This window comes from uncultured Psychroserpens sp., from assembly GCF_947494225.1.
Classification (GTDB): Bacteria; Bacteroidota; Bacteroidia; order Flavobacteriales; family Flavobacteriaceae; genus Psychroserpens.
In genome coordinates this window covers 1-57671 of record NZ_CANLUG010000009.1, presented here as the reverse complement: position 1 = coordinate 57671, position 57671 = coordinate 1, and the positions used below count along the sequence as shown (strand labels likewise).

Annotated in this window: 56 protein-coding genes (1 of these 56 running past the window's edge); 26 read left to right on the top strand and 30 right to left on the bottom strand. The window is 34.7% G+C overall.

Annotated elements, in window-relative coordinates:
* The 11 genes from Q0893_RS17560 to Q0893_RS17510 all read right to left on the bottom strand — a co-directional run.
* On the bottom strand, positions 1-358 hold the 5' portion of the coding sequence (locus Q0893_RS17560; RefSeq protein WP_298904232.1) for a HupE/UreJ family protein. It extends 221 nt beyond the left edge of the window; 358 of the gene's 579 nt are visible here — the first part of the coding sequence; it begins with the start codon at positions 356-358; the stop codon falls past the left edge of the window.
* A 12-nt stretch (positions 359-370) separates the two neighbouring features.
* Entirely contained in the window at positions 371-889 is a 519-nt protein-coding gene (locus tag Q0893_RS17555) for a hypothetical protein (RefSeq protein WP_298904234.1), read from the bottom strand.
* Positions 890-936: 47 nt separating this feature from the next.
* A complete protein-coding gene (locus tag Q0893_RS17550; protein ID WP_298904236.1) occupies positions 937-1962 on the bottom strand; it encodes a heme A synthase in 1026 nt (341 codons plus the stop codon).
* Between the two features lie 2 nt (positions 1963-1964).
* Entirely contained in the window at positions 1965-2414 is a 450-nt protein-coding gene (locus Q0893_RS17545; RefSeq protein WP_299278152.1) for a GNAT family N-acetyltransferase, read from the bottom strand.
* A 70-nt stretch (positions 2415-2484) separates the two neighbouring features.
* Positions 2485-2883, bottom strand: coding sequence for a hypothetical protein (locus Q0893_RS17540; protein ID WP_298904240.1), 399 nt, complete (start codon positions 2881-2883; stop codon positions 2485-2487).
* Positions 2880-4298, bottom strand: coding sequence for an HD domain-containing protein (locus Q0893_RS17535; RefSeq protein ID WP_299278149.1), 1419 nt, complete (start codon positions 4296-4298; stop codon positions 2880-2882). Before Q0893_RS17535 ends, Q0893_RS17540 begins: the two co-directional genes overlap by 4 nt.
* Positions 4299-4321: 23 nt before the next feature.
* A complete protein-coding gene (locus Q0893_RS17530) occupies positions 4322-4894 on the bottom strand; it encodes an L-threonylcarbamoyladenylate synthase (protein ID WP_298904244.1) in 573 nt (190 codons plus the stop codon).
* A gap of 41 nt (positions 4895-4935) precedes the next feature.
* Positions 4936-5664 carry a glycosyltransferase family 2 protein gene (locus tag Q0893_RS17525; protein WP_298904246.1) on the bottom strand — a complete coding sequence of 243 codons (729 nt, stop codon included), beginning with the start codon at positions 5662-5664 and terminating at the stop codon, positions 4936-4938.
* A 12-nt stretch (positions 5665-5676) separates the two neighbouring features.
* Positions 5677-6324 (bottom strand): class I SAM-dependent methyltransferase, encoded by a 648-nt coding sequence (locus tag Q0893_RS17520; protein WP_298904248.1) that lies wholly within the window; start codon positions 6322-6324, stop codon positions 5677-5679.
* 25 nt (positions 6325-6349) lie between these two features.
* A complete protein-coding gene (locus Q0893_RS17515; protein ID WP_299278143.1) occupies positions 6350-7306 on the bottom strand; it encodes a glycosyltransferase family 2 protein in 957 nt (318 codons plus the stop codon).
* Complete coding sequence (locus Q0893_RS17510) at positions 7285-8337, bottom strand: glycosyltransferase (protein ID WP_299278140.1); 1053 nt, start codon at positions 8335-8337, stop codon at positions 7285-7287. Before Q0893_RS17510 ends, Q0893_RS17515 begins: the two co-directional genes overlap by 22 nt.
* Before the next feature lie 78 nt (positions 8338-8415).
* Here Q0893_RS17510 and Q0893_RS17505 point away from each other — a divergent pair, with 78 nt between their 5' ends.
* A complete protein-coding gene (locus Q0893_RS17505; protein ID WP_298904254.1) occupies positions 8416-9165 on the top strand; it encodes a Kdo domain containing protein in 750 nt (249 codons plus the stop codon).
* Here the strand turns inward: Q0893_RS17505 and Q0893_RS17500 are convergent.
* Positions 9162-9923, bottom strand: a complete 762-nt coding sequence (locus tag Q0893_RS17500) for a glycosyltransferase family 2 protein (protein ID WP_299278137.1) — start codon at positions 9921-9923, stop codon at positions 9162-9164. The two genes, Q0893_RS17505 and Q0893_RS17500, sit on opposite strands and share 4 nt — an antisense overlap.
* A gap of 42 nt (positions 9924-9965) precedes the next feature.
* Here Q0893_RS17500 and Q0893_RS17495 point away from each other — a divergent pair, with 42 nt between their 5' ends.
* Positions 9966-10796, top strand: coding sequence for a glycosyltransferase family 2 protein (locus tag Q0893_RS17495; protein ID WP_298904258.1), 831 nt, complete (start codon positions 9966-9968; stop codon positions 10794-10796).
* Here Q0893_RS17495 and Q0893_RS17490 read toward each other — a convergent pair.
* Genes Q0893_RS17490 through Q0893_RS17480 form a run of 3 tightly spaced genes read right to left on the bottom strand, consistent with a single transcriptional unit; the run spans position 10783 to position 13073 of the window.
* Entirely contained in the window at positions 10783-11841 is a 1059-nt protein-coding gene (locus tag Q0893_RS17490) for a glycosyltransferase family 9 protein (protein ID WP_298904260.1), read from the bottom strand. The genes Q0893_RS17495 and Q0893_RS17490 overlap by 14 nt on opposite strands.
* A gap of 12 nt (positions 11842-11853) precedes the next feature.
* Entirely contained in the window at positions 11854-12246 is a 393-nt protein-coding gene (locus Q0893_RS17485; RefSeq protein ID WP_298904262.1) for a hypothetical protein, read from the bottom strand.
* Positions 12247-12257: 11 nt separating this feature from the next.
* Positions 12258-13073 carry a 2,3,4,5-tetrahydropyridine-2,6-dicarboxylate N-succinyltransferase gene (locus Q0893_RS17480; protein WP_299278131.1) on the bottom strand — a complete coding sequence of 272 codons (816 nt, stop codon included), beginning with the start codon at positions 13071-13073 and terminating at the stop codon, positions 12258-12260.
* A gap of 566 nt (positions 13074-13639) precedes the next feature.
* Here Q0893_RS17480 and ruvX point away from each other — a divergent pair.
* The 4 genes from ruvX to mazG all read left to right on the top strand — a co-directional run bounded on the left by ruvX (position 13640) and on the right by mazG (position 16015).
* Positions 13640-14053 (top strand): Holliday junction resolvase RuvX, encoded by a 414-nt coding sequence (gene ruvX / locus Q0893_RS17475; protein ID WP_299278127.1) that lies wholly within the window; start codon positions 13640-13642, stop codon positions 14051-14053.
* A gap of 65 nt (positions 14054-14118) precedes the next feature.
* Positions 14119-14709, top strand: a complete 591-nt coding sequence (gene def / locus Q0893_RS17470; RefSeq protein WP_299278124.1) for a peptide deformylase — start codon at positions 14119-14121, stop codon at positions 14707-14709.
* Between the two features lie 16 nt (positions 14710-14725).
* Positions 14726-15151, top strand: a complete 426-nt coding sequence (locus tag Q0893_RS17465; RefSeq protein WP_298904270.1) for a DUF5606 domain-containing protein — start codon at positions 14726-14728, stop codon at positions 15149-15151.
* A 90-nt stretch (positions 15152-15241) separates the two neighbouring features.
* Positions 15242-16015 (top strand): nucleoside triphosphate pyrophosphohydrolase, encoded by a 774-nt coding sequence (gene mazG, locus Q0893_RS17460; RefSeq protein WP_298904272.1) that lies wholly within the window; start codon positions 15242-15244, stop codon positions 16013-16015.
* A 194-nt stretch (positions 16016-16209) separates the two neighbouring features.
* Here mazG and Q0893_RS17455 read toward each other — a convergent pair whose 3' ends face one another.
* A complete protein-coding gene (locus Q0893_RS17455) occupies positions 16210-17190 on the bottom strand; it encodes a M64 family metallopeptidase (RefSeq protein WP_298904274.1) in 981 nt (326 codons plus the stop codon).
* A gap of 194 nt (positions 17191-17384) precedes the next feature.
* Here Q0893_RS17455 and Q0893_RS17450 point away from each other — a divergent pair, with 194 nt between their 5' ends.
* Both Q0893_RS17450 and Q0893_RS17445 read left to right on the top strand, forming a co-directional pair.
* Positions 17385-17834 carry a hypothetical protein gene (locus Q0893_RS17450; RefSeq protein ID WP_298904276.1) on the top strand — a complete coding sequence of 150 codons (450 nt, stop codon included), beginning with the start codon at positions 17385-17387 and terminating at the stop codon, positions 17832-17834.
* Positions 17834-18034 (top strand): helix-turn-helix transcriptional regulator, encoded by a 201-nt coding sequence (locus tag Q0893_RS17445; RefSeq protein ID WP_298904278.1) that lies wholly within the window; start codon positions 17834-17836, stop codon positions 18032-18034. Before Q0893_RS17450 ends, Q0893_RS17445 begins: the two co-directional genes overlap by 1 nt.
* A 29-nt stretch (positions 18035-18063) precedes the next feature.
* Here Q0893_RS17445 and Q0893_RS17440 read toward each other — a convergent pair whose 3' ends face one another.
* Positions 18064-18744 carry an NAD-dependent deacylase gene (locus tag Q0893_RS17440; protein WP_299278117.1) on the bottom strand — a complete coding sequence of 227 codons (681 nt, stop codon included), beginning with the start codon at positions 18742-18744 and terminating at the stop codon, positions 18064-18066.
* 6 nt (positions 18745-18750) lie between these two features.
* Positions 18751-19968, bottom strand: a complete 1218-nt coding sequence (locus tag Q0893_RS17435; RefSeq protein WP_299278112.1) for a hypothetical protein — start codon at positions 19966-19968, stop codon at positions 18751-18753.
* A gap of 37 nt (positions 19969-20005) precedes the next feature.
* Between Q0893_RS17435 and Q0893_RS17430 the strand changes: the two genes are divergently transcribed.
* The 3 genes from Q0893_RS17430 (at position 20006) to Q0893_RS17420 (ending at position 21751) form a co-directional block, all read left to right on the top strand.
* Positions 20006-20662 (top strand): RNA methyltransferase, encoded by a 657-nt coding sequence (locus tag Q0893_RS17430; RefSeq protein WP_298904282.1) that lies wholly within the window; start codon positions 20006-20008, stop codon positions 20660-20662.
* A gap of 184 nt (positions 20663-20846) precedes the next feature.
* The gene (locus Q0893_RS17425; RefSeq protein WP_298904284.1) at positions 20847-21371 is read left to right on the top strand and encodes an SRPBCC family protein; all 525 of its coding nucleotides are present in this window, start codon (positions 20847-20849) and stop codon (positions 21369-21371) included.
* Between the two features lie 5 nt (positions 21372-21376).
* On the top strand, positions 21377-21751 hold the full coding sequence (locus tag Q0893_RS17420; protein WP_299278107.1) for a VOC family protein: 375 nt from the start codon (positions 21377-21379) through the stop codon (positions 21749-21751).
* Between the two features lie 3 nt (positions 21752-21754).
* Here the strand turns inward: Q0893_RS17420 and Q0893_RS17415 are convergent, their stop codons facing one another.
* The 4 genes from Q0893_RS17415 to Q0893_RS17400 all read right to left on the bottom strand — a co-directional run bounded on the left by Q0893_RS17415 (position 21755) and on the right by Q0893_RS17400 (position 26024).
* The gene (locus tag Q0893_RS17415; RefSeq protein ID WP_298904288.1) at positions 21755-22597 is read right to left on the bottom strand and encodes a carboxypeptidase-like regulatory domain-containing protein; all 843 of its coding nucleotides are present in this window, start codon (positions 22595-22597) and stop codon (positions 21755-21757) included.
* A gap of 131 nt (positions 22598-22728) precedes the next feature.
* Positions 22729-24699, bottom strand: a complete 1971-nt coding sequence (locus Q0893_RS17410; RefSeq protein WP_299278104.1) for a DEAD/DEAH box helicase — start codon at positions 24697-24699, stop codon at positions 22729-22731.
* A gap of 259 nt (positions 24700-24958) precedes the next feature.
* Positions 24959-25411 (bottom strand): hypothetical protein, encoded by a 453-nt coding sequence (locus Q0893_RS17405; RefSeq protein ID WP_298904292.1) that lies wholly within the window; start codon positions 25409-25411, stop codon positions 24959-24961.
* Between the two features lie 37 nt (positions 25412-25448).
* The gene (locus tag Q0893_RS17400; protein ID WP_298904293.1) at positions 25449-26024 is read right to left on the bottom strand and encodes a non-canonical purine NTP diphosphatase; all 576 of its coding nucleotides are present in this window, start codon (positions 26022-26024) and stop codon (positions 25449-25451) included.
* A gap of 125 nt (positions 26025-26149) precedes the next feature.
* On the opposite strand from Q0893_RS17400, the gene Q0893_RS17395 reads away from it, so the two are divergent.
* Together Q0893_RS17395 and Q0893_RS17390 are read left to right on the top strand one after the other, a co-directional pair.
* Complete coding sequence (locus tag Q0893_RS17395; RefSeq protein WP_299278099.1) at positions 26150-27178, top strand: metallophosphoesterase; 1029 nt, start codon at positions 26150-26152, stop codon at positions 27176-27178.
* Positions 27179-27188: 10 nt separating this feature from the next.
* Positions 27189-28586 carry a TIGR00366 family protein gene (locus tag Q0893_RS17390; protein WP_299278096.1) on the top strand — a complete coding sequence of 466 codons (1398 nt, stop codon included), beginning with the start codon at positions 27189-27191 and terminating at the stop codon, positions 28584-28586.
* A 70-nt stretch (positions 28587-28656) separates the two neighbouring features.
* On the opposite strand, the gene Q0893_RS17385 is transcribed toward Q0893_RS17390, so the two are convergent.
* Both Q0893_RS17385 and Q0893_RS17380 read right to left on the bottom strand, forming a co-directional pair.
* A complete protein-coding gene (locus Q0893_RS17385) occupies positions 28657-29310 on the bottom strand; it encodes a hypothetical protein (RefSeq protein ID WP_298904296.1) in 654 nt (217 codons plus the stop codon).
* A gap of 25 nt (positions 29311-29335) precedes the next feature.
* On the bottom strand, positions 29336-29614 hold the full coding sequence (locus tag Q0893_RS17380; RefSeq protein WP_299278093.1) for a hypothetical protein: 279 nt from the start codon (positions 29612-29614) through the stop codon (positions 29336-29338).
* Positions 29615-29972: 358 nt separating this feature from the next.
* Here Q0893_RS17380 and Q0893_RS17375 point away from each other — a divergent pair, with 358 nt between their 5' ends.
* Together Q0893_RS17375 and Q0893_RS17370 are read left to right on the top strand one after the other, a co-directional pair.
* Entirely contained in the window at positions 29973-30272 is a 300-nt protein-coding gene (locus Q0893_RS17375; RefSeq protein ID WP_298904298.1) for an HPF/RaiA family ribosome-associated protein, read from the top strand.
* A 25-nt stretch (positions 30273-30297) separates the two neighbouring features.
* Positions 30298-30717, top strand: a complete 420-nt coding sequence (locus tag Q0893_RS17370; RefSeq protein ID WP_298904299.1) for an HXXEE domain-containing protein — start codon at positions 30298-30300, stop codon at positions 30715-30717.
* Here the strand turns inward: Q0893_RS17370 and rlmH are convergent.
* Entirely contained in the window at positions 30683-31156 is a 474-nt protein-coding gene (gene rlmH / locus Q0893_RS17365; RefSeq protein WP_299278089.1) for a 23S rRNA (pseudouridine(1915)-N(3))-methyltransferase RlmH, read from the bottom strand. The genes Q0893_RS17370 and rlmH overlap by 35 nt on opposite strands.
* A 69-nt stretch (positions 31157-31225) precedes the next feature.
* Between rlmH and nadC the strand changes: the two genes are divergently transcribed.
* From nadC to priA, 5 genes are read left to right on the top strand one after another with little or no spacing between them, the layout of a single operon-like run.
* Positions 31226-32083 carry a carboxylating nicotinate-nucleotide diphosphorylase gene (nadC, locus tag Q0893_RS17360; RefSeq protein ID WP_298904302.1) on the top strand — a complete coding sequence of 286 codons (858 nt, stop codon included), beginning with the start codon at positions 31226-31228 and terminating at the stop codon, positions 32081-32083.
* The gene (locus tag Q0893_RS17355; protein WP_298904304.1) at positions 32083-33036 is read left to right on the top strand and encodes a YihY/virulence factor BrkB family protein; all 954 of its coding nucleotides are present in this window, start codon (positions 32083-32085) and stop codon (positions 33034-33036) included. Before nadC ends, Q0893_RS17355 begins: the two co-directional genes overlap by 1 nt.
* A complete protein-coding gene (locus tag Q0893_RS17350; protein ID WP_366915897.1) occupies positions 33023-33457 on the top strand; it encodes a DUF2147 domain-containing protein in 435 nt (144 codons plus the stop codon). The genes Q0893_RS17355 and Q0893_RS17350 overlap by 14 nt, the downstream gene beginning before the upstream one ends.
* 7 nt (positions 33458-33464) lie before the next feature.
* Positions 33465-34247, top strand: a complete 783-nt coding sequence (locus Q0893_RS17345) for a hypothetical protein (protein ID WP_299278084.1) — start codon at positions 33465-33467, stop codon at positions 34245-34247.
* A 1-nt stretch (position 34248) separates the two neighbouring features.
* Positions 34249-36702 carry a primosomal protein N' gene (gene priA, locus Q0893_RS17340; RefSeq protein WP_298904332.1) on the top strand — a complete coding sequence of 818 codons (2454 nt, stop codon included), beginning with the start codon at positions 34249-34251 and terminating at the stop codon, positions 36700-36702.
* Positions 36703-36761: 59 nt separating this feature from the next.
* Here the strand turns inward: priA and Q0893_RS17335 are convergent, their stop codons facing one another.
* Positions 36762-37457, bottom strand: coding sequence for a LytTR family DNA-binding domain-containing protein (locus tag Q0893_RS17335; RefSeq protein ID WP_230937136.1), 696 nt, complete (start codon positions 37455-37457; stop codon positions 36762-36764).
* A gap of 200 nt (positions 37458-37657) precedes the next feature.
* Between Q0893_RS17335 and rpsF the strand changes: the two genes are divergently transcribed.
* The 5 genes from rpsF (at position 37658) to Q0893_RS17310 (ending at position 42517) form a co-directional block, all read left to right on the top strand.
* On the top strand, positions 37658-37996 hold the full coding sequence (gene rpsF / locus Q0893_RS17330; protein WP_298904308.1) for a 30S ribosomal protein S6: 339 nt from the start codon (positions 37658-37660) through the stop codon (positions 37994-37996).
* 2 nt (positions 37997-37998) lie between these two features.
* The gene (rpsR, locus tag Q0893_RS17325; RefSeq protein WP_028873640.1) at positions 37999-38295 is read left to right on the top strand and encodes a 30S ribosomal protein S18; all 297 of its coding nucleotides are present in this window, start codon (positions 37999-38001) and stop codon (positions 38293-38295) included.
* Positions 38296-38308: 13 nt separating this feature from the next.
* Positions 38309-38758, top strand: a complete 450-nt coding sequence (gene rplI, locus Q0893_RS17320; RefSeq protein WP_299278080.1) for a 50S ribosomal protein L9 — start codon at positions 38309-38311, stop codon at positions 38756-38758.
* A gap of 102 nt (positions 38759-38860) precedes the next feature.
* Positions 38861-41980 (top strand): carboxypeptidase regulatory-like domain-containing protein, encoded by a 3120-nt coding sequence (locus tag Q0893_RS17315; protein WP_298904312.1) that lies wholly within the window; start codon positions 38861-38863, stop codon positions 41978-41980.
* A 63-nt stretch (positions 41981-42043) separates the two neighbouring features.
* Positions 42044-42517 (top strand): DUF6495 family protein, encoded by a 474-nt coding sequence (locus Q0893_RS17310; RefSeq protein ID WP_298904314.1) that lies wholly within the window; start codon positions 42044-42046, stop codon positions 42515-42517.
* A 2-nt stretch (positions 42518-42519) separates the two neighbouring features.
* Here the strand turns inward: Q0893_RS17310 and Q0893_RS17305 are convergent, their stop codons facing one another.
* Entirely contained in the window at positions 42520-43425 is a 906-nt protein-coding gene (locus tag Q0893_RS17305; RefSeq protein ID WP_299278075.1) for a GyrI-like domain-containing protein, read from the bottom strand.
* 191 nt (positions 43426-43616) lie between these two features.
* Positions 43617-44855: an ABC transporter permease gene (locus Q0893_RS17300; protein WP_298904318.1), complete on the bottom strand. Its 1239-nt coding sequence runs from the start codon at positions 44853-44855 to the stop codon at positions 43617-43619.
* Positions 44856-45012: 157 nt separating this feature from the next.
* On the opposite strand from Q0893_RS17300, the gene hisS reads away from it, so the two are divergent.
* Positions 45013-46677 carry a histidine--tRNA ligase gene (hisS, locus tag Q0893_RS17295; protein WP_299278071.1) on the top strand — a complete coding sequence of 555 codons (1665 nt, stop codon included), beginning with the start codon at positions 45013-45015 and terminating at the stop codon, positions 46675-46677.
* A gap of 87 nt (positions 46678-46764) precedes the next feature.
* Here hisS and Q0893_RS17290 read toward each other — a convergent pair whose 3' ends face one another.
* Both Q0893_RS17290 and Q0893_RS17285 read right to left on the bottom strand, forming a co-directional pair.
* Entirely contained in the window at positions 46765-53037 is a 6273-nt protein-coding gene (locus tag Q0893_RS17290; protein ID WP_299278068.1) for a choice-of-anchor D domain-containing protein, read from the bottom strand.
* A gap of 248 nt (positions 53038-53285) precedes the next feature.
* Positions 53286-57671: T9SS type A sorting domain-containing protein (locus Q0893_RS17285; protein WP_299278065.1), on the bottom strand; the 4386-nt coding region annotated here is incomplete at its 5' end.

The following is a 57671-nucleotide window of genomic DNA, read 5'->3' as shown; positions in this document are numbered from 1 at the left end:
AAAAACCAAGACCATGAATGAGTCCGAAAGCCAGCAAAATAAGATAGGTTATTGTAAGCTGTGGTTTGGTGTTTTTGTCTTTTAAAATGACCCAAAAATTATGGATGCAACTTAGTAAAATAGTAATAGGAATAAGGGCTTCAATATGATCTGGATTTATAGAAACCATATCGAGGCCAGATAAAAATAGTGTAATGCAATGACCAATAGTGAATGCAGTTACAAGTCCTAAGATTTTTTTCCAATCTTTAAACGTATAGAGTAAGCAAAATGAGAGAATAAAATAAAAATGATCTAAGCCTTCGGGATCTAAAATATGGTTAATACCTTCCTTTAAATAAAACCAAAAATCACTCATTATTACTACAGATTAATTCCAGTTTTCGTCAAAATCTAAGTTGTCATAATCACCAACATCAATATCATCATCAAGTCCGTCAAAATCATCATTTAAGTCATCGGCTTCGAATGATTTTTCTGGAGCGGCATCTGGAATTTGACCATGCACAAACATAAGGTTAGGGTAGTCGGTACCATCGGCTTCATCTACAATTTCAGCTAGTTCCACATAGAAAGTCCACATGCTTAAAAAATCATATACATAAATGAGTTTAGTTTGCGCCTCATGAACAACTTCATTTAATGTTGTTTCGGCCATAACACGCACTGCGTTTGGTCCTTCACTGACATCAAACATAGAAATTTCTTCACCCTGTTCCCAGGTGTCATTACTAAGATAAAACGACGCCATTTCTAGTCCGTCAAAACCAAAAGACTGTGTTATCGTATTGTGTAAGTCTTCAAGCGAGTCTGTTTCTCGAATTTCGATATCTCTAAAAATATCGTCTTCGGTATCGTTATCAAGTATAACCCTAAATCTGTAAATCATTGTCATCAATTATGCCGCAAAGATACTACTAATGTACAAATAAAGTTTTAAGTTAACAGTGCTTTTTTATGGCGACTTTCAAGAAAAATATAAAACTGAATACCAAACATTACAAGAGCAATTACAAGATGTAGTGGTTGCGATAAGAAAGGGAAATCGAAGTAGTACATGACCATACCAGTAACAATTTCGGCAATGATACATAGCATTAATAATCTTGTTTTTCCATAGCCTAAATTATATTTTCTATGACGAAGATACAGCCAGCCGTTTAAAAGTAAAACAAGGACAGAAAAGCTACGATGCACATAAAATTTCAAAGTGGGATTACTAAGCCATTCTGATTTTACGTAACCAATTGCTTTAACCTGTTCATCAATAAGTTGTCTTACTTGAGTTCCAAGAATAATCTGAACTAATGATAATAGGATAGCGGCTAGGATTACATTTCTAAATGTTACATCGAATTTTTGATCTTTGAATGTTAGTTTTGAAGCATAAATTAAATACAATATAAAAGCAACAATGACCATTGCCATGACCATATGAATGGTGATTTTGTATGGTGCTAAATTAGAATCTACAACCGTTTTACCCAGCCAGGCTTGAAAGCCCATTCCAAAAACAGTGGCAACAGAAATAATAGTTAACCATTTATTTTTTCGCCATAACCAAAAAGATAAAAATGTAAATATGAGAATTGGAATGCCAGACAGCGCACCACACAATCTGTTTATATACTCTACCCAAGTGTGTGTTGGATTAAAAGTTGCATAATCATGCTTTGTATACGTTTCCCAATTATTGAGGTTAATGGTTTCGGAAGATTTAAAATCTTTGGTAGCAACAAGTAATGCTTCGTCTTTGATAATAACGATGCCCTTTTTATAGGTTTGATTAGGTTTAAATTGCAATTGAGATACATCGGTAGGAGGTATGTAATATCCAAAACATTTTGGCCAATCAGGGCAGCCCATGCCAGAGCCTGTCATACGAACAACAGCACCTGCAATGATAACGAGATAAACAAGAACTAATGCTATTTTGGCAAATCTTCTAAATGATTTTTGCATAATTAAATTAATTTTTCAAAACACAAACTGTTATCCATATTTACATATTGACCATACTTTGGGATAATTGTGTATTTGTTTTTTTTATAAAATTGAACGGCCTCTTTTTGGCGAATACCCGTTTCTAAAACACAAGATGAATAATTGAGTTCTTTAGCCCAATTTTCAAGGTGGTTTAAAATTTTTGTTGCAATGCCTTGGCCTCTTGTTTTTGGCATGGTATACATGCGTTTAATTTCAACACTAGAATCACCAAAACGTTTAAAAGCACCACAACCTACAGGCTCGTCATTTAAATAGGCAACAACAACGTACTCTAAAACAGTAATGCCATTAAACTGGTTATAAAACTCGTGCTCATCGCCATCTGTTATTTTTAGATAAGCATCTAATTCTTTAACCAGACCGCTAAAATCACTATTTTTTGAATCTGTTCTTATGATTTTAATCATAATGGTGCATTTATATTGTCACTCCAAAGATGTACTTAGGTCATTAGATATCGTCAGGAGTGTTCTATTATTAAGACTTGTTCTTTATTAATCTAATTGGTATTTGAAATTTATGCTGAAATAGCTCCCCATTTGTTCTATATGATACATTAAGATCATACGTGTTTTGACCTTTATAATAGTCCTTGCGCGAAAGGATTTTTAAATACATATTACCATTATGACTACTCTTGTCAATGCTCACTCCAACACCAGTTATTGCCAATTTTGACGGGTTAATATTTGTAAGTTTTAATGTGGCATAATTGGTAGATATGTCGTCTGTATTAATAAGGAGTTCATTATTAGGAATCAAAAGTTCTATACTTTGATCACCTTTTTTATAGGAAAATCTTGAGCTTTTGCAGGACATAACAGTTAAGAGGATAACCGTTATTAGAACATTTCTTATGTTTTGAGCTACACTCATATATTCGCTTTTAAGCCAAGTTTTTCTCCTGCTTTGAGCATTAATTCAAATGCCGCATTATAGTCATTAGGAATCTCACCCTCTAGAATGGCCTCTTTAATAACTTCCTTAATTTGACCAATTTCTCGAGATGGTTTAAGATTAAAAGTCTTCATAATTTCTTCTCCTGAAATTGGAGGTTGAAAATTACGCACATGATCCCGTGCTTCTACCTCTTCAATTTTTTGGCGTACAATTTTGAAGTTATTATGATACTTATTAAACTTTTTAGGATTCTTTGTAGTAATGTCTGCTTCGCATAATGTCATTAAGTCTTCAACATAATCTCCAGCATCAAAAACTAAACGCCTCACTGCAGAATCTGTAACAATATCTTGTGCAAGTACAATAGGACGTGAGCTCATAAACACCATTTTTTGAACGAATTTCATTTTATCATTCAATGGCATTTTAAGTCGTTTAAACAAATGATATACCATCTTGGCGCCTTCAAATTCGTGCGCATGAAACGTCCAACCTATTTTTTTACTAAATTTTTTTGTAGGTGCTTTGCCAATATCGTGAAGAAGAGCCGCCCAACGTAACCAGAGATTGTCTGTTGTTTTGGCAATATTATCAACCACTTCTAATGTGTGATAAAAATTATCTTTATGTGTTTGTCCTTCAACTTCATCAATACCTTTTAATGCAGTTAGCTCGGGCATTATGCTTTTTAAGAGTCCTGTTTTTTCTAAATGCAAAAAGCCAATTGAAGGTTTATCACTTTCAAGAATTTTATTGAGTTCAACAACGATACGTTCTTTAGTAATGATGTTAATACGATGATTATGTTCAGAAATGGCTTCTAAAGATTTCGCTTCTATTGTAAAATTAAGTTGCGTAGCAAATCTAATAGCTCGCATCATTCTTAGTGGATCATCACTATACGTAATTGCTGGATCTAAAGGTGTGCGAATGATTTTACCTTTAAGATCTTGAACACCATTAAAAGGATCAAGTAACTCCCCAAAATGTGCTTCAGATAAATTTAAAGCCATAGCATTAATTGTAAAGTCGCGTCTGTTTTGATCGTCTTGAAGGGTTCCGTTCTCAACAATTGGGTTTCTACTATTTTCGGTGTAAGATTCTTTACGAGCACCAACAAATTCGATATCCATACCTTCATAGACAAGCATTGCTGTGCCATAGGTTTTAAATACCTGAACTTTTGGTTGGTTTGGTAAATTTTTTGAAACTTGCTTAGCAAGGGCAATACCACTTCCTATAGCAACAACATCAATATCTTTATGCTTACCCCGATTTAACATGTAGTCACGAACGAAACCACCTATAACATAAGTGTCTAGGCCTAATTCTTTTGCAGATGTTGTGATAACCTCAAAAATGGGATGTTGTAATGCTTGCTTATAATTCATTGTTACAATTGCACGAAACGTACTTACTCTCGTATGATTTTTATACAACCATCACTATCCAATTTAATTATCGAGGATGGCACTGTGTCACTTTTTTCGTCTTGCAAATTTACGACATAGTCAACACCTTTTAAAATCTCTTCACTTATTTCTTTAAATGATGCTGGTGTTGGTTGACCGCTAATATTAGCCGAAGTTGATACGAGTGGTTTTTTTAATAATTTGATGAGTTGTTCACAAAACGAATGCTTTACAACTCTAATAGCTATTGTATTATCTGGTGCTATTAAATTTTCGGCAACTCCCGCAGGATTATCATAAATAATGGTAGTTGGTCTTACTGCCAAATCTAAAATATTGTATGCCAAAGAAGGCACATTGTCTATATGTTTTTCTAGCATTGAATAGTTGTTGACCAGACAAATTAATGCTTTCGAATCTGCACGTTGCTTTAGTTGGTATACTTTTTTTACGGCTTCAAAATTAGTAGCATCACAACCAATACCCCAAACAGTATCTGTTGGGTAAAGAATAAGTTTTCCTTGCTTAAGAGCAGACAAGGCGTTTTCTATTTCAATAGTATTTATGGTCGCCATATGATATTTCAGAAAAGCAAATGTCGAGAATTTTTCTTAGTTTATTTGTTTTGTCGAGACCAACCTGTTCTTGTTTCTAATGAATTGATATAATACAATTCCTCTTCATCTAAGTTATTAGAGTCAATGTACCAAGGCAAATGTCTTGCTTGAAAGGGTTTTTCAGTTCTAAGTGTTAAGGTTCTGTGATCTCTTTGCCCGAGTTTAGAAAACGGACGATATAGGGCAAAAGTAGTATCGATTGCTGCCATATAGACGTTCTCTTCAATGGCGTTTTCGAAAAATTTACTTTCCCATTCAATAACTTTTTCTTTATTATCGTAGTTGTCAGGTAAATCGTTGATTTTCAATGAAAAACCTACTTTGTGAGCCTTAGGATATTTTTTTAGCAACCCGTAGAAATGCTCTAAAAAATTGTCTGGGCATTCCTCAATTGGAACAACATCGGGATCTGTGTATACATAATACGATGTCACAAATTTTAACCACAAACCACTTTTCCAAAACGCTTTTGAACCAAAATTTTTTTCAAGGTAATGTACTTCGTAAGGTGTGCTTTTATAGTATTCGAGGAGCGGCGGATAGGTTGACTTGTTATCTAAAATATGGATGTTTGTGTACCCGCGCTTTTCTAAAGCCTCAATAAGTTTTAAGGTTGTTGTTAATCTGTTATAGTTGTTTATGAAAACAGGAATTTTTTTGAAATCACTTGGCGATTTACCAAATAATAATCTAAATAATTTTGCAAAAACATTCTTGAATTTCCTCATGATATAGGTCTGCTATTTCGCTTTTCTCGCCACAGTTGCATATTGCACAAAAAACATATCTGTCGCTGTAAATAATAAAGGGATGTTGTAAAGATAAGGTTTTATTGATCTTGTTTTATTAATGCCTTTGTGGGTTACGACTTCATAGCCTAAACGCTCATACATGTTCCTAATACTTTTTTTAGTAAACCAGCGTAAATGCGTTTTATCCATAACACCACTTCGTTCGTATTCCCAACTCTTATTAATGACTAACTTTTTTAGGGCACTGTGATACCTCATGTTTGGTATTGAACTTATGATAATACCATTTTCTGTTAACTTAGATTGTATATTTTCTAATACCCATTCCGGATCAACAAGGTGCTCTAAAACATCATTACAATAAATGACATCAAAATGATTATCGGGTAAACTCTCGATGAAGTTCTCACATGGTCCAATAAAAACTTTGTCTAAGACTTTTTCGGCTTGTTTGCCGTGATCTTCCATATATTCAATGCCCCAAGTTTCCGTTTTATATTTTTCCTTTATAAGTGCCGCAAATGCACCTTCACCACAACCTACATCTAAAACAGTTTTGGCATTAGTAGGAAAAAACTCGAGCATTTCCTCTCTTGTGTTTTTATAATATGTATTTGATTTGTTATTATAGTCCATTATATACTTTGTTGATGGTTATAGGTTATTCTTGATTTATTTTTTGTTTTTGTTTTAAAGATTTTGACAAAGGTGCGCCAATTAAAAAGATATAAAACAACTGCCAATATTGAGGTTTGATGATAGAAGTGAAAAAATAACGAATACTGTAATAGATTAGAAGAATTTTATGATGGAGCCAACCAAAGTGTTTTTTTATATAATACAAAAGCGCTATTTTCTGTTCTATTTTAATAGCTATGTTCTTCTTTATACTGGCACTTTTATAATGTATATACTCTAAATCTGGCAACAGATAAGTATACTTTTTTAGTTGCTTTAAAAGCCTTCTACTCACATCGGATTCTTCATAATATAGAAACAAATTAGTGTCAAAACCACCTATATGATCAAAATCACTAGCATCAATGAACATAAAAGATCCTTGTACATAATGCACTTTTGTAGGCTTATCGTATGTTTTTTTTCTGTTGAGATAGGTAGATGGAAATAAAGTTTCAAGTAATGGTCGTCTTAAAATTTCGCGTTGAATAGATGAAAAGTGATCTATGGTTACTCTAAACTTCTTATGCTCATCTAACATTTGAGGAGAACATACAGCCGCATCAGGAGTACGCTCCATGAATTCTTTTAATCGCAGTAAACAATTCTCACTCACTTGCAAGGTGTCATTATTAATAAACGCATAATACTTACAGGTCGAGGCATATTGAACACCTAACATGTTTCCTGCTCCAAATCCTACATTTATTTTACTTCTAACAAGTTTTGCTTGTGCAGCATTTAATTGATCAACGCCAGTTTTTAATGTCTTGTAATCATCAAGTTTTGAGGCATTATCAATAACTATGATTTCATAGCTAATGGTATCTCGCGTATTTTCAATTATAGATTTAATACAATCTATGGTATATTGAGACGTGTTATAATTTATTAGAATACAGCTTACATCAATCATGGTTAATCTAATATTGCTTGCCAATATTTAGCAATGTTTTCAGGTAAATAAAATACAGATTTTTTCTTAGCTTGTTGCGACATTTCCTCATTAAAACGATCAAGTCCGGCAACCTGTTCGAGCATTGGTATTATGTGTCCTTCATTAAAAATATAGCCGATATCTTTGGTGATAATTTCATTTGGACCTGAATGATTAGGAGCAATTGGAATTAAACCCTGAGCCATACTTTCAATAATAATCAAGCCAAATAATTCTTCCCACTTTCTATTTCTTTTAGAATTTAGCAACACATACTCATGAGTGCTCAATAACTTGGCTAAAGCGGTTTTGTTAGATGTATGCTTTATGTAATTGATATTATCATGTTCTTTTGCATGTTCTTCAACCAGTTGTTGCTGAGGTCCTTTTCCAACTATCGTAATTGAACATTTAGGATGATTAGAGAAAAATTGAAGTATCTCATCAATACCCTTTTGAGGCACTAATCGTCCAAGGTAAATAAAACTATGGCGTGTCCTATTAGGTTCAATATCTTGTGTAAAAGCCTTATCTATAGCATGACAAACAACACTTATATTATTATCTTTTATAGTATAGTTTTCTAACAGCTGAGATTTACTTTGTTGGGTTACTGCAAATATGTGCGTTACCTTATCTTCCAGAAAAGATTTCCAAGTTGCAAATACCTTAGGCGAATTGTTCTTGGTTTTAGGATGAAAGTTCTTATCCCAAAACGTCCAAGACGTGTGATAATACACTTGATGCTTATCCAGATAGCCTAATAAACTAACCAATTTAGAATCAAAAGGAGCAATACCTAAAACGATTTTTTTGTCTTTAGAAAATAATAAACCAATCATGAAAGCGGCATTAGTAAGTTGCTTTCTAAAGAGTTTAAAATTAAATTTGGTCAATGATTTTACTAACTTACTCAACACAGAAAACTCGCGGTACTCAAGATGTATATGTTCTTGTTGAAGCAAAAACTGTAAGGCAGTATAGTGACTGTCGGCACCATTTTTATGTAAGATATAGACCGTTTGTTTTGGCATTATAATTTATGATAAGCTTGTTGCAAATGTAGTGGATAATTTTATAATTTTACCCAATGAATAAATATCAGGTTGGAGTTGCATAAATATCGAGAAGAAATAGCTAAAATCATAGCCAATCAAGCCAATGAGAATTCAGCAAAGACCTTACAGTCTGATAGAAATTTAGTGACCAAACATACTTTGGGTGATGGCAGGGAAGTTGTTATTAAGGCGTTTAAAATCCCAAATTTAATCAATAAAATTGCTTATCGCTATTTTAGAAAAAGCAAGGCAAAGCGCTCCTTCGAATACGCCTCTAAACTAAAGGCACTTGGTGTTGGTACACCAGAACCTATTGAGTATATTGAGAATTTTAATTGGTTAGGATTACGAACAAGCTATTATATAAGTTCGTTTGTAGCCTACGATTTGACATATCGAGAATTAACCACAGATTTTGAAATTCCTGATCATGAAGACATTCTAAGAGCGTTTACGAGATTTACGTTTTACTTGCATCAAAAGGATATAAATTTTTTAGATCATTCACCTGGCAACACGCTCATTAATAGGAGAGATGGTAGCTACGATTTTTATTTGGTTGATTTAAATAGGATGGAATTCCAACCTATGAGCTTTGAAACCCGAATTAAAAATTTCGCTAAACTTACGATTCATAAATCTATGATTGAGACTATGAGCGATGAGTATGCGAAATGTTCTGGGGAATCTTACGATACCATTTTTAATTTGATGTGGAACTTCACTCAAGAATTTCAGAATAAATACCATCGTAAAAGACGGCTCAAGAATAAAATTTTATTCTGGCGAAAGAAGAAGTCTTAGGCTTTTTTCTTATAAAGTTCTCTCAACTTAGAATACTTTAAGAATGTAATATTTGCCGTTTGCTTGCAAATGACATAACCATTAAATCCATCTAAAAAACCTAGCCTTAAGATATACGATTTGAAAAATGCCCAACACGGATTTATGATAATTTTCCAAATAGGTGCTTTTTTACCTAAATCATAATAAGATTGGGCTGATATCGTTGAAAAGCGCTCTATTTTTTGGTTAAATTCTGAATAACTCTGGTAAGTGAGATGTAAAATATCCCCTTTTAGCTTTCCTGTTGATGAGGTCGATGTGTGCAACTTAATTTCATCGTGAGGATTTATACCTTTCCACATTCCTTTTCTTCGGTCAAATACACGTAATTTTTTGTTTGGATACCAATCTGAATGCTTAATCCATTGTCCGCAAAAGTTATTAAAACGATTGCAGTAATATCCATCAAATTGCCAATTGGTTTTTAAATGACGAATAGATTCTTGAAGTTGTTCTGAAAGAGATTCATCGCCATCTAAGGAAACAACATGGTTATAAGTTGCTTGTTCTAGGGCGAAATTTTTCTGTTCGATATAGCCTAAGAACTTCTGTTCAATGACTCTAGCGTTATAGCGTTCACAAATCGATTTTGTTTGATCTGTTGAATAAGAATCGACTACTAAAATTTCGTCAACAACATCAATCAGCGAGCGCATACAGTTTTCTATATTCCTCTCTTCGTTGTAAGTTATAATAACTGCCGAAATCTTAATCATAAGTACCTAAAGTATTTGGTAAAAATAACTATTTTTGAAACAATGAAAACCTTTGATGTCTCTATTATCATAAGTACTTATAATAAACCAAATTGGTTGCAAAAAGTGCTGTGGAGTTATAATCAACAAACTATAAATGATTTTGAAGTTGTTATTGCTGATGATGGTTCTACAGAAGAAACCAGAGCTTTAATTAATGACATGAAGACAAAGATGAGTTATCCAATCATACATGTTTGGCAAGAAGATAATGGGTTTCAGAAAACTAAAATTTTAAATAAAGCCACTGTAGCGAGTAGAGGTGATTATTTGATATATACAGATGGCGATTGTCTTGCGCGAGCTGACTTTATTGAAACACATTTAGCACATAGATCTAAAGGCTGTGCGCTGTCTTCAGGTTATTTTAAACTCACCAATAAGGTTTCAAACCTTATTGGTCTAGAAGAAATAAATTCACAGCAATGTTTTGATAAGTCGTGGTTGCTGTCTCATGGCCAGCCAAACTCCTTTAAGATGAACAAACTCACAAGGTCTAAATTTAAAGCAGCGCTTTTAAATTTTATAACACCTACTAAAGCCACCTTTGATGGGATGAATGCATCTGCATGGAAAGTTGATATTTTGACTGTAAATGGTTTTGATGAACGCATGCAATATGGAGGGGAAGATAGAGAATTAGGAGAGCGTTTGATGAATTATGGTATCAAGTTTAAGCAAATTCGTTACAGCGCTATTTGTTTGCATTTGTTTCATGAAAGAGCATATGTTACCTCTGACATGATTAAAAAAAATGATGCTATTCGTAAAACAACCAAACAAAACAAGGTGATTAAAACACCGTTTGGGATAGAATCAGTTAAAACTGTTTAAGGTATTGTTTTAGCTTCGGAATGATATATTCTGGAGGAAAGCTTTTATATAAAGAAAAAACGTTATTCTTAGCTTCTTTTAATGTTTTTCCTTCGTACAGTTCTGGTTTAAAGTCTTTTAAATGCACTGATATATTTGATGTGTCATTTTCAAACATATTCCAAGACTCCTTAGAAATCCATGGTGAAAACACTGTAAACGTCGGAATATTTAAGGCTTTTGCCATATTAATGGCACCTCCTTCATTACCAATGAGTGCAGTACAGTGATGTGTAATGGCTAAAAATTCGCGTAAGCTCTTTCCGAAGACATCAAAAAAGATATGTGTCTTAGTGTTAGCATTACAAAAGTTATAGATGGTTTTGGCTTCGTCAATTTGTTTTGGAATATAATTAAATAAAATCTGCCCACCAGTGTCTTCCACTATCGTATCAATGAGGTCTGCCATATGAGGAAGAGGATAGGTTTTATTTTCTCCGCTCCCTAACACACTAATCATGAATATTGATTTCGTTAGGTCGATATTAGCATTTAATAAAAACTGTTTTGAGGTTTCAATTTCTTTGGGTGTTAAATACACTTTTGGTTTAATGTATTCTGGAATATTTTGGCACAGTGGTTTTAGAAGTTGCAATCGGTGTTCTATGGCAACACTTGCCTTTGTTTTTGGTGTTTTAGGTTCTTTAAACGTGTGCGTGTAAAAGTGACTCGTGTACCATTTTTGCTTCGAAACTTTGATTTTTGCCCCCGAAAACTTGGTCATTAAATTACTCGATAGCTTAGAGTAAACATCCACAACGGCGTCATAGCGCTCCTTTTTTAAGGACTTTAAAAATGAAAGAAACGCCGATTTGCTTTCTTCCATCTCTGGTGTATAGAATAAAAACTTGTCAATAAACGGATTGTTTTCAACTACAGGAAATGTATGAGAATTAATCACATAGTGAAGCTCTGCATCTGGATGTTCGGCTTTTATAGCTTCAAATAAGATGCTTGTTGTGAGTACATCACCAATCATTTTTTGTTGTATGACTAAAATCTTCAAATCGTTTTCTTTTTACTCCTTTTTATAATTGTCAAAATTTATGCCGTTGGTTTTAAAAAATGGGTTCTCAAATTTAAAGGCATTCTTAGTCACTAAACCAATATCTATTTCAACATAGTCACCATGAGTCGCTGTTGCCATTAGATATGATTTTCCATTTATGGTGAGACTCATATTAATGGCGCCAACTTTTACCGTGTAACTAGGCTCGTAAGTCAAAGAAGCTATTTCTTTTTTGAATTGTATAAGTTGTTTCTTGTTTAAAGTAAACACTCCAGAGTTATTAGACATTTCGACGTTTTCAATGGCGTCGATATCTACAAAATCAATAAAGTGCAATTCTTGATTTTTACCGCAAGAAACGGTTACAATACATATTATAAAAAGGATAACTTTATTATTCATTTATGTGCGAATTAAACGGCCACATCATACTCACGAAGGGCATCATTTAATGACGTTTTTTTATTCGTACTTTCTTTTCGTTTTCCAATAATTAAAGCACAAGGGACGTTGTAGTTTCCAGCAGGAAATGTTTTGGTATAACTGCCAGGAATCACAACTGAGCGCTCTGGAACAATACCTTTCATTTCAATTGGTTCTTCACCTGTAACATCAATAATTTTTGTGCTCATTGTCAAGACGACATTAGCTCCTAAAACAGCTTCTTTTTCAATTCTTACGCCTTCCACAACAATACAGCGAGAGCCAATAAAGGCACCATCTTCTATAATAACAGGAGCAGCTTGCAGTGGCTCTAAAACACCACCAATTCCAACGCCACCAGACAAATGAACATTTTTGCCTATTTGAGCGCAGCTACCAACTGTAGCCCAAGTATCTACCATAGTACCTTCATCAACATAAGCACCAATATTTACGTAACTAGGCATTAAAATTGTGCCTGGTGATATATAAGCGCCATGTCTAGCAACAGCATTAGGTACAACCCTTATTCCGCGTTTTTCATAATCGCGTTTAAGCGGTATTTTATCGTGATATTCGAAAATACCTGCTTCTAAGGTTTCCATTTTCTGAATCGGGAAATAAAGAACTACTGCTTTTTTTACCCATTCATTAACTTGCCAACCGTCTGCAGTGGGTTGTGCCACTCTCAACGTACCTTTGTCTAATAGGTCAATCACATGTCTAATACCTTTGATAGTGTTTTCATCTGATAGTAATGAACGATCATCCCAAGCGTTTTCTATAGTTTGTTGTAGTTGTTTCATATCAATTTTTATCTGCTATTTGCACAAAGATAATAGTATAATCTCTTAGAATAACCACTTGATAAATAAAAAAATAAAATATATGTGACCTTTTAAAAAGTGCTGTGTCTTAATTAATGTGAATTATTAATAGTCGGGCATTTTCCCTAAAAAAATATGCTTTGACACTTTAATAATTAATAGCTAATTTTTGTGAAAACTCTCCTTCTCCCTTAGGAGAGTTTTCTATTTTTTTTAGAATCATGTGACCTTTTAGAAAAAGATGTGTCTAAATAATTGGTTTTGAGTTAATAATTACGACAGCCCTATATACCCTTTTTTTATAATAGCATTATTAAACCTTTCTAAGTCCCAAGAAAGGTTTTTTGCTTTTTTTATAATTTAATGTGACTTTTTAAAAATAGGTGTGTCTTAATACTATAACATGAACTGTTTAAGGTAGAGGGTGAATAGTTTCATGGATTTATTAATAGTTGATTATTTTAGAACTCTTCTTTGACCTACAAAGAAGAGTTTTTTTATGGTATTAGAATGGATAAACAGGATTATAAGATTAACTTTGCAACATGGCGAGAATATTAGCTTTAGATTATGGGACCAAGCGAACTGGAGTAGCAGTTACAGATGAGTTGCAAATTATTGCATCTGGTCTTACTACTGTTCCTACTAAGGAATTAATGCCTTTTTTGAAGACATATGTTTCTGAGGAGAATGTAGAACTACTATTAGTAGGAGAGCCTAAGCAAATGAATTATGAAGCATCTGAAAGCGAGGTATCAATTTCAAAGTTTCTAAATGCATTAAAAAAAGAAATACCGCATATTCCTGTTAAGCGCGTAGATGAACGCTTTACTTCAAAGATGGCTTTTCAAACAATGATTGATAGTGGTCTTAAAAAAAAGCAACGTCAAGATAAAACGCTAATAGACGAAATTAGCGCAACAATTATTCTGCAAAGTTATTTATACAATCCTTCTTAAAACCATCTTAAAAGTTCTGAAATAATAATAAGAATTGTATTTTTGCACCCGAAAATTACTATATAATGATATTACCAGTTGTAGCATATGGCGATCCAGTTTTAAGAAAAAAAGCGAAAGCTATTACAAAAGACTATCCCAATCTCGATGCCCTCATTGAGAATATGAAAGAGACAATGTATGGTGCTTATGGGGTTGGATTGGCAGCACCTCAAATTGGTTTACCTGTACGCATTTTTTTGGTAGATACCGAGCCTTTTTCTGAAGACGATGCGTATTCGGAAGAAGAGCAATTACAGCTTAAAAATTTTCAACGCACATTTATCAATGCAGAAATTCTTGAAGAAGAAGGAGATGAATGGGCATTTAATGAAGGCTGTTTGAGTATTCCTGATGTGAGAGAGGATGTCTTTAGAAAACCTAAAGTAACAATTAGATATCAGGACGAAGATTTCAAAGAACATGTTGAAGTTTTTGATGGGTTGATTGCTAGAGTAGTACAACACGAATATGACCATATTGAAGGTATTTTATTTACAGATAAACTATCATCTCTAAAAAAACGTTTGATTAAAGGGAAATTGACAAATATTTCCAAAGGAAAAATAAAAGTAGATTACAGAATGCGTTTTCCGCTAATGAAAAAGAAACGCTAAGACTGAAAAAATTAATATGAGTTTAGATAAAATACTTTCCATTTCAGGAAAACCAGGATTATATAAAATAGTAGCGCAAACACGTAATGGTTTTGTGGCAGAATCTTTAATTGATAAGAAAAAAATGGCAGTGAATATTCATAACAACATTAGTGTGTTAAGTGAAATAGCTGTGTATACATTAACAGAGGAATTACCTTTAAAAGAGGTTTTTAAAAAAATTAGAGATAAAGAAAATGCCCAAACAACGTCTATTAGTCATAAAGATTCTAAAGACACTTTAGAAGAATATTTCTTTGGTGTGCTACCAGATTATGATGAGGATCGTGTTTATGCTAGCGATATCAAAAAAATTGTACAATGGTATAATTTACTTCAGAAACATGATATGCTAGACGCCTTAGAAGAAGGTGATGAAGTTACTGCAGACGAAGAGGAATAGTCGTCGTTAATAGATTGTTCATATTAATATTCATTTAGAATTTCTATCCGATAGAAAGGGTTGTATTTTTGAAGTTTAATTTCAAATAATATGACTGATAAAACGTCGCAGTTAGATGCCTTTGAGCGCCTTCTCGTTATCATGGATGAGTTGCGTGAACAATGCCCTTGGGATAAGAAACAAACAATACAAACACTACGTCACTTAACAATCGAGGAAGTTTACGAATTAGGTGATGCTATTTTAGATAATGATCTCGAGGAAGTTAAAAAAGAACTTGGAGATGTGTTGTTACATATTGTCTTCTATTCGAAAATAGGTAGTGAATCAAATGCTTTTGATATAGCAGATGTTTGCAATAGCATTTGTGATAAACTTATAGATAGGCATCCTCATATCTACGGAAATGTAACTGTTAATGACGAAGAAGACGTTAAGCGCAATTGGGAACAGTTGAAGCTCAAAGAAGGCAAGAAAAGTGTTCTAGAAGGTGTTCCTAAAAGTTTGCCAGCGATGGTCAAAGCGAATCGTATTCAGGATAAGGTTGCAGGAGTTGGTTTTGACTGGGAAGAGCCACATCAAGTTTTTGAAAAGGTGAAAGAAGAATTAGAAGAATTACAAGATGAAGTTCATGCTGGTCATCAAGATAAGATTGAAAGTGAGTTTGGGGATGTACTTTTTTCAATGATAAATTATGCACGCTTTTTAAAGATAGATCCAGAAAGTGCTTTAGAAAGAACAAACAAAAAATTTATAAAGCGTTTTCAATATTTAGAACAAAAATCTAAAGATTTAAATCAACCATTATCTGAGATGACACTAGCACAGATGGATGTTTTTTGGGAAGAGGCAAAAAAAATATAATTTTTTTTAATTGTCGTAATCCAAAACGGTACGAATACTCGTATATAAATCAGATAGGAACTTTTAATAGTTTCTTAATCATAAGTAGGTAATCTTAATGTTGTAGTTAAGCGGACGCGTTAAGATTTAAAATTTAGTTTAGTTAGGGGTAAAATCCTGTCTGTTAGTCAGACAGGATTTTATTATTTATAGACTTACTCAACCAAACAATTATTAAGTTTTATGTCTTTATTAAGATTGATTGGTTTTCGATTTTGTGAAGGATTGTCGTTTATTAAAAAATCTTCAAAATTATATGTTAATCCTCTAATTTGCAGTATTCTCTTTACTATAGATTCTCTGCTTGGAGCATTGAAGAGTCCAGTGTTTCCACGCATAATACTACCTTCTTCAGGCCTCCATGTATTAAATTGATGATATGCTCCACCTTCAAAAGCACCTACGTTTTCGTAACCTGAATGTCCAATAAAATGTTTCCATTTAATGATCTCTAAATTATCGGTGTTATCCATATTGGGATAGTCGGTGTGCGGAGTGCCAGTGACATTGAGGAAATAATATTCATCCCCTAAACCACCAAAAGCATGTCCTACTTCATGTAACATTGTGCCGCGTTCACCATTTCCAAACACGGCGAGGTTACTATAGCGACCAGCTGTGCCGCCATTAACATTGTTTACAGACATTAATATGAGGTCTTTATCTGTTCTATTTCGGTTTTTTACTTTAAAGACATAGTCGTTTACAGATTGCAGGTCTTGTATAATTGGATGTAAAGCATTTGAATATGGAGTTATTGTTGTCAAATGACTATCAAAAGGTGTATCTACTATAAAAGTATTTCCATGAGGAGTGATTTCGGATTCGGCATATATGATATACGCATTAAAATGATTTTTATAAAATTTGAAAGGTTCATGTTGAAATAAAAATTCTATATTTTCTAAGGCATGTTCTCGATACCTGCCTTGATCTTTTTTTAGTTCATTTTTAACATAACCATCTCCCATAAATATGATATTGATACCATGAGTGGCATCGTTTTCAAAAACGATTTCAACCTCGCCATCTCTATAATAGGTGTTGTCATCATTTAGGTTTTCGATGATTGCATCTTTGGAGCAGGAAAAAATGAATAGGAAGAGTATAATAATTAATTTGTAAGATTTTGACATGACACTTTATTTTTTTTGGTTATTCTATTTACAAGTTCTATACTATAGTCTCAATGGCTTTAAAAGGTTGCGTGATGGTCTAGACTATTTTGAAATAGGGAAGAGATCAAAAAATTTGTGTAATTCAAAAATGTAAAGTATATTTGTCATATCGTAAAAATATTTTTACTTAATATAAAATATATTTGTCAATTATGGGTAAAGAAAGAATGATAAATTGTGAACGTAATCAATTTCAAAAGTTGATTAATTTTAGACTACCACATGTTTTTATGACCGTAGGAATTGTTATAGTATTGTTATCTATAACAATTATGTTTGTTAGAGCTTTTGTTTTGGAAGGTGATTTTCTGTGGTTAAAACATCTCTTGCAAAAAACAATGCTAGTAGGTATGTTAATAATGTCTTTGTCTAAAGATAAAGAGGAAGATGAAATGACTATAGTGCTAAGAGCTCAATCTTATGCGATTGCTTTCGTTATTGGTGTTATTTATGCATTGGTTATGCCTTACGTAGAATTTGGCGTGTCTAATGTAATGGATTCTAATGGACAAGCATTTAAGGATTTAGGAGATTTTCAGGTTTTGCTGTTTATGCTTATGATACAGCTCTTATTTTATCATAACTTAAAACGTTATAGATAATGGAAAATACAATTAAAGTAGAACGTGCTATTTTGAGTTTAACGCAAGATGATTTGGCCAAGAAGATAGGAGTGTCGCGTCAAACTATTAACTCTATAGAAGCCAATAGATATGTGCCATCAACAGTTTTAGCATTAAAATTATCTGATGTTTTTGGGAAGCCTGTTAACACATTTTTTAAACTCTCTGATAATGATTAGAATAAGTTTATTTCTTGTCCAGGTTATTGTTATTGTTGTTCTAATAGTGTTATAAACGTTTTCATGCCTTTAGTGGCTGTTTCGGCAATAACAGTAAGTCGCGATTGGCTGTCAATAGATGGTTTAGGATCTATAAAGTATATAGGTGTTTTAGGTGGAGCATAATGCATTAAACCTGCTGCAGGGTAAACTTGCATTGACGTGCCAATAATTAATAAGATATCTGCTGTTCCACATATCTCTGCCGCATTTTCAATCATTGGTACATCTTCACCAAACCAAACAATATGTGGTCTTAGTTGATGACCGTTTTCACAGAGATCGCCCAATATTAAATCTGTGTTCCATGATTTTATACTGTTGTTGTGTTTTGAACTACGAACTTTCAATAATTCGCCATGAAGATGAATAACATTATTGCTTCCTGCGCGTTCGTGTAAATCATCAACATTTTGAGTAATAACACTTACCTTATACTTTCCTTCTAGTCCTGCCAAATCATAATGAGCACTATTAGGCTTTACATCATGTAATTGCCTACGACGTTGGTTATAAAATTCTAAAACAAGTTTCGGGTTTTTTGCAAAACCTTCAGGTGTAGCCACCTCCATAACATCATGACCTTCCCATAATCCATCGGCATCTCTAAAGGTTTTAATACCGCTTTCGGCACTTATTCCTGCGCCTGTTAAAACGACTAAATGTTTCATTTCGAATTATTTTTTTTCTTTTTTCTTCTTCCAGGTTTTAAAATCTTTGGATTTAGAAAATGCTTCAAGAATATTTTCCCCGTATTCGTCATCTTCTACAATGTATTCTATGAGTGATGATTTTTCATAACCCTCATCTACTAAGAAATCTAAATATTCAACGGCTTCTGGATAGTTGTTCATCAGGACTAGCGTATTGAGATAACCAGCTTGTCCTTCAAAAAAATCTGGATAATTTTCAGATGTATATTTAAAAAAATTGAGCGCTAAATCATAGTTTTGATCTTCAAAAGCAACACAGGCTTTAATATAGTTTAAAAAATCATCCTCTGTTTCATTTTGCAACTGATTAATAACTTGAATGGCTTCAAAATATTCTTCTTTGTAAATGTGATAGTCAATCTTGTTTAAAGCAATTGTTGGGTCGTCACGATGCACGTTAATTAATTCTTCTAAAGACTTTAAATATTTCTCCTCATCAATATGGCTGGCGATTAAAGCCTTGAAAATAAGAAGGAATTTCTCTTTAGCCATATCAGATTTTAGTCCGTCCATAATCTCATATGCCTTAACATAATTACCTTTATTGTTAAATAATAAGGCTCTAAACAATTCTTTAGATTCTTTATTTTCAGAAGATTCTAAAAGCCCAAATAATTTTTTTTCGGGCATTGTAATTGTCATCATTCTACCTAGTGTTTCAGTAAAATGCTCTCCAGACAAATAGACGTACATGTCAGAAAATTGTATTTCGTCACCTTCTTTATAGATTCTATAATCGTGATAATTCATGCCAGTTTCAGCAGAATACATTCTAAACAAGGCGTAATACGTCTGTGATGATAAATCGTAACGATAACTAATAAAATCATAATATGACCCATTTTCTACTTCGGAGATAATTTCATTTGGAAACGAGGTCATAGCCTGCTTCATACCTAGTACAAGACCTTTTACAAAACTATCATTTCGATCTAGCGACGGACTGGACCTCAAAATGCGCTCAAAAAAAGTATCATCATTAAGTTTTAGAATAAAGGCATCTGGATCATTATTATGAATTGTAGATGAAATGTACTCTCCAAATTCTAAAACTTTTTGCGTGTTTTCGGCACTATATGCAACCGTATCAGTGCGTACTTCTTTGGCTTCATTTTGTGCATTAGAATTTAAATAACTAAATAATGTAACTGAAATAAATAGTAATCGTTTTTTTAATCCCATTGAGTTTTTATATTTTCATAAATATAAATCATTTTTGATGATAGACGTAAAACTTTTGCAACATCTTGAAACTTACTTAACAGAGCAACGAAAATCAACGTTTCTTAGAGTGCTGTCTCAACGTACGAAGCATTTTACTGTAGCTACAGAAGATGTTTATCAATTGCATAATACTAGTGCTGTAATTAGGAGTTGTGACGTTTTTGGAGTGCAGGAAGTGAATATTATAGAGGAACAAAACACAAAACGAATTGATAGAGAAATTGCTATGGGCGCTCAAAAATGGGTAGATTTAAATCGTTATCATTCTGTAAAAGAAGCCATTCAGGATTTAAAGGCAAAAGGCTATCAGATTGTGGCAACAACACCACATGAGAATGATAGTTTACTTGAAGATTTTGATGTCCGTAAGAAATCATGTTTTTTCTTTGGAAGAGAAATGAGTGGGCTTTCGCAAGAGGTTATTGATGCGGCCGATTGTTTTTTAAAAATACCAATGGTTGGGTTTACAGAGAGTTTAAATATATCTGTATCTGCTGCTATTATTCTTCAAGATGTGACTACAAGATTAAAACGAACAGAGGTAGCATGGCAGCTTTCTGAGACAGAACAATTAGAAAAACGCTTAGATTGGTGTAAAAAAACCATTAAAAGCTATAAGCAAATTATTGAGCGTTTTTATCAAACCCAATAATTTATTAACTTTAAGGAAACAAACTTATTAATTCAAGATGAAGTTAAATCCCTATTTAACCTTTAATGGTTAATGTAAAAAGCCTTTTGAAGAGGTGTTTTGGGGTGCAAATTTGGAATGTTAACCGATAAATTTGGTGTACGTTGATGGTAAGTGAACCACATTAACAATAAATTTTAATATTATGATAGTTCTTTACATTTTAGGAGGAATATTACTTCTCTTTATATTATTGGCATTAATCGCCCCAAAGCGCTATACAGTGAATAGAAGTACGGTTATTGATAAACCATTGCCAGAGGTGTTTAATTATTTAAAACATATTAAAAATCAAGACCATTGGTCACCATGGAAAAAGAAAGATCCAAATATGAAACAAGAGTTTGTTGGTACCGACGGACAAGTTGGTTTTATTGCTAAATGGGATGGTAATAAAGAAGTTGGACTTGGAGAACAGGAGATCATGAATATTGTAGAAAATGATAGAGTAGAAGCAAGACTTCGCTTTTTTAAACCATGGAAATCTGAATCTGATGCTGTTACTAAAGTTGAAGATCTGGGCGATGGAAAGACAAAAGTAACTTGGGGTTTTTCGGGTGTTAATAAAGTACCTGCAAATATCTTTATGATGATGTATAATGTTGATAAACATGTAGGTAAAGATTTTGAAGAAGGTTTAGCTAGTTTAAAAGATATATTAGAAGCGTAGTAATTATGGAAAATAATATGGTAGGATGGTTTGAAATTCCTGTGCATGACATGGATAGAGCCAAGTTGTTTTATGAATCGGTTTTTAAAGTAGATATCGCCATTCACGATTTTGGAGGTATGCTTATGGGTTGGTTTCCTTTTGATGAGAAAAAGCCTGGAGCAACAGGAACATTAATAAAGCAGGAGAGCTATGTCCCTAGTCAGGAAGGTACTTTGGTATATTTTATGAGTAAGGATGTGCAGCAAGAATTAGATAGAATAGAAGCTGCAGGTGGTATTATATATCAGCCTAAAACTGAAATTTCTCCCGAACATGGATATATGGCTGTTTTTATTGACACAGAAGGTAATAGAGTGGCGTTGCACTCTCAAAAGTAGTCTTTAAAATCGTCCCGACTTATTTCTGTTTAGTATCTTATATTCTTCATAACATTCGCTAATGGCATCTAGAATTTGAAGGTCATTGGCAGATTGAATGAAGTCTTTTGAGTAGTTACACTGGTTAACAATTTCATCGAGATCAAAACGATCTACCTGTAATAAAACCATGAGCATTTCTCTATCAAAACGAGAAGCAAGAAGGTTTCTTATTTCATCGTCTTTTTTCATTTTTTTTAGCCTTCGTAATTCACGAGGCTTTTTTCCGAACATGTTGTGCAAAAAATCGGCAGGATTAAAAATAGCTCCTAAAACTTTACTAACTGCATTAGGCCTGTTATTTCCAGCTTCATAGCCTTTATTTGATAATCCTGAAATACTGTATCTGTAATTAGATTTGATAGGTACTTGCTTAACATCTATCTCTAAATATCCTGTGAGCTTAAGTTGATTAACCACAACTTCCTCTAAAGCAAGTGCTAATTCTGTCATACCTATTTTAGTCTCTCCAAATTTTAACCAATCGTTGGTTACTCTCACTTTGATCGATTTGTATCCTAGATAAGACAAGTGAAGTGTATCATTTAACTGAGCTTTGATTTCAAAATTACCACTATCGTCAGTTGAGGTACCTATAACCTGATTAAGGTTTACGATGTTTACACGACTTATGGGTTTATCTGTACTTAAATCAATGATCGTACCTTTCACACTAGTCGCAACTTTCACACTAGTAGAATCTTGACGTGTGGAGTCTTTAGGTTTAGTGTTCTCATTTGTAGTGTCTTGGGAGAATCCAATACTCGTCACAAAAACAAATAATAAGAAGGTAAATAAATATTTCATATACACTATTATGTGTTAAAAGTAGTAAACAAATTGCATACCACTATAGCAATAGACGTAAATTTGACTTAATATTAACAAGATGGTTTAAAAAAACCTCGCAACTAAGTTACAAGGTTTTTTATTTTATCTTAACGTCTAGAGCGTCTTGGTCTGTCAGAACCTGATGAGCTTTCTGAACGTCGAGGTGATCTTGATTCTCCACTAGATTGTCGTCTATCACTTCTATTACCTGAATTTTCACTTGAACGTCTGTCGCTTCTATTTCTTGAATCACTACGTCTTCCCATATTTTCACTAGAACGTCTATCGTTTCTGTTACTAGAACCTGAATCGTTACGTCTTCCTGAGTTTTCTGATGATCGTCTATCGCTTCTGTTGCCAGAACCTGAATCACTACGTCTAGATCGTCTTTCTCCTCTTGGCTTGTCGTCACGTCTACGTCTTCCACCATCATCACGTCGTCTTCCACCTCGATTTCTTCCGCCTCCTCGATCTTCGCTCACCTCTACATTTACAAAACGTCCATTATGCTTAAAATCTGTGAAAAATGCTAGTACTTTTTCTTGAATGCCTTTTTCAGTATTAAAGAAAGAAAAACTATCCTTTACATCTACTTTAAAAACATCATCTCGACCAAGTTCTAAAACTTCTTTTAAGAAATCTTTTAATTTCATCCAATCGTAACCGTCTTTACGACCCACGTTAATAAAATAACGAGTTTCGTTACCGCTTCCACCGTAACCACGACCTTCACCTTCAGAATCTCTAGATGAACTCGCTACATTAAGGTCTTTAGATTTTTGATAATAATTAAAGAAACGAGAGAATTCTACAGAGAAGAATTTTTTAATTAACTCATCCTTATCGGTGTCTTCAAATAGCTCATTTATAGCAGACAGATATTTGTCAATCTCGTGATTAACTTCTGTATTGTTAACTTTATTCGCAAGCGACATTAATTGTACTTGACAGATTTCCATACCATCAGGAATTTCCTTTTTCTCAAATTCCTTTTTTATAATACGTTCAATACTTTTGATTTTTCGTACTTCACTTTTAGATACAATAACCATAGAAACACCTGTTTTACCGGCACGACCAGTACGACCAGAACGGTGTGTATAGGTTTCTATTTCATCTGGTAATTGGTAATTGATTACATGGGTAATATCGTCTACATCAATTCCACGAGCAGCAACATCTGTTGCTACTAACATTTGAATTTGCTTATTTCTAAACGATTTCATGACAAGGTCACGTTGATTCTGACTTAAATCACCATGTAAAGCTCCTGCACTGTAACCATCTTCAATAAGGTTTTCAGCCACTTTTTGAGTATCACGTTTGGTACGACAGAAGATTACAGAAAAAATATCAGGATTGGCATCTGCCAAACGTTTTAAAGCCTGATAACGATCTCTAGCATTAACTAAATAATATTCGTGAGAAACCTGACTCGTACTTTCATTTCTGTTTCCTACTGTAATCTCAGTAGGATCATGCATAAAGTCTCTAGCAATTCGTGCAACTTCTTTTGGCATTGTAGCCGAGAATAACCACGTATTTTTATCATCAGGTGTATGTGATAAGATATCAGTAATATCTTCATAGAATCCCATGTTTAGCATCTCATCGGCTTCATCTAAAACCGAATATTCAATTTTAGAAATATCAACCATATTTCGGCTAATCATATCTTTCATACGACCAGGAGTAGCCACAATAATTTGTGCACCACGTTTTACTTGGCGTGCTTGATCTGTAATACTCGCTCCACCATAAATAGCTACAACATTTAAACCTTTACAATGCTTTCCGTAGAGTTTTAATTCATTGGTAATTTGTAGGCAGAGTTCTCGTGTAGGTGATAAAATTAAACCTTGAGTTGTTCGACTATCAATGTCGATTTTTTGAAGCATTGGAAAACCAAATGCAGCAGTTTTACCAGTTCCTGTTTGCGCTAAGGCCACAAGATCTGAATCTTCTTCTAATAAAATTGGGATTGCTTTGGCTTGTACATCACTAGGGGTTTCAAATCCTAAATCGTTAATAGCAGCCAGCAGGTCTTCATTAAGACCGAGTTCTTGGAATGTGCTCATTCTTTTGTTTGTATTCGATTATGTTCTTTGGTGTTACAAAAGAAGCGAATCGACATACTAAACACTTAAACTTCTAGGTAACACATCCTCACTCTGAGGAATTTAACGTCCCGATCCTTCGGGGATTTCAAGGTGCAAAGATAGACTATTATTTGGATAATCAATATGTGGGCGTTTTAACACGCTCTCGCAAGTCGCTTTTTTGCAAAAGAGCTCCAACAATTGCTCCATCGTTAACGCGGGTTTTGGAGGTTTTAATTCAATATTTAAGAACAATATAATCGTTAGACCATTTTAAAATATCAAATGTTTTGGTTTTAGAATTCCATTGTTTTGTTGTTCTATCAAGGTCTTTGTAATCTATGACTACCTTATTTTTTAGAAGCCTAATATCCAAAATGGCTCTTCCGTGCGAAGCCCCTGTAATGCAAGGAACTGCATAACGATAGTGAAGTTTTCCAGATTTAAAACTTATATGTTCTCCGTAAATGAATCTCCTGTATTTTTTACGTTGACGACTTTTCTCTCTTGGAGTAAGTGCATTATAAGTGCGTTCTATATTGGGTATACTAAACAATACAACGGTATCACGTTCTACCCAATTTTTTGTACGCCATACATTATTATGTAATATTTTTAGTGAATCAATGTTCTGAGAAAAGCTTATTGAACAAAATAGAATAAAACCAAAAGCAAGTATTTTATGTTTCATATGATACTAATTTTTGATATAGCATCAAATATCTTGCCTAAATAGAATTTAAAAAAGCAACCAATAAACGTACTGCTTTTCCACGATGTCCAATCCGGTTTTTTTCTTCCATTACCATTTCTGCGAAAGTTTTGTTATAGTCTTCAGGTTTAAAAATAGGATCATAGCCAAAGCCTTTTTCTCCTTGCTTTGTGGTGGTAATAGCGCCTTTACAGAGCCCTGTAAATGTTTCTAGTTTGCCATTAAGATGTAATGCAATAACCGTTTTGAATTGCGCATCTCTATTCGGTTTTCCTTCAAGGTTTTTAAGCAGTAAATTCATGTTATCATTACTGTTACGCTGCGCTCCAGCATAACGTGCACTAAACACACCAGGTTCATTATTAAGTGCTTTAACTTCTAAACCTGTATCATCTGCAAAACAATCAAATCCGTAATGTTCTTTTACGTATTCCGCTTTTTGAATGGCATTACCCTCTATGGTAAGTTGCGTTTCAGGGATGTCTTCAAAACAGCCAATGTCTTTTAAACTTAGAAGTTTAATGTGTTGTGGGACTAGAGCCTGGACTTCTTTAAGTTTGTTTAAATTATTAGTAGCGAAAACGAGTTGCATAGTATGTTGAAATTGAGTCTCAAAAGTAGTGACTAAAGTATGAATTGTAAAAGAGATAGTGCTTAGATAAAGCAGATTTATTTTTCAATGAAAATGTTTCCTATCTTAGACTCAAAATTTTGAAGATGTTAAAAAAAATAATTTTATGTTTTGTGTTTTTGAACCTCACGTTTTTAAGCGCACAATCAAAATCTGATGATAATTTGAGTATGGTTAACGATGGTCCATATGTATTTATAGAAGACGATCGATTAGTGGAAAAAAACGTTGTAAATGGCGTACTCAAAACAAAAGATTTGAAGATTGATGCTTATGAAACAACATTTAAGCCTGAGGTTTCGGTATATAAAGATGTTGAACAAATAGTAGCCTTGAGTGATATCCATGGACAATTTGATCTTGCGGTTGAAATTTTAAAGAACAATAAAGTTATTGATGATGATCTCAACTGGGTGTTTGGAAAAGGACATTTAGTAATTGTTGGAGATATTTTTGATCGCGGTCCAAAAGTGACAGAGACCTTATGGTTTGTTTATAAACTTGAAAAACAAGCGAAAGCCCATGGTGGAAAGGTTCATTTTTTATTAGGAAATCATGAATTTATGGTGCTACATGATGACCTCAGGTACATTCACAAAAAATATCAAGAGGCCTCAAAAATTTTAAAACTAAGATACAGTCAGTTGTTTGATGCCAATACAGTTTTGGGTAAATGGCTGAGATCAAAAAATACCATGGTTAAAATTAACGATAATGTGTTTGTTCATGGCGGAATTTCACCCGATTTCTTGCTGGAAGATTTCGATATAGAAGTCACCAATAAATTGATGAGAAACTCTATAGATCGCGATAAAACAGAAATGAGATCTACTGACTTTTACGATAGGTTTTATGGGCAGAATGGACCTATTTGGTATAGAGGTTATTTTTATGATGGACTAAAAGACGATGATATCAGTAAAATTTTAAACCAAATTAGCGCTAATCATGTGATTGTTGGACATTGCTCTCAAAAAGAGGTGCTTCAGTTGTATGATAAAAAAATATTAGCCGTAGATTCAAGCATAAAAAAAGGCAAGTATGGTGAAGTATTGTGGATTGATGCCGAATCCTATTCAAGAGGAACTAAAGATGGTAAAAAAATAAAGCTCTAATTATTGAACTATGCTCACTAAACTCGGAGAAAAATTTACAGACCTGTTTCAAAAATACATGCCAAGTGCTTTTGTGTTTGCTATTGTTTTGACTTTGTTAACGGCTTTATGTGCCTTGCTTTGGACAAACACTAGTCCAATAGATGTTGTGAAATCATGGTATAAAGGTTTTTTCGAATTGCTCAGTTTTGGAATGCAAATAGTGCTCATTATCATTACAGGGTTTAGTATCGCACTCTCTCCAAAAATTAAACGCGCTATTGAAAAACTTGCTGTGTATATCCATACACCCAAACAGGTATATTTGTTTGTTTTGGTGATGGGGACCTTATTGTCTTTTGTAAGTTTTGGATGGATTGTAATTACATGTTTATTAGCTCGCGAATTAGCTCTAAAAGTTAAGGGTGTTAATTATCCATTCTTAATTGCATGTACTTACTTTACCTTTGGAGGTTGGGTGAGCGGACTGTCTAGTTCAATTCCGTTACTCCTTAATACAGATGATAATTTTCTCATAAAAAAGAATGTACTGTCAACAGTCATTCCAACAAGTTATACTTTGGGTTCAACACTTAATATTGCTATGATAGCAGTGTTTTTATTAGTGCCACCATTGTTGTTTTTAATTTTAATCCCTAAAAACACCAAGGGAAAAGAACTCAAAGATTTATTAAAACCAGGTTACGAATCTCAAGAAGAATCGATAAAAGAAGAAGCTGAAAGTTTTAAACTTCCTATGAAAGCTATTTCAGATACCTTAAATAATACCCCGCTATTATCGTTACTCATTTTTGCCATGGGTTTAGCTTATATCTTGTATCACTTTGCTACAAATGGATTTGATGTGAATTTAAATATTATGATATTTATCTTCTTAATGTTAGGGCTTTTGATGCATAAAACTCCAATGCGTTATAGCGTGGCAATGAAACGGGCTAGCGGCAATATTTCTGGCGTATTATTTCAGTATCCGTTTTATGCTGGTATTATGGGAATAATGATATATACTGGGATTGGAGAAGAACTAACAGAAGTACTACTGTCTGTAATGACAATAGATACTTATCCGTTTTATGCCTATCTCACTGGTGGTGTTGTTAATTTTGCAATTCCATCAGCAGGAGGGGAGTTTGCAGTTGTTGGTCCTAGTATGATTGAGGCTGTAAAGGATTTAGGAGCTGGGCTTCCTCCAGATCAAATTACTGAAATGGTTTCGAGAGCATCGATGTCTGTGGCTTTTGGGGAGAGTCTAAGCAATATGTTACAACCCTTTTTTATATTATTGGTATTGCCTGTTATGGGAGCTGGAGTAAAATTACAAGCTAGAGATATCATGGGGTATTTGGTTTTGCCGTTTCTAATCTTTTTCATTATTCAAGTGCTAATGGTCTTATATATACCATTATAAAAACCCTATAGAGATTTAAACGAATCTCTATAGAGCTTTTAAGTTAGGTTATTATCTTATTTCAGATAATCTAGTTTGGGAATTGTTTAATAAAAATGGCTGGATCTCCACCAGAAACGGCTGTATAGCCAGTTTGAGAAAATCTATCACCATCTTTGGTTTTTCCAGATATAATGATACGTTTCATTCCGCTCGAAATTTCACCTATACGACGACCACTATCAACTTGTACACCCATTTCATGTGGTGTACCAACTCTTGTTGCTATAATGTTACCACTGCCATTTTCTATGAGTAAACGTTGACCAATGGCTGGAGGTGGAAATAACTGACTTACAGTGATATCTGTTAAGGCACCTAGTTTAATATAATCAGATTCGTTAACTGTAGCTTCATCGACATGACTATCTGCACTTGACGCAACAAGGGTTTTGGTGCGACCAAATTTAGGTTGATTAGAATTATCTAAACAATACATCCATGGCGTGGTGAATTTGTCTCCAGATTCTGTTTCGCCAGTGGCATAATATTGAGAATGAACATTTAATGGGTTCTCTTTTCGGCCTTCATCTGTTAAATCAAGGTTGTAAAAAATACTAGTCATTAATGTACCTACTGAATATACTCCTGAAGCACCTGTTAAGATAACCTCAGATAAAGGTTCATTTGGGTTGAAGTAAGCAAAGACGCTTACATTTTTAACTTTTACTGGTAAAGGTTGCATAATAATATGTTTTTAAGGTTAATAATTAATTTATGTTTTGAATACTTGTGATATGAGCCTTACCATCAAGAGGTTGATAGATACTTACTATTGCAGATCCATTAATAGGATATCTAACTGCAGCTTCTGTATTACAAAAGAACTTATAGTTGGTTCCAGCTACAAGTTGTTCTGATACCGCTACAGGTGTATAGGTTACACCTAAAAGTCCATCTAAGGCTTCATTAAAAGCAGATGTTGCTTCTTTACTAATTGCACATGAATAGGGTGAATATGCACCAACGAGGTTTGAGGTTTTTGACATGATTATTGTTTTTACGTTTTTCTTACTCTTTTTTTTTGACTGTATATAGTCTAAGGTTTTTCAGATAACACCTTTCACATAGAAATTGACACGTAGCTACTGGTTAATATTTCTATTTAATCTCTAGTTCAAATATCTGACAATCAATGAGTTTATAGTAGATGGTATTGTCTTGTTTTAAGGATTAGGTTAAAATACCTAAGCATTGCGCTCTTTACGTGTTTTGAAATTCAATTCGGAAGTTTTGTTCTTTTTTTATTATAAAAAAAACACAAATTCTTTAAGAGATTTATCATTATAAATTGGCTAATTTTTCGTAAATTAGAATAACGAAATTAACCTAAAAACGAGAATGATTATGAATGTAAACTTTCAATATGTAGATGTAGATAAAAGTGATACCCTAAGCGCTTTTACAAGAGAGAAACTAGCAAAACTTTTTAATAGATATGAATTTATCGTTGGTGCAGATGTGTTCTTTAAAAAAGATCTTAATGAACCAATAAATAATGCGATTTGTAGTATAAGGTTGAGTTTGCCTGGTCCTCGACTATTTGCAACATCCAATGAAAAGAAACATGAAGTGGCCGTGCGCCAAACGATTAGTGATTTAGAACGCCAACTTAAGAAACGTAAAGAAATTTATAAGGTGTATTAATTCACTAAAAAATTAAAATAATCTCATGCCTGAAAACATTGCAGATAGTAGAATTTCAAAAGTGTTCTTGCTTCTGGTTTGTTTTCAGGCTTTGCATTCTATAGAAGAATATATAGGTAAACTTTGGGAAAATTTCCCTCCTGCAACTTGGTTAACTGGTGTGGTATCAGATGATCATCATTTAGGGTTTTTAATCATCAATATTGGGTTATTTGTTGTAGGGCTAATAAGTTGGTACGTTCTGGTGAAGCCAAATCACAAATTAGCAAAATTTCCCATTATAGTTTGGATCTTAATAGAGTTAATGAACGGTGTTGGACATCCGCTTTGGAGCATCATGCAAGGCTCCTATACGCCTGGTGTTCTAACGGCACCTTTTCTGCTTATAACAGCTTTATATTTAATAAAACTTATCTATGATGATAGGGTTCGTTTTTCAAAATAGTAAAACCTCTGTACAACTGCTCGATAACAAATAATCGAATCATTTGGTGAGAGAATGTCATTTTAGACAATGCTACTTTTCCACGTGCTTTTTGATACACTTCAGACGAAAAACCGTAAGGTCCACCAATAACGAAAACCAATTGCTTAATACCAGAATTCATATGTTTTTGTAAATACTGGGAAAAGGCAACAGAATCAAACTGTTTCCCATTTTCATCAAGTAAAATAAGTACGTCAGATGTATTGATTTTATTCAATATAAGTTCGCCTTCTTTTTGTTTTTGCTGATCTTCGCTTAAATGCTTTGTCTTTTTGAGATCTGGTATGATTTCAAATTCAAACTTTACATAAAACCCTAAACGTTTTTGATAATCATCAATTAACGATTGTAAATCCTTATGGTCTGTTTTGCCTATAGCAAGAAGTTTAATTGTCATGTTTCAAAGTTAGACTTTTTTGAAATTTTTTAAGTTGCAATTGCTATTTTTACATGAAATATCTAAAACATGATTTCACAAGAACAATTTGATAAAGAAATAGAAGGCATCATAGCAAATGCGATTAGAGAAGATGTAGGTGACGGTGACCATAGTTCTTTGGCCTGTATTCCAGCTTCGGCACAAGGAAAAGCTAAGCTTTTGGTTAAAGATGATGGCATTATAGCAGGTGTTGAGTTTGCTAAACAAGTATTTGCTTATGTAGATGCAAACATGAAAGTAGAAATGCTAATACAAGACGGGAGTCAGGTGCGTTATGGAGATATTGTGTTTTATGTTGAAGGTGCGTCACAGTCTATATTAAAAGCAGAACGACTAGTACTTAACGCCATGCAACGTATGAGTGCAATTGCTACAAAGACAAAAAAGTTTGTAGACCTTTTGGAAGGAACTGGCACTAAAATTTTAGATACAAGAAAAACAACTCCGGGAATAAGAGCCCTCGAAAAATGGGCCGTAAAAATTGGGGGAGGAGAAAATCATCGATTTGCACTATATGATATGATAATGCTAAAAGATAATCACATTGACTTTGCAGGTGGTATAACAAAAGCCATTAATAAAACGAAGCATTATTTAAAAGAAACTAATCGTGATCTAAAAATTATTGTTGAAGCAAGAGATTTAAATGAAATTAAAGAAATTTTAGAAACAGAAGGCGTCTATCGTATTCTCATTGATAATTTCAATTATGAAGACACACGAACAGCTGTGAAATTAATTGGAGATCAATGTTTAACAGAATCTTCAGGAGGCATTAACGAAAAAACCGTTAGAAATTATGCCGAGTGTGGCGTAGATTATATTTCTTCGGGCGCATTGACACATTCGGTTTATAACATGGATTTAAGCCTGAAAGCTGTTTAATGTCAAAGCCTTTAAAAGAGATATTGAGCAATATTCCCATAGTAAATCACATTGTAGATATACTAAGAAAAATAAAGCTGCCCGCGCTTCAAGGACTAACATTATATGATTTACTAGAACTCTATGCGATAGGGATTTTTAAGGGAGCACTTACAGCAAGAGCAAGTGCAATTGCGTTTAGTTTTTTTACAGCTATTTTTCCCTTTTTATTGTTTGTACTTATCTTAATGCCTTATATACCCATTGAGGGCTTTCAAAATGAGTTTCAACAATTTTTAACCTCGTTTTTGCCACCACAAACATCAGATTTTTTCTTTTCTAATATCTTCGAAAATATTGAAAATACAGAGCGTGGTGGTTTATTGTCATCTGTTTTTATTGTGTCTATTTTACTAATGGCAAATGGCGTTAATGCCGTGTTTTCTGGATTTGAGAATTCGTATCATCAAGAACTCACCAGAAATATATTTAAACAATACCTCTATGCTCTTGGTGTGGCATTGATATTGGCCTTACTGGTCATTCTAACTGTTGCTTTTTTTGGATATTTCCAAATTTATGTCATTCAACCGTTATACGAGCAGTTCGATAGTCTTCAGTATCCAACCAATGATGCCAATGTGTTTTGGGTGGTGTTTGCAAAGTATTTGTTCTTTGTTTTTATGGTGTATATAGCCACTGCTACCTTGTATTACTTCGGAACGAAAGAAGGACGTACTTCAAAGTTTTTCTCAATTGGTGCTTTATTTACAACGCTATTAATCATATTAACATCCTATTTGTTTGGTATTTATATTGAAAACTTCTCACAGTACAATAAGCTCTATGGTTCTATTGGAGCTTTGTTAATTTTACTATTGTATTTATGGCTTAATGCTAATATATTGTTGTTGGGTTATGAACTAAATGCAACGATTAGACGTTTAAAAAAGAAAAGATATGATGAAGAATAATAAATATTACCTAGTTGTATTGATACTTTTGATGACTTTAACGGTATCTGCTCAAAGTGTACTCGGAAAATGGAAAACCGTTGATGACGAAACAGGAGAGGAGAAATCTATCGTTGAAATTTATAAGGAAAATGGGAAAATCTACGGAAAGATTATCGAAATTTTTGACCCCGAGAAACGAGATTTGCCATGCAAGTTTTGCAAAGGAGATGATTATAATAAACCTGTTCTGGGTTTAAAAATCATTAAGGATATGGTGAAATCTGGTAACGCTTATAAAAAAGGAACCATTACGAACCCCGAAGATGGAAAGACATATGAGTGCCGATTAAAACTTGATGGAGACAATAACGATCGACTTCAAGTTAGAGGTTATATCGCTTTTTTCTATAGAACGCAGTATTGGTTAAGGGTACAATAAGTATAATATGGCATTAGGTATTGTAATTGTTCTTTCTTTCGTCGTCGGTCTTGCCTTATTGCTTTATTTTCTTTTAGGTTTCGAAAAGAAGTCAGGAGACAAAGATCAAGAACAAATGCGTAGAAGTTTAGAAGAGGAGTATATTTTCCATCCCGAAACAAATGCTAAGATAAGTTTAGAACAAGCCGAATCTGGCGAATGGGATGTTAACGGCAACGAATTTTGGGAGCGATCTGAAGAGGACATTAGAAAATTTGCTTTTGAAGATCAAAAGATTATGGAGCGAGCGTTAAATTATCTTAGGTCAAGTAAATGGTTTTTAAAAGCCGAGCCTCTAAATGATGAGAGCATAGAGACCTTATATCAAACCAAAATACTCAACCAAACCGAAAATTGGATTTACAGTGATATATTTTATTTTGATTCTGGTTATGTGTTTGCGCCACATTTAAAAGGAGAGTGCAAATTGGTAATGTGGCTGAGGATTGATGCCATAAACGGGCATTACTATTTCAGAGAGAAAACAAAAACCGAAGCCTTTTTTGATAAAATTAGAAATGATGATGATATAAGTCTAATCAATTACGAGTGCTATACCTTTAAGCGGTCTAATCAAATAACACGCGTTAAAGACCTTATGAGTAAGCTAAGTGGTATTAATCACTTAGAGATAGAAATTATGGACAATAATCTATTTATTAAAACAGATCGGTTGATAAACAAAGAAGATGTCATTACCTTTGAAAAGATTTTATCAATCTTGTATAGAGACATCAAACCGTTCCACTGAGCTGAATTATTTTATCAACGTCATATTGCCAATTCCCCTTGCTAAGAGTTTTACCTATGCCATTACTCAGGCAGAAGCTAACTTTTTGCAGCCTGGTATTCGCGTGTCTGTTCCTTTCGGAAAAACAAAAATTTATACAGCACTGGTCATCGAGGTACATAATGATGCTCCTTTGACTTATGAAGCAAAAGAGATTCATCAAATTTTAGACGATACTCCTATTGTAACACAAGTGCAATTACAACATTGGAGGTGGATTTCAGAGTACTATATGTGCACATTGGGAGATGTCATGAGAGCCGCTTTACCAAGCGCTTTTATTTTGGAAAGCGAAACAGTTATTTCCAAGAATGATAAGACGATTATTAATGACGAAGATTTAAAAGATGATGAATTCGTTGTATATGAAGCCTTACACCATCAGTCGTCATTAAAGATTCAGGATTTGATGTCCATTCTAGATAAAAAGAATGTCTTGCCAGTTATTAAGCGATTGCTCGATAAAGATGCCATTTCAGTGCAAGAAGAAATATATGAGAAGTACAAACCCAAATTAGTACGTTATGCAAAATTAAATGCTTCCTTTTCTACGGAAATAGGATTGCAAGAATTGCTGTCCGATTTGAGTAGAGCACCAAAACAGAGAGATGTCATCATGACTTTGTTTTCTATTTCGGCGCAAACGAAAAAACCTGTTAAGGTATCTGATTTGATTTCTGAAAGCGGCGCATCATCTACCATAGTTAAAGCACTAATAGATAAAGAGATTCTGGAAGAATATCATATTCAAACAGATCGTGTTCAATATGAAGGTGGCACAAACGAAGATTCAAAACATTTAAACGCACATCAAGAAAATGCTTTAAATGAAATTATTGAATCTTTTGAAAATCAAAACATTACGCTTCTTCATGGCGTGACATCATCGGGAAAAACAGAGATCTATGTAAAGCTCATTGAAACCCAACTAGAAGCTAAAAAGCAAGTCTTGTATTTATTGCCAGAAATAGCTTTAACAACGCAATTAGTTGAGCGCCTTCAGTATTATTTTGGGGAAAAAGTAGCTGTATTTCATAGTAAGTATTCATCACATGAACGTGTTGAGGTTTGGAATAATGTATTGAGAAATGCTCCAACAGCACAAGTTATTTTAGGAGCACGTTCTTCAGTATTATTACCATTTAATAATTTGGGATTAATTATTGTTGATGAAGAACACGAATCATCATACAAACAATTTGATCCAGCGCCAAGATACCACGCTCGTGATACTGCTATTGTGTTGGCTAGTATCTTTAAGTGCAAAACTTTATTAGGTTCGGCTACACCTAGCTTAGAGAGTTATTTCAATGCAAAACAGGAGAAGTATGGGTTGGTGACATTGAACCATCGTTATAACGATGTGCTTATGCCAGATATTGAATTGGTGGATATTAAGGACAAGCACAAACGTAAGCGCATGCAAGGTCATTTTAGCGATCGACTCATTGAAGAAATGACAGAGACCTTAAAAAATGGCCATCAAATTATCTTGTTTCAAAATAGGCGTGGATTTTCTCCAATTGTAGAATGTCATACCTGCGGTCATTCTCCTCAGTGTCCAAATTGTGATGTAAGTTTGACGTTTCATCAATATAAAAACCAACTACGTTGTCATTATTGTGGCTATAATACAGTAATGCCAAAAACATGTGATGCTTGTAGTAGCCACGAATTAGATAGTAAAGGGTTTGGAACCGAACAAGTAGAGCAGGAGGTAAAGCAACTATTTCCAGATTATCAAGTGGCGCGTATGGATTTGGATACAACACGCGGTAAATATGGTTATGAGAAAATTATAACGGCTTTAGAGCAAGGGCAAATAGATATTTTGGTTGGAACCCAGATGCTTACTAAAGGATTGGATTTTAGAAATGTAAAACTTGTAGGTATTATGAATGCCGACAATATGCTCAATTATCCAGACTTTAGAGCCCACGAACGTAGCTACCAATTAATGACGCAGGTATCCGGTAGAGCTGGGCGCACAGAAGAACGCGGGAAAGTATTGATACAAACATATAACCCGTATCATAATATATTGCAACAAGTGTCTACCAATAATTACTTGCAGATGTTTGAAGAGCAATTAGATGAGCGACATATCTATAAATATCCGCCAATTTATAGAATGATAAAAATTACGCTAAAACACAAAGATTATAATCGTGTTAATGTTGGAGCAGATTGGTATGCGAAATCACTACGAACCGTATTTAACCAAAATGTACTTGGCCCCGAGTTTCCTCCTGTGGCTAGAATTAGAAATCAATATTTAAAGCACATATTGGTAAAGATTCCACAGAAACAATCTTTGGGAAAAACAAAAGAAGCTATTATTAAAATTAATAACAGCTTCCTGAGTGTAAAAGATTTTAGGGCAATAAGAGTAATTTTAAATGTCGATAATTATTAAAAAGCTAATTAGTTAGGTTAGTTATAAGTTATATCTTCAAACTATTAGTCTTAGCGCCTTTAAATATTGTTAAGAGCGTCAACAAGTTGGGTTTTCTTGTTTCTACTTAAAGGAATCTCATAAGCACCAACTTCAACATTTTTACTGTTAAATCGATCAACCTTGTCTAGGTTTACAATATATGATTTATGGATTCTTAAGAATTTACCTTCTGGTAATTCGTGCTCGAAAGCTTTCATAGTAGATAAAACGACTAAGCTATTTTCTTCAGTAACTAGTTTAACATAGTCACCAAGAGCTTCAATCCATTTGATATCTTTAATGTAAACTTTTCTCTTTTTTAGATTACTTTTGACAAAGATGTGTTCGCCGTCAGTTTCATTGAAATCAAGCTTTAATTTATGTTGCTCTAGTGCTTTTTCCACAGATTGATTAAATCGTTCCCTAGTAATAGGTTTTTGAAGATAATCGGTGGCATCATAATTAAAAGCTTTAAATGCGTATTCAGTTTTACCTGTAACGAAAATAATTTGGGGTTTGTTGTTGAGTACATCGAGTAGCTCGAAACCATTAAGAACAGGCATCTCAATATCTAAGAAGATTAAATCTACTTTATGAGTATTAAGTCCATTCTTGGTCTCTAATGCGCTACTATATTCTGCAATAAGGTTAAGAGAGGAATGATTCTCTATTAACTTTACAATCGATAAACGTTGAATCGCAGAATCATCAACTACTACACAGTTTAAAGTCATAACATTATTTATATTTTAGGTTAAGATATCGACAATAGTACGAAAAATTCGGATAAAAACCAAAAAACATCGGTAAAGTGTGAATTTTAACATTATTTTAACATTATCGTGATACCCGAAATTTTATATACAAAAACGTTGCCAGAAATATAAATTATAGTTATTTTTGCACTCATTTTTAACACAATAAATAGATTTTTATGAATCATTATGAAACTGTTTTCATCTTAAATCCCGTTTTATCTGATGACCAGATAAAGGAAACAGTAAAGAAATATGAAGATTTTCTTGTTTCTAGAGGAGCGAAGATGGTAGCCAAAGAAGATTGGGGCTTAAAAAAATTAGCTTACCCAATCCAAAACAAAAAAAGTGGTTTTTATCACTTATTTGAGTACACTGTAGATGGAGAAGTAGTTAATCCATTAGAAGTAGAGTTTAGACGTGATGAGCGTTTTATGCGTTACTTAACAGTAAAATTAGACAAGCATGCGATTGCTTGGGCAGAAAAGAGAAGAAAAAGAGATAAACAAAAAGCGTAATTATGTCTTCAATAGAACAACAAGCAAAAGGAAAGAAAGACGGAGAAATTAGATATTTAACTCCGTTGAACATTGACACAAGCAAAACGAAGAAATATTGTCGTTTTAAGAAATCTGGAATCAAGTATGTAGATTACAAAGATGCAGATTGGCTATTAGGTTTTGTAAACGAGCAAGGTAAAATTTTACCAAGACGTTTAACAGGAACATCTTTAAAATACCAAAGAAAAGTATCTGTAGCTGTGAAAAGAGCGCGTCACTTAGCGTTAATGCCATACGTAGCAGATTTATTAAAATAAAATACCAATAACTATGGAACTTATATTAAAACAAGACGTTGAAAATTTAGGATTTAAAGACGATATTGTAACAGTTAAGAACGGTTATGGTAGAAACTTTTTAATTCCTCAAGGACAAGCAGTAATGGCAACGTCATCTGCAAGGAAAGTCCTAGAAGAAACTTTGAAGCAAAGAGCTTACAAAGAAAAATCAATTATTGATGCAGCAAATAAAACTGCAGAAGCTATTAAAGATTTAGAAATTAAAATTTCTTCTAAAGTAGGTACTGGAGATAAATTATTTGGATCTGTAAATAATATTGACTTAGCAAACGAATTACAAAAGGCTGGACATGAGATAGATAAGAAGTTTATCTCGGTTGCTGGTGGAACTGTAAAACGTTTAGGAAAATACGAAGCTGTTGTAAGATTACACAGAGAAGTATCAGTAAATTTACCGTTTGAAGTAGTTGCTGAATCTTAGGTAGTTAACAACAAAGGTTAATAAATACAGAAGGCTGTTCATTTGAACAGCCTTTTTTTATTTAACTTTATGCTAATCTATATTAACCAAAAACTAAATCAAATGAAAAAACATCTCATTACAACTTTTATGTTGATGTTCATAACTATGGGCTTTGCTCAGGTTACAACATCTAATTTAAAAGGAGTCATTTTAGACGAAAGCGCCCAACCCTTACCTGGAGCTAACGTCGTTGCCGTTCATACTCCAACAGGTACAAAGTATGGGGCAGCCACAAACTTCGATGGTCGTTACAACATTATTAATATGAGGGTTGGTGGGCCTTATACCATTACGATATCTTATGTAGGATATAAAGAACAGGTGTTTAATGATGTGTTCTTAACATTAGGTAAAACCGAAAATATTGATTTGCAAATGACACCAGATAGCGAACAACTTGACGCTGTTGTCATAACGGGCTCTACTACTGGAACCTTTAGCACAGATAGAACTGGTGCTGAAACTTCTGTTGGTAGGCGTGAATTAACAAGGTTACCCACAATTACAAGATCTACAAACGATTTTACAAGGTTGGAGCCAACGGCCAGTGCTGGTTCATTCGGTGGGCGTAATGACCAATTCAATAATTTCTCTTTAGATGGTGCTATTTTTAATAACCCTTTTGGTCTTGATGCTGCTCAACCAGGTGGTCAAACAGAATCTACACCAATATCTATAGACGCTATAGACCAAATTACGGTGAGCACAGCACCTTATGATGTTACACAAGCTGGTTTTACAGGTGCTTCTGTAAATGCGGTAACAAAGAGTGGAACCAACGAATTTCATGGTACCGTTTATGGCTTCTTTAGAAATGAAGACCTTACAGGTGGAACCGTTAGAGGAGAGGATGTAGTAAAACCGAAATTAGAACAAAATCAATACGGGTTTAGTATTGGTGGACCAATTGTAAAAAATAAACTGTTCTTCTTTGCTAATTTTGAAAAGGATGAGCGTACCGATTTAGGAAGTAACGGTTGGACACCAAACACAGGTAGTGGCGCTATTAATGAGTCGCGTGTATTGGAATCTGATCTTATTGCAGTTCAAAATGCACTATTAGATATAGGATATAATCCTGGAGCTTATCAAGGTTTTACTTACGCAGCCGAGTCTAATAAAGGGATTATTAAATTAGATTGGAATATAAATGATAATAACAGATTAGCTGTAATTTATAATTTCCTAAATGCATCAAAAGAAAAGCCTGCACACCCAACGGCCTTAGGATTTAGAGGTCCGAGTGCAAATACATTACAATTTGAAAATGCAGGTTATGAAATTAACAATAATATAAGATCTGTTCAGTTAGAGTTAAACTCTACATTTTCTGATGAAGTTTCAAACAAGTTTCAGTTTGGATTTACACATTTTGATGATTTTAGAGATCCATTATCTACTCCAGCACCTACCATTACTATTACACAAGATGGTTCTAATTATATTATTGCTGGACATGAACCGTTTTCTATTAATAATAGACTAGACCAAAAGGTGCTTCAGTTTTCAAACAATATGAACTATTTTAAAGGAGATCATACATATACGATAGGTTTTGCTTTTGAGAAATTTCAGTTTGACAACTCGTTTAATTTAGGCGTTTATGGAGCGCAAGGGGTGTTCTTTCCAACGACAACAATGGATGGCTTCCAAGACTTAGTAGACTCTGGACAGTTACAAGATCTGTACAACCAAGCTATTGCTGCGCATGCTTCTTTATCTTCAAATCCTGTTGGAGGTGTTGGAGGTTTCGCATTGGCAGAAACTAATGTGGGGCAAATGTCATTTTATATGCAGGATGAGTGGAATCTTACTGAAAAGTTTAAATTAACTTATGGTGTGCGTTTTGATAAACCTTTGTTTTTTGATAGTGCAGAAAAAGCTCAAGATGTGATTGATGTAGCTTGTTGTTATGCACCAGATATTCCATATGTCAACCCTAATACTGGCGAAACAGTATTTTTAGATAATACACAAATGCCAAATAGCGATTGGTTAATTTCTCCAAGAGTTGGATTTAACTATGATGTCAAAGGCGATCGATCATTACAACTTAGAGGTGGTTCTGGGTTATTCACAGGACGTTTCCCATTTGTATGGTTAGGTAACCAAATTGGAAATCCAAACGTTTTCTTTTACCAAGCTGTTGATCCAGATTATAAATTCCCACAAGTATGGAGAACTAATCTTGGTACAGATTATAGATTCGAAAATGGTTTAATATTAACAGGAGACGTGTCTTATACCAAAGATATTAATGGTGCTCATGTACAAAACTGGGGATTATTACCTCCTTCAGGAACTTTGGCAGGTGTTGATAATAGAGCCATCTATACATCTAACGATATTATTAACAATGCTTACGTTTTTACAAATTCGGATAAGGGTAGAATTTGGAACGCCTCTCTAAAGGCTCAGAAATCTTTCGATAATGGTTTGTACACTATGTTAGCTTATAGCTATTTAAATGCTAAGGATGTCAATTCAATTGAGGCCGAAATTACTGGAGATGCATTTGCATTTAATCCTGCTTTAGGAAACGTAAATGACGATGTGCTAAGTTACTCTAGATATGGCGATACACATAGATTTATTGGTGTTGCTAGTAAGAAATGGACTTATGGTAAAGATAAATGGTCAACAACGATTTCAACATTTTTTGAATATGCTCGTGGTGGTCGTTTTAACTACACCTATGGAGGTGACCTTAATGGAGATGGATCTAACTTAAATGACCTTTTGTATATACCAACTGCAAGTGAAATATCTCAAATGCAATTTTCTGGTGCCGGTCAAGCCGAGGCTTTTGAGGCTTATATTCAACAAGATGATTACTTAAGTGATCGAAGAGGTCAGTATGCAGAACGTTATGGCGCATTAGCACCTTGGAGAGGTCGTTGGGATCTTAAATTACTTCAGGATTTTAACTTTAAAGTGTCAGGAGACAAAGTGAATACGATTCAACTAAGTATTGATGTATTAAACGTTGGGAACTTAATTAATAGTGATTGGGGTGTTATTCAACAGCCTATAAGTGTACAACCATTAGGTGTTGTTGTTGATCCAGGTACAAATGTACCAACATATACATTTAATTCAGATTTACAAGAAACATTTAGCTACGATACGAGTTTAGCTTCAAGATGGCAAGCTCAATTTGGAGTACGATATATCTTCTAAATACTAGATAAATTCATTAAATTTGCGCTCTTAATTTTAAGAGCGCATTTTTTTTAATATCCTATGAAGTATTCAAGACTTACAAAAGAACAATTTGAAGAGTTACATCAAGAGTTCATCAATTTTCTAGCGACCCAATCTATAACAGCCGCTGAATGGACAGATATCAAAGCTAACAAGCCAGAAGTGGCAGAGCAGGAACTTGATGTTTTTAGTGATCTTATCTGGGAAGGTGTACTTTCAAAAGTGGTGTATTTAGAGCATATCTCACCACAGCAAATGCACTTATTTCATTGTACTGATAAACATATGCGTCTCATTGCACTTAAAGTAAAAAAAGAAGCTATAGACATTACAACAAATGAAGGTTATACTTGGTTTAGGGATAATCTCATGTCTGATGAGGTTGAGTTCTTTACAGCGAAAAAAGAGTATTCTGATGATAAAGGACAAGACAAATTTAAATTAATACAAGAGGGAGCAAATATCACCAAAGGACAGTTGTATCAGTATTTTGAAAATTTAGTGAGCAAGTAAGTCTAAGCTACAGGAATGTACATATCCACAATACATTTCTTTTCTGGATGCTCGTTAAAATCGTTATGATAGATTTCAAAAGGTGGTTCATTTCGTTTTTTATAACCATTGTCATTCATCCATTTAAATAAATACATCCAGGTTGTTGGAAAAGCATCAATACCAATGATATAATGGGCTTTAATATATAATCCACCATTCAATGTTGTCGAAATAATCTCACTACTAGGCTTTATTGGAGCCTCAACTAATAAGCAGGTACACATTCTAACCTTGTCTGGTGCTGTAATTTTGAAGCTGTCATAAAAAATAGTAGCCATCTTAAAATCTGGTGTACGCAATAAACCTTGCTGTCCAGCCCATTCTAACAAGCGATTAAAACTGGGGGCTATTTGCGTTTTTCCGATACAAGTAATTCCAGCCGTATGGATGTTTTTAATTGTTTTTACTTCAATGTTTGAGGTCATAACCGAGTCGTTGTTTTGATTGTTATGACAAACATAATCTTCAAATGTTGTAATAGGTTGCCCATTCTTGCTTTTCATTTGACTAATCTTGCTATATTTTCCTTTACTACTGCTTCGGAAATTGGAAGGACTCACACCATAGAATTTTTTAAATGCTCTTGTAAAAGACGAATGACTTGTAAATCCATAGTGGGTTGATAATTCTGAAATGGTCAAATGTTCACGATGTAATAAATCGGCAGAGGCCTTTTCTACACGTTTTCTAGCAATGTAACTATTAAGAGTTTCACCAGTAAATACTTTAAAGATCCTATGAAAATGATATGGCGAATAATGGGCGATTTGCGAAATCTGATCTAACGATAAGTCACTTTCAAGATGATTTTCGATATAATGTAACGCTCTATTTATACTTTTTATATGATCTCGCGTTAGCGTCATTTAATGTTGTTCTATGTTAATAATATCTGGGTAATAAATATAAATAGTAATTATTAAACTAGCCCGAACATTGTTCTAATATTAAATTCCATAGACTAATAGATATAGAATAACCGAACCTATATATATTCAAAGATGATTAAAAATTATCAACTCTCATTTTCGTAAAAAGCATTCGATTATCTTAAGCGTTACTCATAACGCAATGACTCAACAGGATCGAGTTTAGCTGCTTTATTTGCAGGATAAGAGCCAGAAATCACTGCAACTACAAAAGTAATAATGCTCGCCCAAATCATAGCTCCCCAAGGGATTACGAATTTAAAGTCGACCGCAGCAGCAAAAATATAACCAATAAGAATACCTAAAAGAATACCTAAAAGCCCACCCAATTGCCCAATAATGATAGTCTCAATAAAAAATTGAAAAGCAATGGTACGACGTTTAGCACCTAATGATTTGCGCACACCAATTTCACGAGTACGTTCCGTAACAGAAACTAACATCATATTAAGAAGGGCTATTGTAGATCCAAAAATAGTAATCACACTAATCACCCAAGCAATTTTGCTCAATACAGATGTCATTTCACCAACGCGATTAATTAAGTCGTCGCTTTTTTCTATTCCAAAATTGTTCTCCTCCACAGGATTGAGTCCTCTAATGTTTCTGAATAATAAAATAGCTTCATCTTGAGCGCCCTCAAGCATATCCTTTTTTTCAGCCTTGATACTCAGACTATAATTAATATTTGGATTGGTAAAAATGGTACGTGCTTTTTGAAGTGGCATGAGCACACGTAAATCCTGATTGTTTCCAAATGTAGAGCCTTTCTCTTTTAAAACACCAATGACTTTAAATTTCGCGCCTCTAACGCTTATGGTTTTATTTATGGGATTAACATCTGCTAATAATGCTTTTTGAAGATCACTACCTATAACACAAACACTATTACTGTTCTCAACATCAAAATAATTTAGTGCACGACCTGTTTCAACTTCCAAACCAGAGTTTTGAATAAAGTGTTCATTCACACCATAAACTTGAACCTCAGGATCGGTTTTTTCATTTTCGTATTTTATTTCTGCTGTTCGCGTCCCTAAAAAGGCGATAGACGTTTTAGTATACGGAAACACATAATCTTCTTCAAACTCTTTAACTTGTCTGTAATTAATCACAGGGTTTATTTTTCGAGCCTCATTGCCACGTCGTTGCGTGTTAAACTCATAACGCTGAATATTAAAGGTATTGGCTCCCATTGAAGAAAAATCACTTGAGATGGTGTTTTCTAATGCCGAAACAGCACTTAAAATACCAACTAGGGCAGTAATACCAATGGCTATGATTAAAATGGTAAGAATAGTTCGTAGCAATTGACTTCGTATAGAATCAAATGCAATTCGGATATTTTCTCTAACTAATGAAAACATAGGATTACGTTAAAAAAGTTGGTTACGTTTTATAGTAAGACTACTAAACACCCATAAAGTTACTATAAAATTGAAATAACTTTCTAATCCATCTAAAATTTATAATATTTTTGTGACGAATAAGAATTTTAAATGATCCGATACTTCGGAAAGTAATATGGCACAAAAACCGAGCATCCCAAAAGGCACAAGAGATTTTAATCCACAAGACGTGGCCAAACGTAACTATATCTTTAGTACCATTCGTAGCGCGTTTGAAACTTTTGGATTTCAACCTATTGAAACGCCAAGTTTCGAAAACTCCAGTACCTTAATGGGGAAATATGGAGAGGAAGGTGATCGCTTGATTTTTAAGATTTTGAATTCTGGGGATTATTTGAAAGATTTGAGAAGCGATATTAAAGAATCCTATGTTTTTAGTCTAATTTTTACAGAAATCATAGATTCAATAGAACGTTTAATTAGAATTGATAAAGACCTTTTTAGTTATGAAGAACATATTAATGGGGCTTTAGAGTTATATAAGAACATAACTCCAGTTGAAAAAGAACTTCTATTGTTATATTTTAAAGAAAACAAAGAAGATATTTTTAGTTTATTTACAACAGAGATTAATGATGCCGGAGTTTTTTCTCAGGTAATCGTGAGAAAGCGTAATTTAATTATAGATATTTATAATAGATATTTAAATAAGGAAGAGATTTTTTATTTACCAAGAGCAACAAAAAAAATCTCAGAAAAAGCCTTGCGTTATGATTTAACGGTTCCGTTTGCAAGATATGTGGTACAACACCAAAATGAGATTGACTTTCCGTTTAAGCGTTATCAAATTCAACCGGTTTGGAGAGCAGACCGACCACAAAAAGGTCGTTTTAGAGAATTTTTTCAATGTGATGCCGATGTTGTAGGAAGTAATTCTTTATGGCAAGAGGTAGAGTTTGTGCAGTTATATGATGCGGTGTTTACAGCATTAGGTTTACATGGTGTGACAATTAAAATCAATAACCGTAAAATCTTATCTGGTATTGCCGAAGTTATTGGTGCTCAGGATAAGCTCATCGATTTTACCGTAGCTCTAGATAAACTCGATAAAATAGGAGAGGAGAAGGTTAAAGAAGAAATGTTGGGCAAAGGCATTCCACAATCAGGAATTGATAAGCTCCAACCATTGTTTTCTTTATCTGGAGATTTTGGTGCTCAAGTAACAGAACTAAAATCTATTTTGGAAACTTCCGAAGAGGGAAGACAAGGTATCGAAGAATTAGAATTTATCAATAAGGGTATCGAAGCTCTAGGTCTAAAAACAGCAACACTTCAGTTAGATGTCACCTTAGCTCGTGGTCTTAATTATTATACAGGTGCTATTTTTGAAGTTGCTGCTCCAGAAGGTGTGAAGATGGGATCGATAGGTGGAGGAGGTCGTTATGATGACTTAACTGGTATATTCGGACTTAAAGATATGAGTGGTGTTGGTATTAGTTTTGGTTTAGACCGCATTGCCCTGGTTTTAGAACAGCTTAATTTATTTCCTGAAACCATTACCAATACAGTGAAAGTGATGTTTATAAATTTTGGAGAAGCAGAAGCTATGGCGAGTATGAAGGCGATTAAAGTGCTACGCGAAAACGACATAAGTGCCGAGTTGTTTCCAGATAAAAAGAAAACAGTTAAGCAATTTAATTATGCCAACAAACGCAACATTCCTTTTGTGGTATTAGTAGGAGAATCTGAACTAGCAGATAATACTTATACTTTAAAGAATATGGCTTCTAGCGCACAGGAAACCATAACACTAGACGCACTCATTTTTGCATTAAAATAAATAAGTTAATTAGATAAAAAAAAAAGCCTCAATCCGAAAGGAGAGAGGCCGTTTTTAAGTTAAGATCACGGTAGATTTGGGTCTATTTTATTTCACCAAAACTTTCTTCGATAACAAACCGCTTAAAGTATTTATCTTAATGATGTAAGTTCCAGTGCTCAGGTTCTTAACTTCGTATTCAGAATAGTCCAGTTCTGAAATATTTTCAATTGTCGTAATATTTTGTCCTATGATGTTAAATAATTGAATGGACTTCACATCAATAAAATTAGGATTCAATAGTACAATGCTTTCTGTGTCATTGCTATAGAAAACATCTAATGTTTTCAATTCGTCATCATCAACACTTAACGAATCACCTTCGCTAAAGGTTAATTTAAACCTATTTAAATATTCACCTGCAGGAAGGAAGAATTGGAAATCACCTTCACGTAGGTTATGGTATGTACCATCTTCAGTGTCATGAATAAAAATATCAATATCGTCTGGTACATTTTCAAGATCATCAATTGTAATCGTATTTAGACCATCGTCACTCACTTTTATACCTAAAGGATATATCGTGTTTTCTTCGGCCAAGTTACTACCTTGAATGATGTATTTTTCATCATCAATCATCCAGAATAAATCATCCATTTGATTGTCATAGATTTTGGCATCAAATGCCCAATCAAATCCCATTGTAGTTGCACCATCAATAGTTAATAGTAACTGTCTATGAATAGTATTTACAGAGTTGAATCCAATTCTAAATTTCATACGATCATCAATATCTTCCGTACCAGCTCCTGCAACACTATTATTAGAATTTGAATTTCTAACAAATACAGACGTTCCAGTAGATTCTTTTCTATAGACACGTTGACCGTTATTAAAGTTAATTGTACCCGTACTTTCTCCAACTACAAAGAATCCTTGACTTACTGGGATATAACGTGCAGGAAGTTTGGTAGGAGTTCCACCTGTAGCAACATCTGGATCGTTAGTTCCTAAAGAAGGGGCTCCAACACCACCAGAGAAATTATAGGTTGCATATCCACCCTGATATTCAGAAAGTATATGAGATCCTCCTCCCCAATGTTCCCAGAAATATAGTGTACCACTTATTAATGGATCTGCACCAGCACCAGTAATGTTTGGTCCATTATCTGTTATAAACTGATTCGCGTCAATTGCAGAAGCATAAGGATTTCCAACTAAATAATCGTTACCCGCATTTAAGGTTAAATTCACGTCACCATTATTTGGTTTTCCAAGGAACACATAGTTTTGTTGATCCACTATAGTACCAGATCCAGGTCCTTTCATTGTGAAACCTTCACCAGCTAAAAGCGTACCGTTACGTCTTACATGCTGCCATGCTGAGTAATCATCATCTAACTGATTGGCAAATTTCCAAATCCAGTAATCTGCAATGCTTATGATAGCACCATCAGATCCATCATATCCAGAGTTAACAAAGTTAATTGGGTTAACACCATCAAACATAACATCTGTAACGGTATAAGCGTTGTTGTTTGTAGTACCATTGATTTCTCCAACAGGAGTAGACCAGTAGTTATAAGTATATAAATCGGCTGTACCTTGTTGATCTTTTTCTAGAGAACCTGTTGAGGTTGGATCTAAATCACTACCAACGGTTTGAACAAGTTGAGACTGACCTTCTAAATCAATTTTCCCATCAAGTTTTAAATAGTGAGATACAGTTAAACCATTTCCTGCAGCAGAATCTGCGTTATCACCATCAACTGTTAATTCACCAGCATCTACATATAAACCTAATACTTGACGATCTCTTCCAAGAACGATTTCAGTGTCAATAGTTACGTTGTGACCTATTCTTACAATATTCCAGTCAATTGGTGTTGTTCCATCCACTACTGATAATTCGTTAGGTAATGATTGAACCGTATTATTTAACCAAGTGGCTTCTGTAGTCCAATCACCATTTCCTTGAGATTCATATGGTAATGGAGCTGTTTGTCTGTCTACGGTATCTAAGTTTCGTAATGCACCTTGATTTCCATTACCTGAAGCATCCTCAGTATTTGTATAGGTATATACAGACATTGGATAGTAACCAGCTAAATCAGACCAAGGAATGGTTGCTACATCGTTTTTCGTAATCGTAGTTGGTAATTCTTTACCAGCTACAAATGCTGCATTATCTTCAATTTCTTGATTCATGATGAAACGTAATTGATCTACAGTAAGTTCTGTATCCCAAACACGTACTTCGTCAATATTTCCTCTAAAGTGTTGTGTTGGTGTGTTTTTACCAGCGGCTGCAATATAGAACGACTCATCTGTATCTATTGGAGCTGTTCTATTTGCTTGATTATCAAGCACACCGTCAATATATAAAAATAGTCTGGTGCCATTATAGATGGCTGCAACATGATGCCATTCATCGTCAGGAATAGCGGCTCCTGTTGTTAGGGTTTGATTAGAACCGTTTTTCCAGAACATTTGTATTCTGTTATCGTTTAATATTCTAAAGTCATAACCTGTTGAGAATGCTGCATCCCTTTTAGATATAATTGATTTTGTTCCACTATCACCTGCATCTCTTTTTATCCAAGCTGAAATTGTAAATTCAGTAGTGTTAAGGTCTAGCGCATCTTCCATATCTACATAGTCAACCAAACCATCAAAATATACTGAACGCTCAACAATAACTTGAGGTGCATATCCAAAGGTGATGAATTTCGTATTGTCAAAATCGTATTCTGTTTCAAGATTACCATTACCATCAGGAGTCATAATTCTATAATCTGCCGTAGGGTCAAAAACTCCTGTATTTGAGATGAACATATAGTAACTTCCTGGAGGTGTAATATTTCTAATAGCATCTTGAGGCAGTCTTACTTTTACAGTTGGGATATCACCTCCCGTTTCAACAACTTTCCAAACACGTTGCATTGCTGTAAATGAAACATCAGTAGTTAGGGCAGGAGAAATACCTGCACTCATATTTACAGTAATCATTGATGCAGCTAAGTTGAGGTCGGCTCCATTATTTCCCCATACGAGGTATTCTTTATCATCAAATGTTGTGGCATTAGACACAATATTATCTCTATTGGTGTCGTAAATTTCGGTTAATCCCATTGTGAGAACACCTTCAATTCTTCCAGTTCCATCCGCGGCATCATTAACACTTCTAGATTGTTTCTGATTTAATTCTGAAATATCATCTCTACCAATACCAGCAATATCATAGTTGAAACCAGCATTTGCAGACTGATCCCAAATAACACTACCATCACTATTTACATAATCTTGAGATGTACCATTAACACCTAATGTGATACCATATTTAACGGCTAAGTAGGATTGTATTCTGTTGCGTTCTTGAGTTAAATCTCCATCAGCTCTTCTTGAGTCATAAGTGATAACTTCCGCAATTCTACCATCAAAGCTACCATTCCAGTACTGACTTCTACCTAACCAGTAACGACCATTATTAATCATTTTGTATAGAGGTAAATCATTAGTTTCGTTACCAACTTGATTGGCGTTGAAATATAATTCCATGTCAGTATCTCCTGCATTTTGTCTTACGTTGATAATATGAATTTGATTATAGTCTGTACCTGAGTTTGTATCTGCTCTACCATAACCCTGTTCTGTTGGATTAGATGGTGTTTCGCTGGTTGTTGATATACAGTAAGAAAGTCTTTCGTTTTCAAATCTTGCCGTATAGCCACCATATCCAAATCCTGTAACATCTTCAGTAAAGGTGTTACCAGCTGGATCAGAACTGGTAAACGTATCTAAAGGAATCATGGTTGTAGTAATGGTAGGGTCAGGCATTATTACCACAAAGAAATCGTTGGTATTAAAACCACCCGTACCTTTTAGTTCGTCTCGACTTCCATCATTAATGACATAGGTCATATCTCTATTGGCTGTCGTATTATCGTTTTCGAAATCAATTACAGGGTTAAAGTTGAAATTTCTTGCAACACTATTTCTATAAACAGGTTCTTGTCCTGTAACCACAGTTTCTGCATTGTTTCCTTTTCCATTATCTGCCCAAAGGCTAACTAATGAACCATCTGAAGCATATGTTGTACCATCAACCTGATCTGCTTTTAACCATAGATCTAGGTTAGAAGTTATACCTCCTGGAGCTACGGTTGGTGTGCAATAGGATACTCCTGTAATTTCAATGTCATCTAAATTGACATGGTCATTATCTGCACTGGCATCACAACGCACTCTAAATTGAGAATTGTTACCAACAGGGAATGTGTAATCTGTACTCATTAGAGTTACTGTTTTACTGTATCCTATATTGCCCGAAGATTCAAAATCTGCATCTTTATTGGCTACGATACCACTTACAAATGTGGCTACTATCGTCCAGTTTGTTCCACCATCGCTACTGTATTCTACGAAGAAATCTTCTCCGGTTTCCATACTGTTGGGTTTAAAGAAGAATTTAAAATCTACTTTATTGTAATTTGAAAAATCAAATAATGGAGAAATAACTGAAGAGGCAGAACCTGTAGCATCGTCATCTCTAATTTGTAAACAGTATGCTCCTCCGTAGGCCCAAGTTGTACTATTGAATCTTGTAGCATCTACACCTCCAGACGTCCATCCATCATATCCGCTTTCAAAATCTGCACTGTGTATGGCATAGGTTCCACAAGGAGGTGGTATGAAACCAGTACCTTGTATACTAAAGTTATATGGGTTTTCATCGCTATCGTTGTTACCAATAGATACTGTAGCTGTTCTCGTTCCAACAGCACTTGGATCAAAAGTAATGGCAAAAGTTGTAGTTCCGCTTGCTGCAATTGAATTTGAAGGAATTGTAGTCACCGTAAAATCTGCAGCATTCGTTCCGCCAATAGTAACATATGGGGAAGCCCCAGATAAGGTTAAGTTAGCAGTTCCTGTATTTTCTATTGTAAAGGTATTGACGTTTGTTCCACCAGCGATATCAACAGTTCCGAAGTCAGTATCATCTAAACTTGAAGGAGAGGCATCGCCATCAGTAATGGAGTTTGAATTTCCTTGAATGTCGATTTCTGGTGCAGGTGTGAAACCTGTTCCCTGAATATTAAAATTATATGGGTTTTCGTTCGAATCACCATTAACGATACTTACGTTAGCAGTTCTTAGACCATCTGCACTTGGATTGAATGTAATATCTAGAGTTGTACTGCCTGAAGCAGCTACAGATGAAGCAGGAGCAGAGCTTATTGAAAAATCTGCTGCATTTGTTCCACTTATCGTAACACTTCCAACTGATAGGGAAGTGGTACCTATATTTTGAATTGTAAATGTATTTACGTTTGTACCTGCTGCTGTGTTAACAGAACCGAAATCGGTATCGTCAGAAACATCGGGAGTAACATCTCCATCAACTATACTTACTGCATTACCTAGTACATCTATTTCTGGACCAGATATTACTGTAGTTGTTAATGATATGTCATCAATCGCCATATCACTTCTGTAATCATTCGTAGTTAGACCCCTAAAACGAATCATAACTGTCTGTCCTACATAACTCGTTAAATCCAAATTAACTAAATTCCATGCTTGACCATGACTTGTTTGAACTTGTCCCGTTTGAGACCATAATGTTGTTGGATAACTAAGACCACTGTTGGTACTTAGTTCAACGTATAAACTTCCCATTCCAGAACCATACATGTGATAATAAAATGAGAATTGTGCTGTACCAGCCGTAGTTAGATCAAAGCAAGGACTTTCTAAGTTATGTGTGTCATTATAATTAGGGTTACTTCCTTCTGTAAAGTAGTAGTAAGTTCCGCCATTAGCGCCACTTGGTCCTGTACTATTTGATGGTGTTCCACCAGACCTATAATCCCAGTCATTGGTATCACCCGTATCCTGAGTCCATAAGCCTAATCCAGATTCAAACCCTTCATTATAAGGAAAACCAGATACCGTTGAGGAACAAGTACCTGAACATCCTCCTGAAACGTTGAAAAAGACAGGAGCTGCACCACCAGATGTAGCGGCATCTCCATTTTGATTAATAACTACTGAACCACCTGAAGTTATAGTAATATTATCTGCTCCATCCCAACCATCATTGGAAGTATCATACATTATCATATAGTAGTTATTCAAATCTGCTAAACATCCTAATGATACCGTTGTTGAATAGCTATTATTAACTCCTCCAGTAAACCCGTTGTCTATTGTGCTTATTAATACACCACTAGGATTGTATATCTCAACCCTATTTTCGGAAGAGTAGGCTGGCCAATTAACGGATACTTCAACATATGAAGTTTGTGAAAAAGTAAAATTCGAAAACAAAAGCATACAACATACCATTGCATACCTTCTAAGCGTAGTAGAAATTTTCATAAGCGGTTAAATTTTAGTTTGGGACTAATAAATTTATGATACAAATCTATTGTTAAACTCTATGAAATGCAAATTTAATCGATGAAATGCATCAATAATTTTTTAATTACTGATTATCAGTTAGTTGTAAATATCTCTTTTTTTGTTTTTATTTAAAATTGAAGGTTTTGTTACTGCCTGTAGTTTAGTTGGTTACAAAAAAAAGGCCGAATTATTTAATTCGACCTTTTTTTAATTAAGCTATTGTTTTAATATTTAATTAGCTTTTTAGTTACAATGATACCATTATCTCTACTCGATATTTTAATGAAGTAAGGAGCTTCTTCAAGTCTATCAAGGTCATTAATAGTTATAGAGCCATCAATACTTGATTTTGTTTTCTTGTAAACAACTCTACCATTTAAATCGTAGATGTTAATTTCAAACGCATTCCCATTTAAACTTAAAGGCAAGCTAATAGTAATCGTCGTATTAAACGGGTTAGGTTTAATTGTAACATCTCTACTATTTAAATCTTCAGTATCTAATGTGTTATCATCCATACCATCACAATCTTCATCTATTCCATTATCTGGTATTTCTATAGCTCCAGGATAGATTTGATCATTAGTGTCATCACAGTCTGTATTGTCTAAAACATATCCTACAGGTTGTGTACAATCAATAACTGAGTTGTCTGCATCACCGAAACCATCATTGTCAGTATCAGCATAGTATATAATGCCTGTTCCGTTATCAGTTACATCCCACGAACAAGTCGTATTATTAAACGTTGCAGTCTCATAACATTCTGTTGCTGGTTCTGCTGGCTGTGATCCAGTGACATCCCACGAACAGGTCGTGTTATTAAATGTTGCCGTTTCATAACATTCCGTTGCAGGTTCTGCTGGTTGTGATCCAGTTACATCCCATGAACACGTCGTATTGTTAAACGTTGCTGTTTCATAACATTCAGTTGCAGGTTCTGCTGGCTGTGATCCAGTTACATCCCACGAACAGGTCGTGTTATTAAATGTTGCCGTTTCATAACATTCTGTTGTAGGTTCTGCTGGTTGACTACCAGTCACATCCCATGAACACGTTGTATTATTAAAGGTTGCAGTCTCATAACATTCCGTTGCTGGTTCTGCAGGCTGACTACCAGTTACATCCCATGAACAAGTCGTATTATTAAAGGTTGCAGTCTCATAACATTCAGTTGCAGGTTCTGCTGGTTGTGATCCAGTTACATCCCACGAGCAAGTTGTATTGTTAAATGTTGCAGTCTCATAACATTCCGTTGCAGGTTCTGCTGGTTGTGATCCAGTGACATCCCATGAACACGTTGTATTGTTAAAGGTTGCAGTCTCATAACATTCTGTTGCAGGTTCTGCTGGTTGTGATCCAGTTACATCCCATGAACAGGTCGTATTGTTAAAGGTTGCAGTTTCATAACACTCTGTTGCAGGTTCTGCTGGCTGGCTACCAGTTACATCCCACGAGCACGTCGTATTGTTAAACGTTGCTGTTTCATAACATTCAGTTGCAGGTTCTGCTGGCTGTGATCCAGTTACATCCCACGAACAGGTCGTGTTATTAAATGTTGCCGTTTCATAACATTCTGTTGTAGGTTCTGCTGGTTGACTACCAGTCACATCCCATGAACACGTTGTATTATTAAATGTTGCAGTCTCATAACATTCTGTTGCTGGTTCTGCTGGTTGACTACCAGTTACATCCCAAGAACACGTTGTATTGTTAAAGGTTGCTGTTTCATAACATTCAGTTGCAGGTTCTGCTGGTTGTGATCCAGTGACATCCCAAGAACACGTTGTATTATTAAAGGTTGCAGTCTCATAACATTCTGTTGCAGGTTCCGCTGGTTGTGATCCAGTTACATCCCACGAACACGTCGTGTTATTAAAGGTTGCAGTCTCATAACATTCTGTTGCAGGTTCTGCTGGTTGTGATCCAGTGACATCCCACGAACAAGTCGTGTTATTAAACGTTGCAGTCTCATAACATTCCGTTGCTGGTTCTGCTGGTTGTGATCCAGTCACATCCCATGAACACGTCGTATTGTTAAACGTTGCAGTCTCATAACATTCTGTTGCAGGTTCTGCTGGTTGTGATCCAGTGACATCCCATGAACAAGTCGTGTTATTAAATGTTGCAGTTTCATAACATTCCGTTGCAGGTTCTGCAGGCTGACTACCAGTTACATCCCACGAACAGGTCGTGTTATTAAATGTTGCAGTCTCATAACATTCAGTTGTAGGTTCTGCTGGTTGTGATCCAGTGACATCCCATGAACACGTTGTATTATTAAAGGTTGCAGTCTCATAACATTCAGTTGCAGGTTCTGCAGGCTGACTACCAGTGACATCCCAAGAACAAGTCGTGTTATTAAAGGTTGCAGTCTCGTAACATTCAGTTGCAGGTTCTGCTGGTTGCGTACCAGTTACATCCCATGAACAAGTCGTGTTATTAAAGGTTGCCGTTTCATAACATTCTGTTGCAGGTTCTGCTGGTTGTGATCCAGTGACATCCCATGAACACGTCGTATTGTTAAACGTTGCAGTTTCATAACATTCAGTTGCAGGTTCTGCTGGTTGCGTACCAGTTACATCCCATGAACAAGTCGTGTTATTAAAGGTTGCCGTTTCATAACATTCTGTTGCAGGTTCTGCTGGTTGTGATCCAGTGACATCCCATGAACACGTCGTATTGTTAAACGTTGCAGTTTCATAACATTCAGTTGCAGGTTCTGCAGGTTGTGATCCAGTGACATCCCATGAACAAGTCGTATTATTAAATGTTGCAGTCTCATAACATTCAGTTACAGGTTCTGCAGGCTGACTACCAGTTACATCCCACGAACAAGTCGTATTATTAAAGGTTGCAGTCTCATAACATTCAGTTGCAGGTTCTGCAGGCTGACTACCAGTAACATCCCATGAACACGTCGTGTTATTAAATGTTGCAGTCTCATAACATTCAGTTGCAGGTTCTGCTGGTTGACTACCAGTTACATCCCACGAGCAAGTCGTATTATTAAATGTTGCCGTCTCATAACATTCTGTTGCAGGTTCTGCTGGTTGTGATCCAGTTACATCCCAAGAACAAGTCGTATTATTAAATGTTGCAGTCTCATAACATTCCGTTGCAGGTTCCGCAGGCTGACTACCAGTTACATCCCACGAACAAGTCGTATTATTAAAGGTTGCAGTCTCATAACATTCCGTTGCTGGTTCTGCTGGTTGACTACCAGTTACATCCCATGAACAAGTCGTGTTATTAAAGGTTGCTGTTTCATAACATTCCGTTGCTGGTTCTGCTGGTTGCGTACCAGTTACATCCCATGAACACGTTGTATTGTTAAATGTTGCCGTTTCATAACATTCAGTTGCAGGTTCTGCTGGTTGACTACCAGTTACATCCCATGAACAAGTCGTATTGTTAAAGGTTGCTGTTTCATAACATTCTGTTGCAGGTTCTGCAGGCTGACTACCAGTAACATCCCATGAACACGTTGTGTTATTAAAGGTTGCAGTTTCATAACATTCAGTTGCTGGTTCTGCTGGTTGACTACCAGTTACATCCCATGAACACGTTGTATTATTAAAGGTTGCAGTCTCATAACATTCTGTTGCAGGTTCTGCAGGTTGTGATCCAGTGACATCCCATGAACAAGTTGTATTATTAAAGGTTGCCGTTTCATAACATTCAGTTGCAGGTTCTGCAGGCTGACTACCAGTTACATCCCACGAACACGTCGTATTATTAAAGGTTGCTGTTTCATAACATTCTGTTGCTGGTTCCGCTGGCTGACTACCAGTGACATCCCATGAACACGTTGTGTTATTAAATGTTGCAGTCTCATAACATTCCGTTGCAGGTTCTGCAGGTTGCGTACCAGTTACATCCCATGAACACGTTGTGTTATTAAAGATTGCTGTTTCATAACATTCTGTTGCAGGTTCCGCTGGTTGTGATCCAGTGACATCCCACGAACACGTCGTGTTATTAAAGGTTGCCGTTTCATAACATTCTGTTGCAGGTTCTGCTGGTTGCGTACCAGTTACATCCCACGAACAAGTCGTGTTATTAAACGTTGCAGTCTCATAACATTCTGTTGCAGGTTCTGCTGGTTGCGTACCAGTTACATCCCATGAACAAGTTGTGTTATTAAAGGTTGCAGTCTCATAACATTCTGTTGCAGGTTCTGCTGGTTGTGATCCAGTGACATCCCATGAACAAGTCGTATTATTAAATGTTGCAGTCTCATAACATTCCGTTGCAGGTTCTGCAGGCTGACTACCAGTTATATCCCATGAACACGTTGTATTATTAAAGGTTGCCGTTTCATAACATTCTGTTGCTGGTTCCGCTGGCTGACTACCAGTGACATCCCATGAACACGTTGTGTTATTAAATGTTGCAGTCTCATAACATTCCGTTGCTGGTTCCGCTGGCTGACTACCAGTTACATCCCACGAGCAAGTCGTGTTATTAAATGTTGCAGTTTCATAACATTCTGTTGCAGGTTCTGCTGGTTGTGATCCAGTTATATCCCATGAACAAGTCGTATTATTAAATGTTGCAGTCTCATAACATTCCGTTGCAGGTTCTGCTGGTTGTGATCCAGTCACATC

Coding starts and splice junctions, on each gene's coding strand:
- Q0893_RS17555 (WP_298904234.1), bottom strand. CDS start 889: ATGATTTACAGATTTAGGGTTATACTTGATAACGATACCGAAGACGAT.
- Q0893_RS17550 (WP_298904236.1), bottom strand. CDS start 1,962: ATGCAAAAATCATTTAGAAGATTTGCCAAAATAGCATTAGTTCTTGTT.
- Q0893_RS17545 (WP_299278152.1), bottom strand. CDS start 2,414: ATGATTAAAATCATAAGAACAGATTCAAAAAATAGTGATTTTAGCGGT.
- Q0893_RS17540 (WP_298904240.1), bottom strand. CDS start 2,883: ATGAGTGTAGCTCAAAACATAAGAAATGTTCTAATAACGGTTATCCTC.
- Q0893_RS17535 (WP_299278149.1), bottom strand. CDS start 4,298: ATGAATTATAAGCAAGCATTACAACATCCCATTTTTGAGGTTATCACA.
- Q0893_RS17530 (WP_298904244.1), bottom strand. CDS start 4,894: ATGGCGACCATAAATACTATTGAAATAGAAAACGCCTTGTCTGCTCTT.
- Q0893_RS17525 (WP_298904246.1), bottom strand. CDS start 5,664: ATGAGGAAATTCAAGAATGTTTTTGCAAAATTATTTAGATTATTATTT.
- Q0893_RS17520 (WP_298904248.1), bottom strand. CDS start 6,324: ATGGACTATAATAACAAATCAAATACATATTATAAAAACACAAGAGAG.
- Q0893_RS17510 (WP_299278140.1), bottom strand. CDS start 8,337: ATGCCAAAACAAACGGTCTATATCTTACATAAAAATGGTGCCGACAGT.
- Q0893_RS17500 (WP_299278137.1), bottom strand. CDS start 9,923: ATGATTAAGATTTCGGCAGTTATTATAACTTACAACGAAGAGAGGAAT.
- Q0893_RS17495 (WP_298904258.1), top strand. CDS start 9,966: ATGAAAACCTTTGATGTCTCTATTATCATAAGTACTTATAATAAACCA.
- Q0893_RS17485 (WP_298904262.1), bottom strand. CDS start 12,246: ATGAATAATAAAGTTATCCTTTTTATAATATGTATTGTAACCGTTTCT.
- Q0893_RS17480 (WP_299278131.1), bottom strand. CDS start 13,073: ATGAAACAACTACAACAAACTATAGAAAACGCTTGGGATGATCGTTCA.
- ruvX (WP_299278127.1), top strand. CDS start 13,640: ATGGCGAGAATATTAGCTTTAGATTATGGGACCAAGCGAACTGGAGTA.
- def (WP_299278124.1), top strand. CDS start 14,119: ATGATATTACCAGTTGTAGCATATGGCGATCCAGTTTTAAGAAAAAAA.
- Q0893_RS17465 (WP_298904270.1), top strand. CDS start 14,726: ATGAGTTTAGATAAAATACTTTCCATTTCAGGAAAACCAGGATTATAT.
- mazG (WP_298904272.1), top strand. CDS start 15,242: ATGACTGATAAAACGTCGCAGTTAGATGCCTTTGAGCGCCTTCTCGTT.
- Q0893_RS17455 (WP_298904274.1), bottom strand. CDS start 17,190: ATGTCAAAATCTTACAAATTAATTATTATACTCTTCCTATTCATTTTT.
- Q0893_RS17450 (WP_298904276.1), top strand. CDS start 17,385: ATGGGTAAAGAAAGAATGATAAATTGTGAACGTAATCAATTTCAAAAG.
- Q0893_RS17445 (WP_298904278.1), top strand. CDS start 17,834: ATGGAAAATACAATTAAAGTAGAACGTGCTATTTTGAGTTTAACGCAA.
- Q0893_RS17440 (WP_299278117.1), bottom strand. CDS start 18,744: ATGAAACATTTAGTCGTTTTAACAGGCGCAGGAATAAGTGCCGAAAGC.
- Q0893_RS17435 (WP_299278112.1), bottom strand. CDS start 19,968: ATGGGATTAAAAAAACGATTACTATTTATTTCAGTTACATTATTTAGT.
- Q0893_RS17430 (WP_298904282.1), top strand. CDS start 20,006: ATGATAGACGTAAAACTTTTGCAACATCTTGAAACTTACTTAACAGAG.
- Q0893_RS17425 (WP_298904284.1), top strand. CDS start 20,847: ATGATAGTTCTTTACATTTTAGGAGGAATATTACTTCTCTTTATATTA.
- Q0893_RS17420 (WP_299278107.1), top strand. CDS start 21,377: ATGGAAAATAATATGGTAGGATGGTTTGAAATTCCTGTGCATGACATG.
- Q0893_RS17415 (WP_298904288.1), bottom strand. CDS start 22,597: ATGAAATATTTATTTACCTTCTTATTATTTGTTTTTGTGACGAGTATT.
- Q0893_RS17410 (WP_299278104.1), bottom strand. CDS start 24,699: ATGAGCACATTCCAAGAACTCGGTCTTAATGAAGACCTGCTGGCTGCT.
- Q0893_RS17405 (WP_298904292.1), bottom strand. CDS start 25,411: ATGAAACATAAAATACTTGCTTTTGGTTTTATTCTATTTTGTTCAATA.
- Q0893_RS17400 (WP_298904293.1), bottom strand. CDS start 26,024: ATGCAACTCGTTTTCGCTACTAATAATTTAAACAAACTTAAAGAAGTC.
- Q0893_RS17395 (WP_299278099.1), top strand. CDS start 26,150: ATGTTAAAAAAAATAATTTTATGTTTTGTGTTTTTGAACCTCACGTTT.
- Q0893_RS17390 (WP_299278096.1), top strand. CDS start 27,189: ATGCTCACTAAACTCGGAGAAAAATTTACAGACCTGTTTCAAAAATAC.
- Q0893_RS17385 (WP_298904296.1), bottom strand. CDS start 29,310: ATGCAACCTTTACCAGTAAAAGTTAAAAATGTAAGCGTCTTTGCTTAC.
- Q0893_RS17380 (WP_299278093.1), bottom strand. CDS start 29,614: ATGTCAAAAACCTCAAACCTCGTTGGTGCATATTCACCCTATTCATGT.
- Q0893_RS17375 (WP_298904298.1), top strand. CDS start 29,973: ATGAATGTAAACTTTCAATATGTAGATGTAGATAAAAGTGATACCCTA.
- Q0893_RS17370 (WP_298904299.1), top strand. CDS start 30,298: ATGCCTGAAAACATTGCAGATAGTAGAATTTCAAAAGTGTTCTTGCTT.
- rlmH (WP_299278089.1), bottom strand. CDS start 31,156: ATGACAATTAAACTTCTTGCTATAGGCAAAACAGACCATAAGGATTTA.
- nadC (WP_298904302.1), top strand. CDS start 31,226: ATGATTTCACAAGAACAATTTGATAAAGAAATAGAAGGCATCATAGCA.
- Q0893_RS17355 (WP_298904304.1), top strand. CDS start 32,083: ATGTCAAAGCCTTTAAAAGAGATATTGAGCAATATTCCCATAGTAAAT.
- Q0893_RS17350 (WP_366915897.1), top strand. CDS start 33,023: ATGATGAAGAATAATAAATATTACCTAGTTGTATTGATACTTTTGATG.
- Q0893_RS17345 (WP_299278084.1), top strand. CDS start 33,465: ATGGCATTAGGTATTGTAATTGTTCTTTCTTTCGTCGTCGGTCTTGCC.
- Q0893_RS17335 (WP_230937136.1), bottom strand. CDS start 37,457: ATGACTTTAAACTGTGTAGTAGTTGATGATTCTGCGATTCAACGTTTA.
- rpsF (WP_298904308.1), top strand. CDS start 37,658: ATGAATCATTATGAAACTGTTTTCATCTTAAATCCCGTTTTATCTGAT.
- rpsR (WP_028873640.1), top strand. CDS start 37,999: ATGTCTTCAATAGAACAACAAGCAAAAGGAAAGAAAGACGGAGAAATT.
- rplI (WP_299278080.1), top strand. CDS start 38,309: ATGGAACTTATATTAAAACAAGACGTTGAAAATTTAGGATTTAAAGAC.
- Q0893_RS17315 (WP_298904312.1), top strand. CDS start 38,861: ATGAAAAAACATCTCATTACAACTTTTATGTTGATGTTCATAACTATG.
- Q0893_RS17310 (WP_298904314.1), top strand. CDS start 42,044: ATGAAGTATTCAAGACTTACAAAAGAACAATTTGAAGAGTTACATCAA.
- Q0893_RS17305 (WP_299278075.1), bottom strand. CDS start 43,425: ATGACGCTAACGCGAGATCATATAAAAAGTATAAATAGAGCGTTACAT.
- Q0893_RS17300 (WP_298904318.1), bottom strand. CDS start 44,855: ATGTTTTCATTAGTTAGAGAAAATATCCGAATTGCATTTGATTCTATA.
- hisS (WP_299278071.1), top strand. CDS start 45,013: ATGGCACAAAAACCGAGCATCCCAAAAGGCACAAGAGATTTTAATCCA.
- Q0893_RS17290 (WP_299278068.1), bottom strand. CDS start 53,037: ATGAAAATTTCTACTACGCTTAGAAGGTATGCAATGGTATGTTGTATG.